The sequence below is a fragment of the Paenibacillus auburnensis genome (assembly GCF_927798115.1).
GTDB classification, from domain to species: domain Bacteria; phylum Bacillota; class Bacilli; order Paenibacillales; family Paenibacillaceae; genus Paenibacillus_AQ; species Paenibacillus_AQ auburnensis.
In genome coordinates this window covers 1-57,671 of sequence record NZ_CAKMMG010000002.1, presented here as the reverse complement: position 1 = coordinate 57,671, position 57,671 = coordinate 1, and the positions used below count along the sequence as shown (strand labels likewise).

The 57,671-nt window shown below is 51.0% G+C and carries 41 protein-coding genes (1 of these 41 running past the window's edge); 35 read left to right on the top strand and 6 right to left on the bottom strand.

Going from position 1 to position 57,671, the window contains the following annotated elements; all coding sequences use genetic code 11:
• Positions 1-1,635: the 3' portion of an excinuclease ABC subunit UvrA gene (gene uvrA, locus L6H70_RS12145; protein ID WP_236333377.1), read on the top strand. Its footprint begins 1,236 nt before the window's first position; the window shows 1,635 of its 2,871 coding nt (coding positions 1,237-2,871); its start codon lies off the left edge, out of view; its stop codon occupies positions 1,633-1,635.
• An 87-nt stretch (positions 1,636-1,722) separates the two neighbouring features.
• Positions 1,723-3,084 carry an amidase gene (locus L6H70_RS12140; RefSeq protein WP_236333375.1) on the top strand — a complete coding sequence of 454 codons (1,362 nt, stop codon included), beginning with the start codon at positions 1,723-1,725 and terminating at the stop codon, positions 3,082-3,084.
• A 168-nt stretch (positions 3,085-3,252) separates the two neighbouring features.
• On the opposite strand, the gene L6H70_RS12135 is transcribed toward L6H70_RS12140, so the two are convergent.
• Positions 3,253-4,518 carry a S8 family peptidase gene (locus tag L6H70_RS12135; RefSeq protein ID WP_236333373.1) on the bottom strand — a complete coding sequence of 422 codons (1,266 nt, stop codon included), beginning with the start codon at positions 4,516-4,518 and terminating at the stop codon, positions 3,253-3,255.
• A 171-nt stretch (positions 4,519-4,689) separates the two neighbouring features.
• On the opposite strand from L6H70_RS12135, the gene L6H70_RS12130 reads away from it, so the two are divergent.
• From L6H70_RS12130 to L6H70_RS12120, 3 genes are all read left to right on the top strand, one after another.
• On the top strand, positions 4,690-5,154 hold the full coding sequence (locus L6H70_RS12130; RefSeq protein WP_236333370.1) for a hypothetical protein: 465 nt from the start codon (positions 4,690-4,692) through the stop codon (positions 5,152-5,154).
• 366 nt (positions 5,155-5,520) lie between these two features.
• A complete protein-coding gene (locus tag L6H70_RS12125) occupies positions 5,521-6,951 on the top strand; it encodes an NAD(P)-binding domain-containing protein (protein WP_236333368.1) in 1,431 nt (476 codons plus the stop codon).
• Between the two features lie 92 nt (positions 6,952-7,043).
• Positions 7,044-8,879 (top strand): UbiD family decarboxylase, encoded by a 1,836-nt coding sequence (locus L6H70_RS12120; protein ID WP_236333367.1) that lies wholly within the window; start codon positions 7,044-7,046, stop codon positions 8,877-8,879.
• Between the two features lie 6 nt (positions 8,880-8,885).
• Here the strand turns inward: L6H70_RS12120 and L6H70_RS12115 are convergent, their stop codons facing one another.
• The gene (locus tag L6H70_RS12115; RefSeq protein ID WP_236333365.1) at positions 8,886-9,263 is read right to left on the bottom strand and encodes a hypothetical protein; all 378 of its coding nucleotides are present in this window, start codon (positions 9,261-9,263) and stop codon (positions 8,886-8,888) included.
• Between the two features lie 396 nt (positions 9,264-9,659).
• On the opposite strand from L6H70_RS12115, the gene L6H70_RS12110 reads away from it, so the two are divergent.
• The 6 genes from L6H70_RS12110 to L6H70_RS12085 all read left to right on the top strand — a co-directional run bounded on the left by L6H70_RS12110 (position 9,660) and on the right by L6H70_RS12085 (position 16,996).
• On the top strand, positions 9,660-10,727 hold the full coding sequence (locus tag L6H70_RS12110; RefSeq protein WP_236333361.1) for a glycosyltransferase: 1,068 nt from the start codon (positions 9,660-9,662) through the stop codon (positions 10,725-10,727).
• Between the two features lie 25 nt (positions 10,728-10,752).
• Positions 10,753-11,319, top strand: a complete 567-nt coding sequence (locus L6H70_RS12105; RefSeq protein ID WP_236333359.1) for a GNAT family N-acetyltransferase — start codon at positions 10,753-10,755, stop codon at positions 11,317-11,319.
• Positions 11,309-12,295: a helix-turn-helix transcriptional regulator gene (locus L6H70_RS12100; protein WP_236333356.1), complete on the top strand. Its 987-nt coding sequence runs from the start codon at positions 11,309-11,311 to the stop codon at positions 12,293-12,295. Before L6H70_RS12105 ends, L6H70_RS12100 begins: the two co-directional genes overlap by 11 nt.
• A 1-nt stretch (position 12,296) precedes the next feature.
• Positions 12,297-12,875, top strand: a complete 579-nt coding sequence (locus L6H70_RS12095) for a GNAT family N-acetyltransferase (RefSeq protein ID WP_236333355.1) — start codon at positions 12,297-12,299, stop codon at positions 12,873-12,875.
• 204 nt (positions 12,876-13,079) lie between these two features.
• Positions 13,080-15,896 carry an ATP-binding protein gene (locus tag L6H70_RS12090; RefSeq protein ID WP_236333353.1) on the top strand — a complete coding sequence of 939 codons (2,817 nt, stop codon included), beginning with the start codon at positions 13,080-13,082 and terminating at the stop codon, positions 15,894-15,896.
• 2 nt (positions 15,897-15,898) lie between these two features.
• On the top strand, positions 15,899-16,996 hold the full coding sequence (locus L6H70_RS12085; protein ID WP_236333351.1) for a response regulator: 1,098 nt from the start codon (positions 15,899-15,901) through the stop codon (positions 16,994-16,996).
• Positions 16,997-17,083: 87 nt separating this feature from the next.
• Here L6H70_RS12085 and L6H70_RS12080 read toward each other — a convergent pair whose 3' ends face one another.
• Entirely contained in the window at positions 17,084-18,241 is a 1,158-nt protein-coding gene (locus tag L6H70_RS12080) for a glycosyltransferase family 4 protein (RefSeq protein ID WP_236333349.1), read from the bottom strand.
• A gap of 196 nt (positions 18,242-18,437) precedes the next feature.
• Here L6H70_RS12080 and L6H70_RS12075 point away from each other — a divergent pair, with 196 nt between their 5' ends.
• From L6H70_RS12075 to L6H70_RS12065, 3 genes are all read left to right on the top strand, one after another.
• On the top strand, positions 18,438-22,529 hold the full coding sequence (locus L6H70_RS12075; RefSeq protein WP_236333347.1) for a choice-of-anchor I family protein: 4,092 nt from the start codon (positions 18,438-18,440) through the stop codon (positions 22,527-22,529).
• A 140-nt stretch (positions 22,530-22,669) separates the two neighbouring features.
• Entirely contained in the window at positions 22,670-23,080 is a 411-nt protein-coding gene (locus L6H70_RS12070) for a VOC family protein (RefSeq protein ID WP_236333346.1), read from the top strand.
• A gap of 240 nt (positions 23,081-23,320) precedes the next feature.
• A complete protein-coding gene (locus L6H70_RS12065; protein WP_236333344.1) occupies positions 23,321-25,111 on the top strand; it encodes a methyl-accepting chemotaxis protein in 1,791 nt (596 codons plus the stop codon).
• Here L6H70_RS12065 and L6H70_RS12060 read toward each other — a convergent pair.
• Together L6H70_RS12060 and L6H70_RS12055 are read right to left on the bottom strand one after the other, a co-directional pair.
• Positions 25,091-25,984 carry an NAD-dependent epimerase/dehydratase family protein gene (locus L6H70_RS12060; protein WP_236333342.1) on the bottom strand — a complete coding sequence of 298 codons (894 nt, stop codon included), beginning with the start codon at positions 25,982-25,984 and terminating at the stop codon, positions 25,091-25,093. The two genes, L6H70_RS12065 and L6H70_RS12060, sit on opposite strands and share 21 nt — an antisense overlap.
• 27 nt (positions 25,985-26,011) lie before the next feature.
• Positions 26,012-26,749 carry a sigma-70 family RNA polymerase sigma factor gene (locus tag L6H70_RS12055; RefSeq protein WP_236333341.1) on the bottom strand — a complete coding sequence of 246 codons (738 nt, stop codon included), beginning with the start codon at positions 26,747-26,749 and terminating at the stop codon, positions 26,012-26,014.
• Between the two features lie 182 nt (positions 26,750-26,931).
• On the opposite strand from L6H70_RS12055, the gene L6H70_RS12050 reads away from it, so the two are divergent.
• The 15 genes from L6H70_RS12050 (at position 26,932) to L6H70_RS11980 (ending at position 43,650) form a co-directional block, all read left to right on the top strand.
• The gene (locus L6H70_RS12050; protein ID WP_236333339.1) at positions 26,932-27,513 is read left to right on the top strand and encodes an ATP-dependent Clp protease proteolytic subunit; all 582 of its coding nucleotides are present in this window, start codon (positions 26,932-26,934) and stop codon (positions 27,511-27,513) included.
• Between the two features lie 19 nt (positions 27,514-27,532).
• Positions 27,533-27,739, top strand: a complete 207-nt coding sequence (locus L6H70_RS12045; protein WP_236333337.1) for a hypothetical protein — start codon at positions 27,533-27,535, stop codon at positions 27,737-27,739.
• 159 nt (positions 27,740-27,898) lie between these two features.
• Positions 27,899-29,554, top strand: a complete 1,656-nt coding sequence (locus L6H70_RS12040; protein ID WP_236333335.1) for a helix-turn-helix domain-containing protein — start codon at positions 27,899-27,901, stop codon at positions 29,552-29,554.
• 108 nt (positions 29,555-29,662) lie between these two features.
• A complete protein-coding gene (locus L6H70_RS12035) occupies positions 29,663-30,670 on the top strand; it encodes a FecCD family ABC transporter permease (RefSeq protein ID WP_236333333.1) in 1,008 nt (335 codons plus the stop codon).
• A complete protein-coding gene (locus L6H70_RS12030; RefSeq protein ID WP_236333330.1) occupies positions 30,667-31,710 on the top strand; it encodes a FecCD family ABC transporter permease in 1,044 nt (347 codons plus the stop codon). The genes L6H70_RS12035 and L6H70_RS12030 overlap by 4 nt, the downstream gene beginning before the upstream one ends.
• Positions 31,711-31,752: 42 nt before the next feature.
• On the top strand, positions 31,753-32,487 hold the full coding sequence (locus L6H70_RS12025; RefSeq protein WP_236333329.1) for an alpha/beta hydrolase: 735 nt from the start codon (positions 31,753-31,755) through the stop codon (positions 32,485-32,487).
• Positions 32,488-32,596: 109 nt separating this feature from the next.
• Positions 32,597-33,241, top strand: a complete 645-nt coding sequence (locus L6H70_RS12020; RefSeq protein ID WP_236333327.1) for a response regulator transcription factor — start codon at positions 32,597-32,599, stop codon at positions 33,239-33,241.
• A gap of 21 nt (positions 33,242-33,262) precedes the next feature.
• On the top strand, positions 33,263-34,408 hold the full coding sequence (locus tag L6H70_RS12015) for a sensor histidine kinase (protein WP_236333324.1): 1,146 nt from the start codon (positions 33,263-33,265) through the stop codon (positions 34,406-34,408).
• A gap of 108 nt (positions 34,409-34,516) precedes the next feature.
• Positions 34,517-35,455, top strand: a complete 939-nt coding sequence (locus tag L6H70_RS12010) for an ABC transporter ATP-binding protein (RefSeq protein WP_236333322.1) — start codon at positions 34,517-34,519, stop codon at positions 35,453-35,455.
• 30 nt (positions 35,456-35,485) lie between these two features.
• Positions 35,486-36,607 carry an ABC transporter permease gene (locus tag L6H70_RS12005; protein WP_236333320.1) on the top strand — a complete coding sequence of 374 codons (1,122 nt, stop codon included), beginning with the start codon at positions 35,486-35,488 and terminating at the stop codon, positions 36,605-36,607.
• The gene (locus tag L6H70_RS12000; RefSeq protein WP_236333318.1) at positions 36,607-37,758 is read left to right on the top strand and encodes an ABC transporter permease; all 1,152 of its coding nucleotides are present in this window, start codon (positions 36,607-36,609) and stop codon (positions 37,756-37,758) included. The genes L6H70_RS12005 and L6H70_RS12000 overlap by 1 nt, the downstream gene beginning before the upstream one ends.
• Positions 37,759-38,355: 597 nt before the next feature.
• Positions 38,356-39,555, top strand: coding sequence for a saccharopine dehydrogenase family protein (locus tag L6H70_RS11995; RefSeq protein WP_236333316.1), 1,200 nt, complete (start codon positions 38,356-38,358; stop codon positions 39,553-39,555).
• Between the two features lie 20 nt (positions 39,556-39,575).
• Positions 39,576-40,712 (top strand): carboxynorspermidine decarboxylase, encoded by a 1,137-nt coding sequence (nspC, locus tag L6H70_RS11990; protein ID WP_423802823.1) that lies wholly within the window; start codon positions 39,576-39,578, stop codon positions 40,710-40,712.
• 267 nt (positions 40,713-40,979) lie between these two features.
• Entirely contained in the window at positions 40,980-41,966 is a 987-nt protein-coding gene (locus L6H70_RS11985; protein WP_236333314.1) for a phosphotransferase enzyme family protein, read from the top strand.
• 214 nt (positions 41,967-42,180) lie between these two features.
• On the top strand, positions 42,181-43,650 hold the full coding sequence (locus L6H70_RS11980; RefSeq protein WP_236333312.1) for a sensor histidine kinase: 1,470 nt from the start codon (positions 42,181-42,183) through the stop codon (positions 43,648-43,650).
• On the opposite strand, the gene L6H70_RS11975 is transcribed toward L6H70_RS11980, so the two are convergent.
• On the bottom strand, positions 43,637-44,224 hold the full coding sequence (locus L6H70_RS11975) for a response regulator transcription factor (RefSeq protein WP_236333310.1): 588 nt from the start codon (positions 44,222-44,224) through the stop codon (positions 43,637-43,639). The two genes, L6H70_RS11980 and L6H70_RS11975, sit on opposite strands and share 14 nt — an antisense overlap.
• Positions 44,225-44,433: 209 nt before the next feature.
• Between L6H70_RS11975 and L6H70_RS11970 the strand changes: the two genes are divergently transcribed.
• From L6H70_RS11970 to L6H70_RS11945, 6 genes are all read left to right on the top strand, one after another.
• The gene (locus L6H70_RS11970; protein ID WP_236333308.1) at positions 44,434-45,786 is read left to right on the top strand and encodes a cytochrome P450; all 1,353 of its coding nucleotides are present in this window, start codon (positions 44,434-44,436) and stop codon (positions 45,784-45,786) included.
• A 281-nt stretch (positions 45,787-46,067) separates the two neighbouring features.
• Positions 46,068-47,444, top strand: a complete 1,377-nt coding sequence (locus tag L6H70_RS11965) for a copper amine oxidase N-terminal domain-containing protein (RefSeq protein WP_236333306.1) — start codon at positions 46,068-46,070, stop codon at positions 47,442-47,444.
• Between the two features lie 30 nt (positions 47,445-47,474).
• Complete coding sequence (locus L6H70_RS11960) at positions 47,475-55,394, top strand: S-layer homology domain-containing protein (RefSeq protein ID WP_236333303.1); 7,920 nt, start codon at positions 47,475-47,477, stop codon at positions 55,392-55,394.
• A gap of 197 nt (positions 55,395-55,591) precedes the next feature.
• Positions 55,592-56,215, top strand: a complete 624-nt coding sequence (locus L6H70_RS11955; RefSeq protein ID WP_236333301.1) for a deoxynucleoside kinase — start codon at positions 55,592-55,594, stop codon at positions 56,213-56,215.
• Complete coding sequence (locus L6H70_RS11950; RefSeq protein ID WP_236333299.1) at positions 56,212-56,865, top strand: deoxynucleoside kinase; 654 nt, start codon at positions 56,212-56,214, stop codon at positions 56,863-56,865. Before L6H70_RS11955 ends, L6H70_RS11950 begins: the two co-directional genes overlap by 4 nt.
• Before the next feature lie 183 nt (positions 56,866-57,048).
• Entirely contained in the window at positions 57,049-57,432 is a 384-nt protein-coding gene (locus tag L6H70_RS11945; protein WP_236333297.1) for a hypothetical protein, read from the top strand.
• Positions 57,433-57,671: the final 239 nt, after the last annotated feature.

The window sequence follows — 57,671 nt, the reverse complement described above, 5'->3', positions numbered from 1 at the left end:
AAGGACTGCATGATTGAGAAGGTCTGTCCGGAATGCGGCGGGGCCCGGCTTAAGAAGCAGCGGCTGCAGGTTACGGTCGGTGAGAAGAATATTGATCAGCTCAGCCGGATGCAGCTGCATGAGCTGCTGGTGTTTCTGGAATCGCTCACCTTCGAACCCGAGGTCCGGGATGTGGCCGAGACGATTGTCCGCGAGCTGCATACGCGAATCAGCCTGCTAATCGAAATCGGGCTGCATTACATCAACCTGGGCAGACGAAGCGACAGTATTTCTGGCGGGGAGATGCAGCGGATCAAAATGTCCACCCAGATCAGCAGTGAGCTGATGGGCATGCTCTACATTATGGATGAACCGAGCATCGGGCTGCACCCCCGTGATTCCAGCAGGGTCATTGAGACAATGAAAAAGCTCCGTGATCTCGGCAATACGATCATTGTGGTTGAGCATGACATGGACACTATCGGCAGTGCCGATCATATCATTGAAATCGGGCCGGGACCGGGAATCCATGGCGGCAACATCGTCGCCAGCGGGACGCTGGAGGATATCATGAGTGAGGCGGAATCGGTTACAGGCCAATACCTGTCAGGGCGGGTGAGTATTCCTGTGCCCAAGCAGCGGCGAAACCTCGGGGATCACTTCTTATCCATCCAAGGGGCGCGGGAGAATAATCTCAAGAATGTGGATCTGGATATTCCGCTGAATGTGTTCATCTGCATTACCGGGGTGTCCGGCTCCGGGAAAAGCTCAATGATCAATGAGATCCTCTCGAAGCAACTCAAAATCGACAAGACAGGCGCGCGGATAGTGGCCGGCGAACATGATTATGTATTCGGAGCCGATCTGCTGAACCATGTGATCAACATCGATCAGACGCCGATCGGCCGCAACAGCAAATCTAATCCGGCCACCTACATCGGAATTTATGATAAAATCCGCGACCTGTTTGCCTTACAGCCGGAGGCGGTGGAGCGCGGTTATCAGCCGATTGATTTCAGTCTTACCCATGCGAATGGTACCCGGTGCGAGCATTGCGCGGGCGATGGAATCATTGTCACGAGCCTGCAATTCATGGCCGATATCGAAACCATCTGTCCGGTATGCAAAGGTAACCGTTTCTCGGAGGAAGGTCTTGAAATCAAGCTGCATGGCAAAAACATTGCGGAAGTGCTGGAAATGACGGTAGAGGAGGCTGCCGGCTTTTTCGCAGACCACAGGTACCTCAAGCACAAGCTGGGGATTATGAATGAGCTTGGACTGGGCTATTTGACACTCGGCCAGAGCTCAACCACCCTCTCAGGCGGGGAAGCCCAGCGGGTGAAGCTCTCAAATGAGCTGGCCAAGATCAAAAAAGGCGCCCATAATCTATATATCCTGGACGAACCGACAACAGGCCTCCATCTCGCTGATATCCAAAAGCTGCTGGTTGCGCTGAACAAGCTGGTGGACGGTGGACATTCCGTCATTGTGATCGAGCATCATCTGGATGTGATGAAGTCTGCCGACTATATTATCGACATGGGACCGGAAGGCGGCAACGGCGGCGGCTATGTCGTCGCAGAAGGGACGCCCGAGCAGGTCGCGAAGGTGGAGGCGTCACATACCGGAAGGTATCTGCGCAGTGTGCTTGGCTAGAACGCGATTGTATATGAAAGGAATCAGATGAATGGTCGGACTCATGTTGTGCTGAAGCGATAAGCTGCCCAATGTTATGTAACTTTTATGAATGGGCGGCGTATGTCAGAGGATAGTTCAAAAATCGACCCTGGAGATGATGACATGCAGCTTGCCCGTGCTTCTCTGGCAGAAATGCTCTGTACTGAAATAGAAACCGAGGTTTCTATTGCTGAGGCGATTACGCATTATTTAGAAAGATTTGCAGAGCTGGAACCGCAGATCCATGCTTTTGTCCCCGAAGAACAGCTGGAGCTGCGCCTGAACCGGGAAAAGGAGCAGCTACTGGCTTCATTCGCAGCACTACCAGCCAAACCGGAATTATGGGGAATTCCGGTCGGCATCAAGGATTTGATTCATGTAGAGGGCTTGCCCACACGTGCCGGGTCACAGCTGCCTGCTGAAGCTCTGATCGGTAAGGAGGGCACGCTTATCAAGCGGCTCCGTGGCCTGGGGGCGATTATTGCCGGGAAGACGGTAACCGAAGAGTTCGCCTATCAAGGGCCGATTGCCACGCGCAATCCCCGTAACCTCGCTCATACGCCCGGCGGGTCCAGCGCAGGCTCTGCGGCAGCGGTTGCTGCGGGAATGTGCCCGCTGGCGGTAGGTACCCAAACTTTGAGGTCTGTCCTGGCCCCTGCTTCTTTTTGCGGAGTGGTCGGATTTAAAGCGAGTTATGGAAGAATTCCGATGGATGGCCTAATTCAGCTGTCGCCTTCTTTTGACGCAATAGGGTTCTTTACACAGGACTTTCACAGTATGGAAGTTGCTGCTGAACTGCTCATCCCGGACTTTGTTCCCCGCCAAATCAGCCGCAAGCCTGTACTCGGTATCCCGCAGGGTGTATACATGCAGCTGATGAGCGATGAGGTCAAAGCTGTCTTTGATACACAAATCGAATCTCTTGAGAAACTTGGCTATCAAGTGAAGCATGTGAAGATGCCTTGGCAAGATGAGCTTATATACGGCGATGCCATGCTGCGATTTATTGAAGGGGAAATGGCGCGCGGGCATGAAGACTTATTTGAACAATATGCCGGATATTACGGTGAGCCAGTCAAGGAAGGGATTGCCAGAGGCAAGCAAGTTACCGATGCCGAACTGAAAACCTATCGCGGGATGCAGCTTGAGCTGCGGCAGAATCTGGAGGTGCTTATGAAGGAGGAAGGAATCGATCTTTGGGTATCTCCGGCTCAAGGGGGAACGGCTCCGAAGCTGGAAGAGAACCGCACGGGCTGGGCGGGGATGACCGCGGTTTGGGGCTTTGCCGGTTGTCCGGCGCTCAGTATTCCGGCAGCCAGCATAGATAATATGCCGCTTGGTTTTCAGTGTGTCGGGAGCTATGGCGGGGACGAATGGCTGTTAGCGTGGTCCCGGGAAGTGGCGCGGGATTTGTCTATGAATAAATAGATAGTATTAGCATGAGCAAAAACCACAGGTCTGCTCCATTCCGTTTTCAATCAGAAGCTTAGCCGTTTACAGCGTGGAAGCAGCAGTTCATAGTCGTCGGGTTTGAAGCAGCACAAGGCACGAGCAGTTGCTCGTGCCTTTTATTTGCGGAAATGCAGCCGCAGCTGGTTATTTTCTTCGTGTCCGACAGTTCAGGAACCGCATATTCACCTCGCCGCTGCCGGCGGTGTTCGGCTTCAGGCCGAGGCGGAAGGTGTTTTTCTTCAGAGTGGCTTTGACCTGCCGGGGAGTCAGGCATGGGCGAAGCTGCAGCAGCTGCGCAGCGGCTCCCGCGACGATCGGGGTGGAGACGGAGGTGCCGGACAGCACAAAGTACAATTTGCCGTTTCGTTGACCCGGCATCTGGCGGGCCAGCCTGGAGCCCGGAGCCAGCAGTGAGGTGATAGATTCACCCGGCGCCACAATATCGGGCTTCACTTTCCCGCCTGGTGCAGGTCCGCGGCTGGAGTAGAAGGTAATGCGGTCATCACTCTGGGTGATCGTCCGCTGGTCATTCACTGCGCCTACTGTAATTGCAGAGGGGCTAACTCCGGGAGATTCAATCGTCCGGGAGCTTGGTCCGCTGTTGCCGGCGGAGATGACTACGGTCAATCCGGCTTTGACTGCTTTTTCCACCGCTTGGACCAGCAGATCTTCCTCAGCTGTATTAACTACCGGTCCTCCGAAAGACATAGACAGGATGCGCAGCTTTAAGCGATGCTTGTTGGCGATGCACCATTCGATCCCCTTAATAATGGTGGAGTCATAGCCTTCCCCGTTTTTATCGAGTACCTTGACACCCACAATCCCTGCTTCCGGGGCAGGCCCTTTATACTTTCCTTTGCTTACCCATCCGTTGCCGGCGGCGTCTCCGGAGATATGTGTGCCGTGTCCGTTATCGTCATATGGCCGCTGCCGGTGATTAATAAAATCCTTGAACGCGATAATCCGGTTAACGGGCCGGGTCAGATCGGGATGAGGGAACACGCCGGTGTCGAGAATAGCAATATTGATCCCTTTTCCGGTGAGTCCCCGTGTTTGCTGAAGCGCTGCTGCGCCGATTGAAGGGGTGGCGATATTCAAAGTGGCTTTCTTCACATCGTCCAGATAGACTTTGCCTATCTCGCCGCAACTGCAGATCCGTTCCAGACATTGTAACGAAACGCGTGATGACACTGCGTTCATTAGATGAAGACGGTGTTTCACCGGGAAGGCATGTTTACCTAAATGCTTTTGTAATGCCTGCATCCGGGCCGGTGTTAATTTGTGTTTGAACTGTACGATTACGGGAACAGCCGCAGGTTTCTTAGCCAGACTCTTCGATTGCTGAATATTACGCTTTAACGGTCTATTGATTTTGGCGGCATAATGCCGCACCCACATCGGTTCACTCATTGCCGTTGCTTCACCTCTCCATAGCACATACTATGCAGGGATCAGCCTAGCGGATACTTTTCTATGAAACTGAGACACTACCACATTTATGAAATGATAGGCAATGAATCAGTTCAGACCTCACGTAAAATGCATTTACTACACTATCTTAAAAGAAAGTGGTGAAGCAAAGTGAGAGAAGCTGAGAAGAAAGCATTAATCGCAAAGCGTGCAGCAATGATCAAAAAAGCAAGTGTGTCTAAACTGGCGGCAAAGAAGGTAAACGCTGCAAAGGTACAAGCCCAGAAAGCGCAAATGGCTAAAAAAGCCCTTCTGGCCAAAAAGACCCTGCTGGCTAAAAAGGCCAAGCTGGTTGCCCGTAAAAAACGCAGAGTAAAACAGTCGTTCTTCAACTTCGTCGTGCTTGCGGTCAACTTTAATAATCGGCCTAAAGACACTACAGATTTTACAGCTACGCTGACCAGAGGCAGCCAGACGTATACAGCATTTTTCGATGAAACGGGCGTAGCTATATTCTACGACATCAGAGTTTTGACAAAATTCCAGTATACTTTGCGAATCAACAATGAAGATAATCAAGAAGTGTTCCAAGGCACCGTACCTGCAAACCGTGAATTCTATATCGCCCAATTCTAAGCCGGGCTTTATGGGATAAGGGGAATACCAGACAGCGCACTCTTGTAAAAGGGTTGCGCTGTTTGGTTTGCGCTGATTTTGCCTATTCTACAAGAATGCGACCGTGGCATATTTTATTCCATGTGATTTCGTCCGGGACTGAAAATAATGAGTTTGTCAATATATCAGGGGGATAGAAGTAGTAATGTTAGTAAAAATGTACAATCATCTGAGCTGAATTTAGCTATAATGACAATAAACCTGACATAAATATTTAAAAGGTGAACCATACCGGATATAATATGGCCAATGAAGTAAGTGTGGAGCATGGGAACCCTATTGTATAGTGGAGGTTCTTAAAGATGCCAGCGAAAGGTCTGAGGAATGATGAGCCTGGAAACTTTAAATGAACGTGTGAAAACCGACCTTTCCTATCTTGCCTACGGCGGTGCGGATTGGGTACGTCCCATGGAACATCCTGAAGGACATGTCTATGATGTCGTTATTGTGGGGGGCGGGCAGAGCGGACTGGGTGCGGCCTTTGGGCTGCTGCGTGAACGGATCTCCAATATTGTGATTATTGATGAGAACCGTGAAGGCCTAGAAGGACCTTGGGAAACTTATGCCCGGATGGTTACGCTGCGCACACCCAAGCATTTGACGTCCATTGATCTGGGGATTCCTTCCCTGACCTTCCGAGCATGGTGGGAAGCGCAGGCAGGCCCGCAAGGCTGGGAAGCTATTGACAAAATTCCGCGCGGGGACTGGATGAATTATTTGCGCTGGTACCGCCGGGTGCTCGGACTGCCGGTCATCAATGAAGTGACGCTGAAGCTGATTGAGCCCGGGGAGGACGGGATTTACCGGCTGCATATTGGAGGGGCGGGGGCACCGTCCAGCCAGCTGCTGGCCCGCAAGGTCGTGCTGGCTACCGGCATCCAGGGCGGCGGCGAATGGCATGTGCCCGAGATGATCGCCGGCAATCTGCCGGAGCATATGTATGCGCACACTTCGGAAAACATTGATTTCAATGCACTGGCTGGCAAAAGAATTGGGATTCTCGGCGGAGGCGCTTCGGCCTTTGACAATGCCAACTATGTGCTCTCGGAAGGTGCGGCAGAAGCCCATGTGTTCGTCCGCCGGGAGCAGCTGCCGAATGTGAATCCCATCCGCCAGATGGAACTCTCGGGGATGATCGAACGCTTCCATACCCTTGGAGATGCTGATAAATACGGGGTAATCTCGCATTTCTTCAGGTACAATCAGCCGCCGACGAACGATACCTTTGCCCGCGCAGCAGCCTGGCCGGGATTCAGCCTGCATCTCGGCTCCCCCTGGCTGAAGGTGGAAGAGGTGGAGGATCAGGCGGTGGTGACCACGCCTAAGGGAGAGTTCGCCTTTGACTTTCTGATCGTCAGCACCGGGCTGCTTAGCGATCCGGGATTGCGGCCCGAGCTGAGGCTGGTCGAGAGTCATATCGCGCGCTGGAGCGATTGCTATCAGGCTCCTGCAGAGATAGCCAATCCGCTGCTGGATGCACATCCTTACCTCAGTTCCGGCTTCGCGCTCCAGAGCCGGGATGAGGAAGGAAAGAAGCTGCTGCACGGTCTGTTCGTCTTCAATTATTCGGCACTGGCCAGCAACGGTTTGTCCGCCTCAGCCATATCAGGAATCAGGAACGCCATTCCGAAGCTGGTCTGCGGGGTTGCGGATCAGCTGTTTACGGATGACCGTGAGACGATTCTGCACTCTTTTTACAATTATAATGAGATTGAGTTTACCGGCGAATGGCTGCCGGCTACAGCGAGACCTTCTTGAGAAATCAAGAAGGTCTTTTAACGTTGACCTCGGCTCCGCCCTCATTGATAATAAAGAGGTTCACATTTCTTCTGCAGATTGGAGTAAGACCAATGACATATCGCAATTTGGAAGAGTGCATTACTGACCTGGAGAAGCACGGGCATTTGATCCGTATCCGGGAGGAAGTCGATCCTCACTTAGAGATGGCAGCCATCCATATGAAGGTATATGAGGCAGGCGGGCCTGCGTTATTATTTGAGAAGGTTAAAGGCTCAAGGTTCCGGGCGGTGTCGAATCTTTTCGGGACGATCGAGCGGAGCAAGTTTATTTTCCGTGACACGTGGGAGTCTTCCCAGAACGTCATTGCCCTGCGCGATGATCCGGTGAAGGCGCTTAAAGCACCGTTTAAATATATCGGTACAGGACTAGCAGCCCGGAAGGCGCTGCCGCTTAAGATGCCCGGCGGACTTCCGTCCGGCTTCGAGGAAATTCAAATCTCTGATCTGCCGCAGATTAAGCACTGGCAGGGGGATGGCGGAGCTTTTGTAACACTGCCGCAGGTGTATTCAGAGGACCCGGACAAGCCGGGTATTATGAATTCGAATCTCGGGATGTACCGGATTCAGCTCAGCGGCAATGACTATGAGATGAACAAAGAGGTCGGGGTCCATTACCAGATTCACCGTGGTATAGGTATCCATCAGACCCATGCTACGAAGCGTGGCGAGCCGCTCAAGGTGAGCTGCTTTATCGGTGGTCCTCCGGCTCATACGCTGTCGGCTGTCATGCCGCTGCCGGAAGGCCTCAGTGAGATGACCTTCGCCGGCCTGCTGGGCGGACGCCACTTCCGCTACAGCTACGTCGACGGCTTCTGCATCAGCGCGGATGCTGATTTTGTTATTACGGGTGAGATTTATCCCGGTGAGACGAAGCCGGAAGGCCCGTTTGGAGATCACTTGGGGTACTACAGCCTGGTCCATCCGTTTCCGGTGATGAAGGTACATAAGGTCTATGCCAAAAAAGGGGCAATCTTCCCCTTCACAGTCGTAGGCCGTCCACCGCAGGAGGATACAGCCTTCGGGGAGCTGATTCATGAGCTGACCGGCAATGCCATCAAGAATGAGGTGCCGGGCGTAAAAGAAGTGCATGCCGTCGATGCCGCAGGGGTGCATCCGCTCCTGTTCGCGATCGGCAGTGAGCGCTACACTCCGTATCAGCAGCTAAAGCAGCCTGCAGAGCTTCTGACTATCGCCAACCGGGTACTTGGGACAGGCCAGCTTAGCCTGGCCAAATATCTGTTCATCACTGCGGAAGAAGACCGGCCGATTAGCACGCATAACATTGCTGATTTCCTGACTTATATTCTGGAGCGGATAGATTTGCGGCGGGATATTCATTTCCAGACGAATACTACGATTGATACACTGGATTATTCAGGAACGGGGATCAACACCGGCAGCAAGGTGATTTTTGCAGCAGTGGGTGAGCAGAAAAGAAGCTTATGCACAAAGGTGCCGCAGTCATTGACGATGCTGGAAAGCTTTGGTGAGGCTAAGCTGGTGCTGCCGGGGGTCGTTGCGCTGCAAGGACCTGCGTTCAGTACTTACGGGGAGGCTGAACTGGAAATGCGCCGCTTAAGTGCAACCATTGAAGAGCAGGGGCCGCTTACAGATTGTCCGATGATCATCCTCTGTGATGACAGCGGCTTTATTAGTGAGGATCTGAGCAATTTCCTGTGGGCAACCTTTACACGCAGCAACCCTTCTCACGATATATATGGCGTGAACAGCACGATACAGTTTAAGCACTGGTCTTGCGATAATGTCATTATCGACGCCCGCGTGAAGCCGCACCAGGCGCCGCCGTTAATCCCTGATCCGGCGGTACAGCGCAATATTGAACGGTTATTCGTACAGGGCGGAAGCCTTAGCGGCATCCGCAAATAGCCCGGATTATTCCCTGGCGGGAACAATGACTTTGATATATTCGTGCTCACTTGCCCTTACGGCGATAGCTTCCTCCACGGGAATGCCTGGGATAGCATAGAGTTTGCTGCCCGGCTTGAATGTGGTGGAGAAATTGTTAGGGGAACCCTGGAGGCATTCACTGGACTGCAGCGTGATCTCTCCGATTTCCTGATCAATTTCTGTAACGGCTGTATCCGTTATGGCATATACCCGGTCATTCCATTTCACCAGCGGAAACGGGTAGGAGGCTAGTGCTTGGACGGTCTGGATACCGGCTGAAGGAACAGGCTGCCCGGCATTTTGTCCGGTGGAAGAGCAGGCGGCAAGAAGGGTAAAACTGACTAGAAGGATCAACTTTTTCATGAATGAGATCACCTCCTTGGTAAGACGCTGTTACAGGCTGTATTGTTGCTATTCACGATAAATTACAAGCTGTCCCTCGCTTTAATAGGAGGGGCACTTTTTAGGTTGATTATAGATTGAACTAGAAAACTTGAGATAAGGAAGGAGGGAGTGCCACCGTAGGTGCGACTGACCTGTACTCTATAAAACTTTAAGTTCACCTATATATATTATATTGAATACCACTGGAAGCAGGCTTCATTTACTGCAAATAAATATAAAAATGAAAATATATAGAAGATAATGTATAATTCTTGTATATTTTAGAGGAAAAAAATGGCTCTCGCCGCTTACGCTTTCCGCTTTATATGTTTCTGTTAAATAAGTGTCCTATCAGAACTTTTAGGAGGTTGGAAAATGAGAATCGCGATTGTCAGCAATAAACGCTCCGGGTTAGGCGGTATGGAAGCTGTCTTCAGAACGGTAATGCAGGAGCTGGGCAGGAATCAGGACGAGGTCAAGATGTTTCTCATGGGCGGCTCGCTGGACAAGGATTGGCTGCAGGATATTGATCATGTGGAGATTGGTGATCAGCGGACGGACAATGCCCTTAAGAGAAGGTACAGCTTCACGCTTCCGCTATTCAGACAAATCAGACAGTATAAGCCGGATGTTATCATTGGCTGCGATCCCAATGTAGTGTGTTACTGCAAATGGATGATGCGGATTATGAACCGCAAAACTCCTGTGGGAAGCTGGGTTCATAATGAACTGTCCACGATCTGGAAGGTCCAATTGCTGAAATACGCCGATTTTCATCTCTCGATCAGCAAGGGGATCGCTGAGCAGATTCGTAATGTGGTAGGCAGCGGGTCGAACAATAAAATCTTCGTAACCCATAATCCTGTTGATGTTGAGGTACGGGAAGTGGCGAGGCCTGAAGTCCCTACATTTCTCTACATTGGAAGGCTGGAGAACCGGCAGAAAAGAGTGCGCGATTTAATTGAAGCCCTGGCTAAGCTTGAGGGAGAATGGAAAGCAGTTATTGTCGGTGACGGGCCGGACCGGGAGGAGGTCTATAATCTGGCCGAATCCTATGGGATGAATGAGCGGATGGAGTGGATGGGCTGGCGAAAGAATCCCTGGTCAGAAATTCCGCGTGCGTCGGCACTGGTGCTGACCTCTAACTTCGAAGGGTTCCCGCTGGTTCTGCTGGAAGCAATGGCCAGAGGTATTCCTTGTTTAAGTACAGACTGCCAGCACGGACCTGCAGAAATCGTCATTCCGGAGAGCAATGGCTGGCTGGTCTCTGTGGGAGATGTTGAAGGCCTCGCAGCGACCATGCAGCAGATCATCAATCATCCGGAACAATTGCCGGATCCGCAATTCGTCAAAGAGTCAGTGCGTAAATTCAGCATCGCCAATGTAGTCAACAATATCAGAGGTATAATCGACAGGGAATTACAGTTGAAGATCTCCTCATAAAAAACAGATTAGGGATGATCAAAGCATGGAAAGATTAGAAACAGAGCGTTTGATCTTAAGACGCTTCCAACCCGGGGATGGAGAGGATCTGCATGAGTACCTTTCCCGCAAGGAAGTTGTCAAATTCGAGCCCTATGGGGTTCATAGCGAAACAGAGAGCAGGGCAGAAGCGCTGCGGCGTTCGGAGGATCCTGCGTTTTGGGCAGTCTGTCTGAACGATTCAGGGAAGCTGATCGGCAATTTATATTTTCAGCAGCAGATGCCGGATCATTTCCGGACCTGGGAGCTGGGCTATGTGTTCAATAACGAATTTCAGGGCTGCGGTTATGCTGCGGAAGCCTGCCGTAAATTGCTCGAATACGGCTTTACCTCTTTGCAGATCCGGCGTGTAACTGCACATTGTGATCCTGATAACGCGCCATCCTGGCGGCTGCTGGAGAGACTGAACCTGCGCCGGGAAGGCCACTTCCTTCAGACCGGATATTTCAAAAACGATGAACAGGGCCGCCCAAAATGGCATGATACATATGCGTATGGACTGCTTGAAAAGGAGTGGCAATCATCAAGAACGGTGAAAAGAGATGAAAATTAACCGGCTGCTCGGGATAGTGGTGTATCTGCTTAACCGGGAGGTAGTGAGCGCCCGTACGCTTGCGGAGAAATTTGAAGTCTCCCGGCGCACCATTCAGCGTGATATGGAATCGATCGGTCTTGCCGGAATCCCCATAGGTTCGATCCAGGGTGTTAATGGAGGGTATTACATTCTGGACAGCTTCAAAATGAACAGGCAGCTGCTCCAGCCGGAGGATTATAAGTATATTGTAGCCGCGCTGAGAGGCCTGGTCTCCGGATATAACAGCAGACGCGCAGAGGAAACGGTAGAAAAGATGTTGTCCTTATCCCCTGAAGGTAATGAGGCAGTACAGCCGTTACAGCTGGATTTGGAAGTACTGCGCGAGGGAAGCGGAACCGTACAGTACATTGAGGTCATTGAAGAAGCTATTCGCCAAAAATGTACAGTTCAGTTTCAATATACGAATGCACGGCAGACGGTTTCCATTCGCAGTGTAGAGCCCTTGCTTTTGTCGTATAAATGGTACGCGTGGTATTTGTTCGCATATTGCCGTGACCGGAGGGATTACCGGTTGTTCAGGCTCTCGCGGATCAGAGAGATTCAGAACACCGGCGTAGTTTTTTCACAGGATCACGGGAATATAGCGCATTTGCTTGCAGCTCATCAGGATAGTCGGCCCAATATCACAGTTAAGCTTGCTTGTCCGGCAGATCGGAGAGTACAGCTGGAGGAGGCTTTTCCAAAAGCGAGGTTGCTGGAAGAACAGTGCGGTGAACTGGTGATGGAATTTACGGTTCCTGAGGATGAGAGCGGCTGGTTTGCCACACTGCTCCTGCTCGGAGGCCAATGTACAGTACTTGAACCGGAATCGCTGCGCCTGAGGCTGCAAAGTCATGCCCGGATGATTGTACAGAAGTATGAAGGTAATGACGACAGACAGTTGTCCGGATTGCCCGTTTATAATGGAGATATTCACACTATAAGGAGGACTTGAGATGGAGATGAAGTTACTGGACCCTTACACCGTTTGTCCTGTATATGATACAGGTAGCTTTTTGCTAAGATTGATACAGCAGGAGGATGCTGAAGATTTACTCGGGTGCTATTCGGACCCGGAGTCCATCCCCCTGTTCAACAGCGACAACTGTCTTTACGGCTTCAGCATGCACCTGCTGGATGATATGAAGGCCACTATTGAAGCCTGGCTCGCAGAATACCGGGCGCGGGGATTTGTACGGTTCAGCATAATAGATCAAACAACAGGCCGTGTGATCGGGACGGTTGAGTTTTTCACCAGGGCAGTACTTTCCGCAGACGGACAGCAGGAAGCCGGAATCCTTAGGCTGGATTTGATCTCCGGTTATGAACGGGAAGCAGTACTTTGCGAGATTCTGGAGCTGGTAGAGTCGCGGTTTGGCGAGTATTTTGCATTCAACAGTATATTGACTAAGGCAGTGCCGCAGGCTGCGGCAAGAATCAGCGTTCTGCTTCGTCTGGGTTATCAGAGGATAGAGCCAAGCTCCGATTTACCGTATGATGACTACTACATAAAAGAAATAAACAGCGGATCCTAGCCGATTCATTAACATTTTCATGATGTTCCCCTATCAGCCCGTCTGATCTCCCTATTTGGAGACTTGGACGGGCTAATCGTTTTGCTGAATAATGTCGAAAAAAAGAGTAGTAGTACCTCAGCATAGGAGGTTAGAATGGAACACTACAGACAATTCCGTTTCGGCAGGAGATAAACTATTGAATTCAAGGGTGGTTGGCGGCGGATGGATAAAGGCAAAGCAAGCATCTTAGGGATGGCTATAGCAATCTACATACTGGTTGTGCTGCTTAAAGGAATCTCGGTAGAGGTGTTCCTCAATTTCGTCATACTTATTTTGTTCTTATGTTTCGCTGCATTCAAAAATAAAAAGAAAGATGTCTCCGAGTACAAACGGATCAAAAAGGAGCTGTCGGATCAGCTCTATTTCACCTCCCAATTGATGGATTCCCTGCCGCATCCGCTTTTTTATATCGATGACCAGCAGTGTTTTCTGGGCTGTAATACCGCCTATGAGCAAGCTTTTCAAGTGTCTGGCTGCGAACTGGCCGGCATTCCGATACGCGATCTTCCCCATTTGCCTAAGGACGCGTACCGCAATCTTCGTGAGATGATGGCTGAGGTAACGGAGAGCGGTCAGTCTTCGATCCGCCAGATTCAGAGAACCTTTGCGAGCGGTGAAACGCACCATATTCTTTATACGCTGTCTGCCTACCGTTTGTCGGATAATTCCGTGGGCGGATACCTTGGGATTATGACCGATATTAGCGATCTGAAGCACAAAGAGAAGGAGATCCTTGATAACCGGAATTTTCTCAATGCCATTATCAGCCATATTCCGGTAATGATTTCGGTCAAGGATGTCCGGACGTTGAAGGTATTCATGGGGAATCAGGCCAGTGCGGACTTTCTGGGCCTTACTCCTGAGGAGCTGGGCGACCTGGAACTTAAATCGGTATTCCCTGAGGAAATTGCCCGGAGGATGATTGAATCGGACAAAAAGGTAATTGCAACAGGACAGGTGCTCAGCGAGATCGATATCATCCCCGATGACAGCGAACACTGCAATCTGCGATATGTTCGGACCACGAAGCTGCCTATTTTGGATGTGGAGGGACAGCCGCTGTATCTGCTCATTGTGTCCGAAGATATCACCGAAGCGAGACGGAAGGAAGCGGAGCTGAAACATGCTCTGAATCTGGCGGAAGAGGCGACTGCAGCCAAATCGCAATTTCTGGCGAATATGAGCCACGAGATCCGGACGCCGATGAATGCGATTATTGGCATGGCTTATCTGGCGCTAAAGACAGAACTCAATCCGAAACAGCAGGACTATCTCTCCAAAATTCATAATGCCGGTACTTCGCTGCTTGGCATTATTAATGAGATCCTTGATTTCTCAAAGGTGGAGTCAGGGAAGCTGGAACTTGAAAAAACGGAGTTTGACTTAACAGATGTGATTTCAGGGGCACTAGATTTAGCGGGTCAGACAGCTCACGAGAAGGGGCTGCAGCTGTTGTGTGAAATCCCGCCAGATATACCCTCACGTCTTAGCGGTGATCCGCTTCGGCTGGGCCAAATCATCACCAATCTGCTAAGCAATGCGATTAAGTTCACCGAGGCGGGTGAAGTTTTGATGGTGGTGGAGCAACACAGCAGAATTGACAGTAAGGTGAAGCTTCAATTCAGTGTGCGTGATACAGGGATTGGCATGAGCAAAGAGACAGAAGCCAAGCTATTCCAGGCCTTTACGCAGGCGGACAGTTCCACTACACGGAAGTTCGGGGGAACGGGACTGGGCCTGGCGATCAGCCGCAAGCTGGTGGGCATCATGGGAGGCCATCTTTGGGTGGATAGTGAGGAAGGCAGAGGCAGTATCTTTACGTTCACCGCTTGGTTCGATATTGTCCAGGCTACAGGCTTACCAGCAAGACCCGTTCCGGTAACGACGCTCGATGTGCAGGAAAAAGACTACCGGCTGTCCGGCACCCGTGTCCTGCTGGTGGAAGACAACGAGATTAACCGGCAGATTGCAGCTGAGTTGCTGAGAAGTCAGGGATTGCTGCCGGATATTGCTGCCAACGGGGCTGAAGCGGTGCGGATGGTGGAATCCATGTCTGCGGAAAGACCTTACAGTATTGTGCTGATGGATCTGCAGATGCCGGAAATGGACGGTTTTCAGGCGGGGGTGAGAATCCGGGAACTGTACCCGGAGCTACCAATGATTGCTATGACCGCACGTACCATGCAAGAAGAGCGGGAGCGCTGCTTCGCAGCCGGGATGAACGGCCATGTAGCCAAACCGATTGATCCGGATATTCTGTTCACTACGATCGGCAGATGGGTTTCGCATGGAATCATCCAGGAATCAGCTGAAGGCGCTGGAACGGCAGCTGAGTTCAGGCCTTCTTCAGAAACTTTGCCATTTCTGCGGCTGAAGGGGATTGAAACCGGGAAGGGGCTCAGCCGCGCCGGAAACAACCGGGAACTGTATATTAGCCTGCTGCTGAAATATGCCGGGAATCAGCGTGATACAGTAACAAACTTACGTAAGGCGATATGGGCAGAGGATACTGAAGCAGCGTTAAGGCTTGCTCATAATCTAAAGGGGGTTTCCGGCAATATTGGTGTTACGGATGTCCAGACGCTGGCCGGCACCCTGGGTAAAATGCTAGACGGCCCTGCAGAGCCGCAAGAGCTGGAGCAGCTTCTGAACAGGCTCGAAGCGGCGGTTCATGCCAGCACGGAGGAAATCCTCGGGCAGCTGGGCGGTACTGATCCTTATAATGCAGCAGAGTTCTTGCCTGAGCAGCGGAATGAACCGCCAGTAAAGCTGCTCGGCCGGTTAGAGGATATGCTGAATGACAGTGATAGTGAAGCAGTCGATTATTTTGCATCTGTAAGGAGCGTATTAGCGCAGGCGATGACACAAGATGAGCTGAGACAGCTGGAGTACAGTCTGGGCATGTTTGAATATGAAGAAGCCCTCTCCATTACCCGGCAGGCCATAAGAGATCGAAATTATGAACAGAGGTTGATGTAAATATGCTGGATTCCAGACCTGTTATACTTGTCGTTGACGATACGCCGGACAATATTACGCTGCTTAGCGGCTTGTTAAAAGAACAATACAAGGTTAAGGTTGCCACAAACGGCGAGAAAGGGCTGCTGATTGCCAAGGCCGCTCCGCCAGACTTGATTCTGCTGGATATAATGCTGCCGGGAATGGACGGTTACGAGACTTGCCGGAGATTGAAAGAGGACGAGACGCTGCGGGAGATTCCGGTGATCTTTTTGACGGCGAAGGAAGAGGTAGAGGATGAGAATAAAGGCTTTGATTCTGGAGCGGTAGATTATATTACCAAGCCTATCAGCTCACCGGTGCTTTTGTCACGTGTGAAGACCCACTTAACGTTGAAGCGCTCAAAGGATTTCCTTGCGGACAAAAATCAATATCTTGAGGCGGAAATTTCCCGTCGGATGAAGGAAATTTCATTAATTCAGGAGGTTTCGGTGATGGCGATGGCCGCCTTGGCCGAAATGCGGGATACAGAGACCGGCAACCATATTCAAAGAACCAAATTGTATATTGAGGAATTGGCCACGCAGCTGAGCCGGACGGACAAATATGCAGGCAGGCTGTGCCCCGAGCATATCGGCCTAATCGTTACGTCTGCCCCGCTGCATGATATCGGGAAGGTCGGCATCCCTGATCACATCCTCCTCAAGCCGGGCAAGCTGACTTATGAGGAATTTGAAGTGATGAAGACTCATACCACTTTGGGCAGAGATGCGGTTTTGCGTGCCGAGCAGCTGATGGATAGCCCCGAGACATTTCTCCGATTCGCTAAGGAAATTGTCTATTCCCATCATGAGAAATGGGACGGCACGGGGTATCCGGAAGGTTTGGCCGGCGAGCAGATTCCGCTATCGGCCAGGCTGATGGCTGTTGCGGATGTGTACGATGCGCTGACCAGCGAGCGGGTGTACAAGGCAGCAATGCCTCATGAGCAGGCCGTAGAAATTATCGTTGCTGATGCCGGCCGGCATTTTGATCCCGATATCGTAGACATTTTCGTAAAGTGCAGCTATAAGTTTCTGGAGATTTCCGAAAGATATAAGAATGATCATCTGAACGCATAACACTAATAGTAATCTGGAATAGCGCTCTTCAAGCATCCTGCGTAAGGATGGCTGGAGAGCGCTGTTTTTTTGAATGCAATTACTGCTCTAGGCTGTAAAAATCCCCGCCTGGCTCTTTATCCGTCGGCCTTCAATAACCTCCTCGTAATCACTGATCAGCCGGTCAAAAATATGCTCCCAGGAACGGCCAAGCGCCAGCCGCCGACCCTCCTGGCCCATAGCCATACGCAGCATAGGCTGCTCCGCCAGCCTGCATATCGCCTCAGCCATAGCCGCCGGCTGATGCGGCTCAAACAGGGTGCCGCTTCGGCCCGGCACGACAAGATCCCGCGAGCCGCCGGCATCCGCCGCGATGACAGGCAGACCTGAAGCCATGGCTTCCAGCACGACATTGCCGAAGGTTTCCGTACAGGAGGGGAAGACGAACAGGTCGCCTGCGGCATACAGCTCAGCCAGTTCTTGCCCATATTTGCTGCCGGAAAAGGTGACATTCTGAGGTGCTGCGGCGCGCAGCTCCGGCAGCTGCGGACCATCGCCTACAATGAGCAGGTGTACTGCGGAGGCAATGGAATCCGGCAGCAGCCGCATGGCGGCAAGGAGGGTGGCAATATCTTTTTCCGGGGCGATTCGTCCTACATATATAAGCAGCAGCTGGCTTCCGATCCCGTAACGCTCCCGAACATCCGCGGAACGTATTTCTGGAGTGTAAAGACCGCAGTCAACGCCTCTGGACCACAGGCGCAGCCCGGAAAATCCGTGTGCACGCAGTGAGCCGATGGTCTCCTGGGAGGGTGCCAGAATCGCATCACAGGACCTGTGAAACCATTTCATGTATTTCCAGTACAGCGGGACAATTCTGCGCATCCGGTAATATTGAAGGTAACGGTCAAAGTGGGTGTGATAGGAAGCCACATGCGGGAGGTTCTGCTTCTGGGCATAGCGGAGGCCGCACAGGCCGAGGTTGAACGGGGTTGCCATGTGCACCAGATCCGGGCTGAAGGCCCGCAGCTCATTGTGAATGGAGGACATATGGGGCAGCGCTAATCTGCATTCGGGATAAAGGAAAAATGGAATACTGGCAATTTTGCGGACAGGATCATTCTCGTCTTGTCCTGAGGCCGGTTTCGGGGTAAACAGCAGGTGCTCGATTCCGCGGCGGTTCAGATGGCCGGTCAGGCGGTGGAGTGTGCGGGCAACCCCATTGGTCTGCGGAAGATAGGTGTCCGTAAACAAAGCTAGACGCATCAATATCCCCTCCAGGACTCTTGTTGCCCTGATCATAGCAGGCGAATATTTGCCTCGGGTCAGCGGAATGTTAGCCGTTTTTCAAATGGAAGCTAAGACTGGTTCTGCAGTTTACGTTCATTTGATGTAACTCTGCATATCAGCAAATACTCGTCCACTATAGTTGTTAAAAATAATCTATAGGAGTGACAACGACTTGAAAAGATCAGGCACAACCCTACTCTCCCTGCTGCTTGCAGCTGAACTGACGCTCGTTCCCGCATGGAGCGCAGGCCCCGCGGCAGCTGCTGCAGCGCTTCTGCCGGGTACTCCTTATACTACTGACGGCAGTTATAATGTGAGCGTTCCCCATATTATCGTAAACCAGGTATATGGCGGCGGGGATGCGGCAACGACGGGCGGTTATTTCTCTAATGGATATATTGAACTTTATAATCCTACTGATTCCGCTGTTGATTTAAGCGGCTGGTCCCTGCAATACTCTGATCCGACCATGAACGGAGCCTGGAGTAAGCTGAATTTGAACGGCACGATTAAAGCGCACTCCTCCTATCTGATCACTGACAGCAAAGACAATCCGTCCTTTAAAAGTGATATCAGCAGTAAAGCTGATCAGACCTGGAAGGATATTCTTTTCTATAATAAAGGGATGAAGGTTGTGCTGCTTAGCAGTACCGATCTGCTGGATACCGCCAACCCGTTCCAGAATAAGCCGGCAGCCTATGTTGATATGATCGGTACTGCCGGAAATGACAGCGGTTCCGTGATTGACGGCTATGAACTAGATTATCCGACCGGTAAAACCGGGGGAACCTCGAAGCAAAAGTCGGTCCGCCGTGCGGAATTCACCGATACGGACAATAACAAGAATGATCTGAGACAGATCAGCTTCGATACGCTAGATGCCGGAGCATTGAATCTGATGAAGCCGCACAGCAGCAGCGATGGAAGCTGGGGGATTGCAGTGCCCGCTCTTGGTGTAGCCACGGCTTCACTCCCGGCTGCAACAGCCGGATCACCATACTCGGTGTCACTCTCTGTGTATGGAGGCGTGCAGCCCTATTCCTTTGCGGCAACCGGTCTGCCGGAAGGTCTCAGCCTTGACGCGGCATCGGGGATCATCAGCGGAACTCCGCTTGCGGCAGGCACGGCAACGGTGAGCTACGCGGTGTATGACAGCGCGGTTCCTCCGGTGAAGGCGGAAGGAAACCTTCCGCTGGTTGTCGGCAAGGCGGCTGGGGAACCGGTAAATGATGTCATCAGTGTTACGAAGATCGGCGGATATGCTGTGGGAACCACGAGCGAAGACGGCGGCGTGGCGGAGATCGTCAAGTACAACGCGGACAACGGGAAGTTCTATCTGGTCAATGGCTCAACTCATCCGGCGACTGTAGATATCGTTAATTTGAAGGATGGAGTTCACCCGGAGAAGGAAGCAAGCATTAACGTGGAGGCACTGTCCGAAACTGGAGGCTTCAGCTACGGGGATTTGACCAGCGTAGATATTAATACAGCGACCGGCAGGGTTGCTGTGGCTGTCCAGGAAGCGGATGCGATGAAGAAGGGGAAGATTCTTGTCCTCGACTATGACGGCAAGCTGCTGAAAACTTACGAAGCCGGTATCCAGCCGGATATGATTAAATATACGGCGGATGGCCGGTATATTCTTACGGCAGATGAAGCCGAGCCGCGTACACTGGCAGGTGATCCGGAGGGCAGCGTGACGGTTATCGATACAGTCACTGGAACGGCCAGAACCGTTAAGTTCGATAATCCCGGTCTTATTGATGATCTTGTGCATATCCGCGGTGCGGTGGACCCTGTAAGCAAATTAATCACCGGTGAAGGTGCTAAGGAAGACGCCGTACGTGATCTGGAGCCGGAATTCATCGAGCTGTCAGATGACCAGAAGACTGCTTATATTTCCCTTCAGGAGAACAATGCAGTGGCGGCGGTTGATGTAATCTCAGGCAAGCTGCTGTGGGTGAAAGGTCTGGGATTCAAGGATCTGAGCAATCCGCGCAATGCGCTTGATCTGGTGAAGGACAATCAGATTCACCTTGAGAACGTTCCATTTTATGGTGTATATATGCCTGACGGCATCAGCCAGTACACGGTGAACGGAAAAACCTATCTGTTCACGGCTAATGAAGGGGATGCAACCGAGTGGGACAGCAAGGAAAATGCCGCCACGATCGGCTCCATGAAGAGTTCACTCAACCCGGATTCGGCTGCTGCAAAATTCCTGAACGGACAGAAGAAATATGACAGCGTAGAGGTGATGTCGGATATGGGTCATGACGGCATTTATCTGTATGGCGGCCGTTCCTTCTCCGTATGGGATGCCGGAACCCTGAAGCAGGTGTATGACAGCGGCAGTGAATTTGAGCAGATCACTTCGGAGCGTCTGCCGGCGTACTTCAATGCCAGCAATAGCAACACTACCCTGGACAGCCGCAGCACCAAAAAAGGCCCGGAGCCCGAATATGTCAAAATCGGCAAGGTGGGGCAGAAGGCACTGGCCTTTGTCGGGTTGGAACGTGTCGGCGGTCTAATGACCTACGATGTGACAAACCCGGAGCAGCCGCAGTTTGTAAACTACATCAATTCGCGTGAGTTTACGCCGAAAAATAACCTGGAAACCGACACAGGTCCGGAAGGCATCGAATTCATCCCGGCAACGGACAGCCCGACTGGGCTTCCGCTGGTGCTGGTAGCGAATGAAGTCGGCGGTACAGTGGCGGTCTATCAATTAAATGTGACAAAGGTGACTTTGAATCAGACCTCCTTGTCGCTCCAGGCGGGCGGGAGCGTAGCAGAACTAAAAGCAGCTGTCCAACCCGCAGGCGAAACAGGGCAAGGCTTGAGCTGGAGCACCTCTAACTCGGCTGTAGCCTCGGTTGACCAGAACGGAAAGGTTAGTCCGCATGCAGCGGGAACAGCAGTCGTCTCCGTATACAGTGCGGATGGCTATGGTGTCGCCGAAGCACATGTGACGGTAACGGCAGCCCCTCCGGTCATTAGTTATCCGGGTTCAACCCCTACTGGCGGACCGGCGGTCGTTGTCACCAAGCCGGAGACAGCGGTGGCCGTCACGGGCGGCAAGGCCGTAGTGGAAGTGAAGGCGGCAGCTGATGCTGCCGGCAGCCAATTCTTCTCTGTCGGCGCTGAAGTGGTGACTGCCGCGCTTGAGGCGCTCAAGAGCTCAGGCGGGGCAGAGCTGGAGTTCCGCACGGTTTCAGGAGAAGCTGGCCGGAATATTACCATTAAGCTTCCTGCAGCAGTCTGGGCTGAACTTGCCGGCAGTTCCTTAAAGACGGTAACATTCACAGGAGGGCCGGGAACAGTGTCCTTCGACCGGACTGCAGTTTCGGCGATTCACACGGCTGCAGGCGGGGAAACGGTCAGCCTGACGATTGCCGGTACGGATCTAACTACCGTCGCGGCTGGAGTAAATGCTGCGGCAGGCAATATCGTCGGCAGCCGCCCAGTGCTGAGCCTTACAGTTCAGGCGGGAACCCGGGATATTTCCAGCTTTGGCGGCGGGGGTGTGTCGGTCAGCATTCCGTACACACTGGCTGCCGGCGAAGATGTTCATGCGGTAGCGGCCTATCAAGTAACGGCAGCAGGCGGGTTGTCAGTGCTTCCTGCCAGCAGCTACAATGCGGTGACGGGCCAGCTGACCTTCCGTACCACCCATTTCTCTGTTTATGCTGTGGGCTATAACAAGCTTGTGTTTACGGATACGGCAAGCAGCTATGCTAAGGATTCTATAACCTATCTGGCCGCCCGCGGAGTCATCTCCGGAATTTCGGCCGATCAGTTTGGCCTCAAGAGTAAGTTGAGCCGCGGGGATGCAGCCCTGCTGCTGGCCCGTTTAGCCGGAGCGGAGCTGGGCAGTCCGGCCGGCAGCTTTAGTGACGTGAAGCCGGAGGATTATTATGCAGCGGCGGTGTCCTGGGCGAATGCTAATGGCATCGTCAAAGGTACAGGAGACGGCAAGTTTGAGCCCAAGGCTGAGGTCTCGCGTGAGCAGCTGGCGGTCATGATCCTCCGTCTCGCGGATGCTATGAACTGGAATCTGCCTGTAAGCAGCGGCCCTGCAGTATTCGCTGATCAGGCGGTTATCAGCGAATATGCGCGGCATGCCGTAAGTTCTGTCCAGCAGGCGGGTATTATATCTGGTCAAGCAGTGGCCGGAGGCAGGATCAACTTTGCCCCGCAAGCTTCGGCTACCCGTGAAGAGACTGCACATATGCTGGCGAAGCTGCTGAAGACAGTGCAATAGAAGCTTGTTACTGATGCTGCGGCTTAAAGAGCATCCGCTTTTCTGAGCCGCAGCTCACAGTTCAAATTTTAGATATCTTTGCTGGTTCCATGCTATAATCGGACAGTAATACTCCATTACATGCGAGAGGTGATCAGGGAATGGGATTTCAGGCAGGCCAGCTTTTTGTGAATTTGCCAGTGACCAATCTGCAGAAGACGATCGAATTCTTTACCGCTTTAGGCTTTGAATTTAACCCGCAGTTTACCAATGAGAAAGCAACCTGCATGATCATTAATGAGAATACCTTTGCCATGCTGCTGACCCGGGAGTTTTTTAACACCTTTACCTCCAAAACGATTGTAGACACATCAGCGCATACAGAGGTAATTCTTGCACTCTCGGCCTCAAGTAGAGAGCAGGTGGACGAGCTGGTGCAGAAGGCACTTGATGCCGGCGGGAAACCTTTTAATGATAAGGCCGATCATGGTTTTATGTACACCTGGAGCTTCCAGGACCTTGACGGACATCTGTGGGAAGTCATGTATATGGATGAAAATGCAAATCAGTAAATCAACTCTCATAAACGTTCCGAAGACAAGTGCCGCCTGCGGTGCTTGTCTTTTTTGTTGGCTTGTCTTTAGCCCGCGTTAACAGCATTGCAACAATTACTTTACGATGCGCATACACAACACTGGAGAATAATTAATATCCAGCTTCTACAATGAAAACATGACATGAAAATACATACATAAGTCCGAGGTCTAGCAGAAGGGATGATAAGCTTGAAAAGAAATAGGCTGCACTTATCTATGAAATGGAAGCTGATTCTTAGCTTTACGGCAATTTCACTTATCTTTTTGGGGGTTGCATTGCTTCAGGGGCAGAAGATTACTCAGGTGGAGCAGTCGATGGAACGGCAGAAGTCCGAGATGGAAAAAAGAATCACCGTCTCTACAATCACTCAGCTGCTGCAGGAGCTGAACCGTCTGGAGACTTCCCTGGCCGAATCCAGTGACGCAGAGCTGGCCGGGCCGTTTAAGGATAAGCAGCAGCAGCTTGCGGCAGCTATAGCCAAAGTGGATTTTGACAAAGGAACCTCCGCGTGGACAGATCTGCAGCAGCTGCGCACGGAAGCGGACAAATATACAGGTTATGTAAATGAGTTGGTAAAAACGCTGGAGGATACCGATCTGGATCCGCTGACTGTCCTGGAGCAGATTGACGGCCTCCATACGCAGGCGCTTGCACTGAATCAAACGCTGCTGGAGCGGAATGAGAAGCTGTATAAGGCAGCAGCGGATAATGCGGAACAGGCGCAGGCGAATTCTTTTACATTGCTGGACCATACCGTATCCATCGTTATGTATGCTGCAATCGCCGTGTTCGCTTTCACGCTGGTACTGGCCCTGCTGCTGATCCGTTCGTTCCTGTCTCCGGTGGACAAGCTGCAGGCTGCGCTGCGTAAAATCGCCGAAGGCGATCTGCGCCAGCAGATCAATTCACCGTATAATGATGAGCTGGGACGGTTGAGCTTCCATTTTGACCATATGGTTACGCGGGTCCGCGAGATGCTGCGCCAGACGGTGCAGGTAGCCTCAACGCTGGCCGATTACTCCCAGTCCTTTCAGCAGTCTTCATCAGTTACTGCCCATACCAATCAGGATATCGTCAAGACCATTCAGGAAATTTCGGTAGGGGCGGATCAGCAGGCCATTCAGTCTGAACAGAGCGCACTATTGCTGCAGGAGCTGGAGCGGGAAGTGGCGGAGATTACGGATTATACCGATGTTATGCTTGCGACAAGCCAGAGCGCTGACCAGAATGCACGCAAAGGCTCGGAAACCATCAGCGAGCTGCAGCGCAAATCACAGAAGTCCCGCACTTCCATCGGCAAGGTGTATCAGGCACTTGAGAAGCTGGTGGAGCAGTCTGGAGATATTTCGCGGATTACGAATTCCATCACAGAGATTTCCAAGCAGACCAATATCCTCTCTCTGAATGCGGCAATTGAAGCGGCCCGGGCAGGGGCGGCTGGGAAAGGCTTTGGGGTGATCGCGGATGAAGTCCGGCATTTATCGGTACAGACAAGCGATTCCTCGATTCTGATCAGCCGGATTATCGGGGAGCTGCAGGAGAGCATGGCCGACTTTGAAGCATACATGCTGGAATCGAAAAAAAGCCTGGAGGAGCAGGATACCCAGGTTGCGGAAACCCTTGCTTCCTTCACGGCGATTGACGATTCGATAGCCGGCATCAGCCGGCAGATCGGACAGATTCACAGCAAGGTGGAGCAGACCCGGAAGATCAATTCACGGCTGGGTGAATCGATCCACTCGGTAGCATCCGTAGCTGAGCAGACAGCGGCGGGCGTTCAGGAAGTGAATGCCTCCAGTACCCAGCAGGATCAGGCCATTCACGATATCGCCCGCCAGGCGCTGGAGATTAGTGAAATCTCGCGGCGGCTGTTCAAGGAAATCAATGTGTTCAAGATTGAGGAGGGTCAGGCTGCGAACCCCGGCGGCGGCCAGCTGCTGGCAATGAACGACGCCCGGAAGCAGCCGGAGGAGACAAGCGTACCGTTACTCGCGATGGCTGAGTGAGGCATGAAGCCGGGCGACAAGCTCCGGCAGCCATTCGGTAAGAGACAGAAAGGTAAAGCCCGCTGAGCGGGCTTTTGTTGTATCCATAACCCAAGATTCATCAATACCGAAAGGAGACATATCCTCTTGGGCTGTTTCGCTTAGCGTGACGGCCTGCTTCCCTGTTACAGCTTCGATCATCGAGAGAATATCCCGGATGGCTATTGCACCGTCTGAGCATGCATTCACGGGTCCGGTCAACGAGGAGAGGCCCAGCCAGTAAAGGAAGTCCGCAGCCTCATCGGAACGGATGAACGAGATCAGGGCATCCGGATTCGGAAGTCCAACCGGCTTGCCGCCGGCGATATGCTCGATGTGAAAATGCAGCCGCCGCGTATAATCATCCGTCCCTAGGACGATCGGAAAGCGGACGGCTGCCACGGGAAAAGCATTCTGTTTCAGCAGCACCGTCTCAGCCAGTCTTTTGCCTTCCTGATAACTGAAGTCCTCTCTGGAACCCAGCCGCAGGGGATAAGTCTCAGGGTCAAAGTCCGCTTCGCTCAGGATTTCCGGTCTTGGATCGTATACGGATAAGCTGGAGGTCAGGATGTAACGCCCCGCACTGTCAGCAAAAATCCGGGCCGCAGCAGCTGCATCATCGGGTGAGTAGCAGATATTATCATAGACAACATCAAAGTGCCGGCCATGCACCGCCGCGGCCAGCGCCTCCGAATCCGAACGGTCAACGGTTAACCGGGTCACCTGATCGCCGAAATCATCCTCTGCCATGCCCCTGGTCAGTATAGTCACCTGTGTATTTTCATCCTGAAGCAGCCGTTTCACCAGCCGCTTACCAAAAAAACGGGTTCCCCCGAGCACCAGTATATTCCTCATCCTTCTACCTCCTTTGATTTTTTCTTGTTAGGCCGCCATCCGCATTCCGGAATAGATGACGGTGCTGTTTGCGGTGGAGCGGCTTCCCGCATCCAGAGCCTGCACAGCAGCTGTGCTGACCGCCATGGTGATCTCTGCTGCTTGGTCCTGGCGCAGCAGTTCCAGCATGACGGGAATCTGCCCTTCTTCATAAGCATCCGCCAGCGCGGTGAGCAGCAGCCTGAAATCGGCGTCAGGGGGGAGGGCCGGGCCATCTGCGGCCAGCTCCTTCCGCACAGCTTCGAGCGCTTGCCGAGCCCGGTACAGCGCAGCTTTAACAGCCCCCTCTGTAGTATCCAGCTGAACCGCCGTTTCGTTAGCAGAGTAGCCGAGCACATCACGCAGCAGGAAGGTCATCCGCTGCAGAGGCGACAGATGTTTGATCAAGGCCTGAAAAGCTGTTTCGATCTCTGAAAGGCTGCTCTGCATGGCGGCAGCTTCTGCCGGATTCAGTTCGCGTTCCATTGCACGCGCTAAGGAAGCCTTGCGCCGGATGGCATCGATCCAGGTATTCTTAGCAATCCGCAGCATCAGGGCTTCCGGATTGGGGCTTGCGGAGAATTTTCTGTAGCTGAGCACCTTCGTCCAGGTGTCCTGGGCCAGATCTTCAGCCTCATGCCCGGAGCGGGTAAGCGCCAGACAGTAGCGGTTCAGCGCAGCTCTAAGCGACTGCAGTCTGTGGTCATCCTCAAGCTTCTGAGTGCTGTATTCTTCAAGGATCATCATGCTCACACAACTCCTTTTCAGCTGTCCTCTTTGTATATTCCCTTATTATATAAACGAACAGCCCTTATTAAAAGATACGCGGCTTCTGCAGCTCTTTATGTTGGCTTGGTTCCGTATCTTTTGCCAGCCCTGATCCGTTTACAGGGTAACAAATCAAGCTTACATCCCAGGAGGTAAAGATCATGAGTATAATCCCCTATGTAATTGAACAGACGAGCAGAGGCGAACGGTCCTATGACATTTATTCGAGGCTGCTGAAGGACCGGATTGTATTTGTCGGTGCGGCGATCGATGATCAGCTGGCGAACAGTATTATTGCCCAGCTTCTATACCTTGCGGCGGAGGAACCGGATAAGGACATCCAAATGTTTATTAACAGTCCGGGAGGTTCAACTACCGCAGGGTTCGGAATTTATGATACGATGCAGGTAATCAAACCGCAGGTCAGCACGATATGCACCGGTTTTGCGGCTTCCTTCGCCTCACTGCTGCTGCTGGCCGGAGCCCCCGGCAAAAGATTCGCGCTGCCGAGCAGTGAAATTATGATCCACCAGCCGCATGGCGGCGCCCAGGGGCAAGCCAGTGATATTGCCATTAGCGCCAGACGGATATTGCAGATTAGGGAAAAGGTCGTGCAGATTACTGCGGACCGGACCGGCCAGCCGGCAGATAAGATCGCGAAGGATATGGACCGGGATTATTTCATGTCCGCGGATGAGGCAATGACATACGGCATTATCGACAAAGTAATCACGAACCTATAATTGAAGGAGCGGATGAACCATGCTGGCAGATTTAAAAGGGCAGAAAGTCGCGGTACATTTTCTGGATGGTACGAGTGTAAGAGACGGTGTTCTGGAAGAGCTTGACGAGCGCTTCGTGAAATACCGGACAGAATATCAGGTGCTCTACATTCCGATCACCTCAATTCGTGCAGTAGCGCTAGAGACCAAAGAGCGCGAGCGGCCGCGGGTCGGCTTCGGACAGTAACGGTCTGGCGGCCGGTAACAAACTCAGATTTAAGGACTATTTCCAGGCCAAAGGGCGGGAATAGTCCTTTTTGGCGTACACCAGTGCATTGCCATTGATAATGATTATCAATTATACTGAAATCACTTATAAGAGTATGTAAATGGTGGTGGTAAGGTTATGAAACAAGAGTTAATCCCTGCGGACAGCGAAGAACAGTTCCGGGATTGGGACGAGCTGTCCTTCCGCTTGTTATCGGTTCAGGTAGTGAAGGGGAGCGAGGAGGGGCATCTGCCTCAACAGCTTGCACTTTCATATGCGCTTATAGTGGTGGCAAGCGGCTCTGTCCGGGTGCTCATGAATCACGGCCAGTTTGAGCTTGCAGCAGGTTCGGTCTGCCTATGCCTTCCGGAACAGACCTTCGGTACAGTGCAGCAGGCGGGGAGCATTGAAATGTACATATTTTATTTCGACATCCACCGGTACCATCCGGCAGGTGAAGGGAGCTTTCTGCTCAAGAATGCTGAGCTGTTTCCCCGTGAGGGCTTGCTGCCGCAAACTTCAATGAAGACAATTACTTCGATCTGCAGCGGGTTGACCCATATGGAAGAGAACCAGCGGCAGAATATAAGCTTCCGGGCACAGATTGATTTTCAGGAGCTGCTGTACAGCATCCGTATGTGCGGCAGGCAGCGGCCCCGGGATACGAATTCCGCGCTGGAGCAGGCAAGACAATACATAGAAGAGCATTATACACAGGATCTGACCTCTCAGCTGCTGGCGCAGGCTGCTGAGCTAAGCCCCAAATATTTTAACGACTTATTTAAGAAAAAATATGGCAAGAGCGCTTTGGACTATACCACTGAGCTGAGGCTGCAGCAGGCTAAACGTCTAATGGCGGAGAGCGGAACGAAGCTGCGTGAGATCGCCCACCGGGTAGGGTACACGGATGAATTCTATTTCAGCCGCAAATTCAAGAAGATTATCGGGGTGCCCCCTGCGGTCTATATGAAGAGCCGCCGCCGCAAGCTGGTGGCATACTCTCCGTCGCTGCTCGGACAATTACTGCCGCTCAATCTTATCCCTTACGCGGCGGCGCTTCACCCCAAATGGACGGAGTATTATTACCGGAATTACCGGAGCGATATCCCTGTACATATCAGTGCCTTCCGCAGCAATCAGGACTGGCAGGCCAATCTGGAGTTGCTCAGACAAGTTCCTGCTGATCTGATTCTGGCTGGCGATGACCTGCAGGAAGAAGAGAAGACCGCGCTTGAGCGAATCGCTCCCGTTTATTATCTGCAGACCGGACCTGCCGACTGGCGCAGCCAGTTTCTGCAGCTGGCACAATTTCTGGGCGAATCCTGGCAGGCGGAGCAGTGGCTGGCGGCCTTTGACTGGGAGGCCGGGGCGGTTAAGGAACAGCTGCACACCCAGATCGGAGGGGAGTCGGTGGTCGTCATCCGCATGCTGCACAACAGATTGTATCTGCACTGCAGCCGCACCATGGCCAGCATGCTCTACGGTGAGCTTGAACTGCAGCCTGCGTATGACAGCGGGGATGAAGTTTACAATGTACCGGTGACCCCGCAGGATATAGCTGCCCTGCATGCAGATCATCTGCTCATGCTGATCCGCCGGGATAGCGATACTCTGGGAGAGTGGAATAAGCTGCAGAATGATCCGGAATGGCTGAAAATAGCGGCGGTGCAGCGGCACAGGGTGCATTTTCTCTCGTCCGATCCTTGGCGTGAGCACTCTGCTTATGCCCAGCTGCGGATGGTCCGGCAGACGAAGCAGCTGTTAGTCGGCCAATCGTCCATCCATGTTCCGTAATTTGTCCATGGAGCCCCTTTGTCCGCTTCGCTATAATCTTAAATGAGAATCATTATCAAATGATGACGATCCAAAATAGAAGCCAGCAAAAGAACGGGATGACATGAAATGAAATTATCGGCCGCATTGAAAACAACCTCATTACTGGTGCTGGGGCTTGTCCTAATCATAATCATCAGCGTGTTATCTGTGCTCTACGGTTCTAAATCCATCGGTTACGGAACGATTTGGAATGCGCTCGTACATTTTGACCCGGATAATATTGATCACCAGATTATTCTTACCTCCCGGATTCCAAGAGTAGCGGGAGCCTTGCTGATTGGCGCTTTCCTTGCAGTATCCGGTGCACTCATGCAGGGAATGACCCGGAATTACCTGGCCTCTCCCTCCATTATGGGGATCAGTGACGGTTCGGTATTCGCGATTACACTGTGTATGGTGTTTCTGCCCGAAGCCTCGTCCATGACGATGATTATCTATTCTCTGGCCGGCTCCCTGTTAGGGGCTGTGCTCGTTTTCGGGACTGCCAAGCTGCTGCCCGGAGGTGCAACGCCGCTGACTATGGCCGTTCTAGGAACGATTATCGGTACCTTTCTCGGAGGTGTCTCGCAGGCGCTCGCCAGTTATTTTCAAATCTCGCAAAATATCAGCTTCTGGTATAACGCCAGGCTGCATATGATGGACCCTGCATTAATCAAGCTTGCTATTCCTTTCGCAGTTGTAGGTCTGGCACTTGGCCTGCTGATGTCCCGTCCGGTAACCATGTTGTCACTGGGGGATGAAACAGCAGCCGGTCTGGGGCTAAAAGTTACGGCCGTAAAAGGGCTTACGATGCTGAGCGTGGTGATTCTGACAGGAATTTCGGTCGCCATTGCCGGAAAAATTGCTTTTGTCGGGCTGATCATTCCGCATATCACCCGGCTGCTGATCGGTCAGGATTACCGTAAGATCATACCGTTCGCTGCTTTTATGGGCGCGTTGTTCCTGGCGGCTTGTGACCTGATCAGCCGGTTTATCAATTATCCGTTTGAAACGCCGGTCGGTGTGGTCACCGCTCTGTTCGGGGTTCCCTTCTTCTTGTATCTGGTGAAGACGAGAGGAGGCGGGCAATCATGAGCAAGCTTTCTTTATCACCCAAACCGAAGCAGAGAACCTTCTGGACGTTGTTTCTGCTTTTCTGTCTGTTATCACTGGCCGGAATATATGTCAGCCTGACCAACGGAACGTTCGATCTGTCCCCGAAGGATGTGCTCCGCACGCTGCTGCGGATTCATCCGGTGGAGGATTATGATCTGGTCATCTTTGATTTCCGGCTGCCGCGTATCGTACTTGGGGCACTCGTCGGCTTTGGACTCGGCATCGCCGGGGCGGTGCTGCAGGGCATCTCCCGCAATTCACTGGCCGACCCCGGGATTCTGGGGATTCATGCCGCAGCAGGAGCATTCGTCGTACTGTTCATGTTCCTGACGGCGGGCACAATGAAGGCTCCGGCTTGGCTGTCGGTGATGTCAATGCCGATGTTCGGATTCATCGGCGGCCTGGTGGCGGTTGTCATGCTGTTTACCTTTGCGAGACAGCATGGCGAATTTCATCCCCAGCAGCTGATTCTGGTGGGCATCGCGCTTGCCTCCGGTTTCGGGGCGGTCACACTGTACGTCTCACTGAAAATGGACGCGCAAAACTTCGAAGCGGCTACCGTCTGGCTGGCCGGCAGTGTGTACAATGCGAACTGGCGGCAGGTATTGTCCACTCTTCCCTGGCTGGTAATCCTGACCCCGGTCATCTGGAGGCGTGCAGCTGTACTCGATCTGATGCAGCTCCATGAAGTAAGTGTGAAGGGAATTGGCGTCGCTGTTGGCAGAGAAAGACAGATTCTGCTGCTGTGCTGCGTCGGGCTGGTCAGTGCCTGCGTATCTGTGTCAGGCAGCATCGGGTTTGTCGGGCTGATTGCCCCACATATCGCCAGACGCCTGATTGGCAATACTTACAGATATATCGTTCCCTTATGCGGCGTTATCGGCATGCTGATGGTCATCATTGCTGACTTTATCGGGAAAACCGTGTTTGCACCTGCGGAGCTGCCGGTGGGGATTGTGGTTTCGATTATTGGTGTGCCTTATTTCATATTTCTGCTGTTTAAGACACGGGTACGATGATGACTCCAGCATGACCGGTGGAGGCGGAGGGGAGAGAGATAAATGGAAGGAACCTATAGACGCAAAGAATTTAACGGACGAAGACTGGGAATCTATACGCCTATGTCTTACGGTCAAATCGGCAGGCGGTACCCGGTAGTCTATCTTCAGGATGATGGAGAAATGCTGGAGGATAACTTCAATTACTTGGAGCATTTAATCATTGCCAAGGAGCTTCCGGAGCTGATCTTAGTCGGCATCAGTCCGCATGACAGGAACCATGATTATACGCCTTGGTCTTCCCCGGCGCTGATGACCGGCTGGCGGGACTTTGGAGGCGGCGGCGGAGAATATCTCAGTGAGCTGGTCCACAGCATCAAGCCCTGCATCGACAGCGGCTACCTTACGCTGCCGGGCCCTGAGCACACAGGCATTTGCGGCAGCTCTTTCGGCGGGATGATCTCCCTATACGCCTCATATCTCTATCCCGATATTTTCGGGAGAATCGGTCTGATCTCTGCTTCCTTCTGGTATCCGGGCCTTGTAGAATACATGCGGCAGCAGGCCGCGGACCGGCCGGACCAGCGGATCTATATGTATGTGGGAGAGCTGGAGGGTCTGTATAAGACGAATATCCAAAGGCAAATGGTCCCGTTAACCCGGCAGGCGCATACCATCCTTCAGGATCAGGGTTTTGATGAACGGCTGTTAAGGTTTGAGACGAGTCCGGAGGGGACCCATGACAGGGCATTCTTCAGCCGGCAGTTTCCGGCAGCGCTGAAATGGATGTTCGGGTGAATCCGGCGGCCATAATAAAAAACTTTGCAGAAACGGCAGCAATGCCGTTTTTTCTGTGTCTGCCTATGAGTATAATGAAGCTGAAGCTGGATTAAAGGGGCGTGCCGATTTGAAAATCAGAGTACTCGTGGCAGATGATAATTCGTTTATACGTGAAGGAATGCGAATCATTTTACATTCATTTGAGGATTTTGAAGTGGTGGCTACCGCGGATGACGGGCTTGAAGCGGTTGATTATTGCTTAACGCATGAGGTTGATGTAGCCTTGCTGGATGTCCGCATGCCGAAAATGAACGGGGTTGAAGCGACAAGGCGGCTTGTGGAGGAAACGAAGACAAGGCCGCTGATTCTGACCACCTTTGATGATGATGAATACATATTGGATGCGATCCGTTACGGTGCTGGTGGCTACCTGCTGAAGAACAATGATCCGGAGCGTATCCGCGATGCAATCAAAAGTGTCCATAGCGGCCATTACGTGCTTCAGGATGTTGCGCTGGATAAGCTGAAATCGACGATGGACGGGGCATCGGCAGTTCCGGCCTCCAGTCCGATTGACCGCTCACCATTCACGGAGCGCGAGCTCGAAGTAATGGCACTTGTCGCCAAAGGGTATTCCAATAAGGAGATTTCCGGGGAATTATTCATTTCCGAGGGTACAACGGCCAATTATATCACCTCGATCTTAAGCAAAACCGCACTTGAGCACCGGACCCAGATCGCAATCTACTATTTAACGGGCAAAGTCCGCTAAGGGAAGGATGAACTGCCCGACATGGAACGCTGGATGATTGGCTCCAAAATAATTCTGCTGCTGTACATCATTGCCCTGGCCTATTTCAGTCCGGCCGAGCCGGCCCGTGTACTGGTATTGCTGATTCTGATATATGTGGCCTTAAATCTGATTCTATATATCGTTAATAAGCGCCGGATCAAGCAGGGCTTACTGGTGATTGTGGTGGTGTATGCAGCGGTTTGTGCCGTGTATGCCCATCCGGAATTTGCGCTGCTGCTCCCGATTGGCATCTATGAATGGGCTTCCTTTTATCGTCAGAAACGGGCAGCCCTGCTGCTGGCTCTGCTGCCGCTGGCCTTCATGCAGCTGCACCCCCTGCTGGTCCAGTATGCCTTTGTGACAGTGTTCATCTTCTTCAATTATTCGATGATCAGCATGGGAATCAGCAGAATTATCATTCAGGAGGAACGGATGGAGCAGCTGCGGGCGGATGCGCAAAGGCTGGCGAAGCAGCTGGACGAGAACCAGGATTACCTGCGCACCTCAGAATACATGGCGCAGCTAACGGAGCGCAACCGGCTGTCGCAGGAGATTCATGATGGAATTGGACATGCAATGACCGGGGCGCTGATTCAGATGGAGGCAGCGAAGCGGCTGCTTCCTCCCGGTGCTGAGCAGGCCGGAGCGCTGCTGCAGAATGCGATCGGCATTTCCAAAGAAGGCATCGAGCAGATCCGGCTGACGCTCAAGAATACGAAGCCGCTGATTGAACAGCTCGGTTACAGCCGGTTGAAGGCAATGGTAGAATCCTTTTCTGCCAAGTCCGGCATTCGGACCAGTGTAGTGCACGAAGGGAATATGGAGATTATCTCACCGCTACACTGGAAGATTATCCATGACAATGTAACCGAGTCCTTGACCAATGCCGCTAAATATGCGGAGGCCACAGCGATTCACGTGGAGGTCAGAGTGCTGAACAGGTTCATCAAAGCTGTAGTGGCTGATGATGGACAAGGAAGCCGTAAAGTGGTAAAAGGGCTCGGTCTGCTGGGGATGGAGGAGCGCACCGCTGCGGTGAACGGAACGGTAACTGCCGACGGATCAGCGGGTTTCACGGTAACAACACTGATTCCTTATGCGGGAAGTGAGGAATCTCATCCTTCTCAACAGTCAGCCCATGAGTAAAATATGAGATTCTATGCCCCCAAAGGGTGAACTTATGCACTGGCATGGGTTCATCCTTTTTTCATACAATTGATTTATCAAAGCTAGATGAAAGCGAGTGAACGGAAAATGAACGTACTAGAGATAACGGGACTCAGCAAAAAATTCGGGGATTTCACAGCTGTGGATAAGATATCGCTCTCGATCCGGGAAGGTGAGATTTTCGGGTTCCTCGGAGCAAATGGGGCGGGCAAAAGCACAACCATTAACATGGTCTCTTCGCTGCTGCGGCCTACCAGTGGTGAGATCCGCATTCTGGAGCGGGATATTGCCAAGGAACGGCGGTTCGCCAAGCTTAATCTGGGTATCGTACCTCAGGAGCTGGCTATATACGAGGATATGACTGCGTATGAGAATGTAAGTTTTTTTGCCGGATTGTACGGACTGCGCGGTTCCCTGCTTAAAGACCGGACCCTTGAGGCGCTGGAGTTTGTCGGATTAAGCGACAAGCAGAAAAGCTATCCGAAAAACTTCTCGGGCGGCATGAAACGGCGGCTGAATATTGCCTGTGCCATTGCTCATAAGCCGAAGCTGATCATTATGGATGAGCCAACGGTAGGAATCGACCCGCAGTCCCGCAATTATATTCTGGCTTCCGTCCGCAAGCTTAACGAGTCAGGCTGTACCATAATTTATACGAGTCATTATATGGAAGAAGTCGAGGAGATCTGCTCTCGGGTGGCCATTGTTGACCATGGCAAAATCATCGCTGAAGGAACTAAGGAACAGTTGAAGGCATCGATTACCGATGTGAAGGAAGTCCGCATTGAACTGAAATCCGGCGGCGGGGAAACGGATGGTCATCTAAAGGCAATTCCAGGGGTAAGGGCAGTAGTGCAGGAGGAGAATATGCTGCGCATTCAGAGTGATGTTGCTGTAGATAACCTGAATCTTATCCTGAAGCAGTTGCTCTCGCTGGGGCTAGAAATCCGCGCTGTCGAGGAACTGGAGCCCACCCTGGAAACCGTATTCCTGACCCTTACCGGCCGTAAATTACGGGATCAATAAGATCTGTGAGAAAAGAAAGGAGGCCGAAATGTGAATATCCTATCTATAGCTTTAAAAGAGATCAAGCATGATTTCCGGGACAGACGCTCACTCATGTTCATTCTCGTCTTTCCAATCGTTCTGATGCTCATATTGGGTTTAACCCTAAGTAATGCATTTAGCAGCGATACAAGTATTGAAGGAATTACAGTGCTCGTCAAGGATTCCAGCGAAGGGATGTTGGCACAGGCCTTTCAGGAGTTTGAAAAAGGCGTGGAACAGTCCGGCATCCGTTTCGAAAATATAACATCCACCCAAAACGGGCCGGATGAAGTGCAGCAGAACCGCTATACCGCCTACGTGGAGGTTACCAATCAAGGCCTTAAGCTCTACGGGAATGATCATTCTGCCGTGGAGAGCAATATTGTGCAGGGTATGCTGAGCGGATTTACAGATAAGTATAATGCGGCCAGTACAGTCTTAGGGACAGACGCGGATCAGGTGGGTCTGATCTTCTCAGGCAGCACCGGTACGGATTACATCAAAGAAACTTCAGTTATCGCGGACCGGAGGCCAGGCTCTACAGACTATTACGCACTGGCAATGACTGTAATGCTCGGTATGTGGGGCGCGATGGCCGCAGGGAGACTGATCCGCAGTGAGATTGTGCAGGGGACGGATACCCGGCTGGTGGCTTCTCCGGCAAGGAAAAGTGAGATTTTTGCCGGTAAGGTGCTTGGCAGCATTGTGATTAATATGCTCTGTATTCTAATCCTGGTCCTCTTCAGCAAGCTTGTATTTAAAGCATACTGGGGCGAATATCCGGTAATGGTGGGGGGCGTGCTGCTTTCAGAGGTGATAATGGCAGTCAGCTTCGGTCTCGCGGTCAGCTACCTGCTCCAAGGGGCTGCATCGCGCAGCGTTCTGCTGATCTTTGTGCAGCTGGCCTCCTTTTTCGGTGGCGCTTATTTTCCTGTAACGGATTCCGGCGGAGGGGCGATGGACCTGGCTGTGAAGCTGTCCCCGATCCGCTGGGCCAATCATGCGCTGACAGAGCTGATCTATAGCGGAAGCACCTCGGCGGCCTGGCAGGCAATGGGGCTGAATCTGGTGCTGGGTGCAGTGCTGCTGATAACAGCGGCAGTTATGATGAGCAGAAGGGAGGGAATATAATGTGGAAGGATTTATGGTTTTTGGTTATTGCACAGCTGAGGACCACATTGCGTAAACGATCTGCTTTACTTCTGTATTTTGGTCTTCCTGTTGCCGGGATCCTATTTTCCACGCTGCTCTACAGCTCCACAGGAACAGCCCCGCTACGTGTCGGTATAGTTAATTTAGACGGGAAACAGACCATTGCTTCTGGAACAGTAGAGTTCATAAAAGGGCTGGATCATTTGACGCTTGTGGAGGTTACGGAGAGTGAGCTGCGGGAGCAGCTGGCTGCCAGTGAGCTGGACAGCGGGATTGTATTGGAAACCGGATTTTCACAGAGCGTGCAGGCAGGCAAGCCCGGTCATATCGTCATCCAGTCCGTAAAAGGGATGCAGGTGACTGCCTATATCAAGTCCATGCTGAAAGGTTACATTGACAATGTGGCGGCTATAGGTACCATCAGTGCGGGGGATAGCGTCAAGTTTAACAAGCTGTACAACGGCTACAAGGGCGCAGAGTTCAAGCTTACATGGCAATCGGTTCAAGATAAAGGCAATACTAAAAATATGTCCTATCAGTCCATCGGCTTTCTCATTATGTTCATGATGACTTCAGCGATCAACCTTTCAGAGCTGATTCTCAAAAACCGGGAGAACCGCACTTATTTCCGGGTGTTATCCTCACCTGTAAGCGCCAGAACCTATGTACTGTCCAATATTATAGTGAATTTGTGCATTATGCTGGCGCAAATCGTAGTGACACTGTTCTGCATGCGGGTTGTTTTCGGCCTTGACCCGGGTATCCCGATCGCTGAAATGTTAGGCTTGATGGTTTTATTCGCTTTGGTTTCGGTCAGCCTTTCGCTTACAGTGGTTTCCTTTTCCAAAAACACTGCTTCCGCAGGAGCGCTGCAGAATCTGATCGTAACTCCGACCTGCCTGCTGTCCGGCTGCTTTTTCCCCATCGGCATCATGCCTGAACCGATCCGCCGGATCGCCGATTTCCTGCCGCAGAGCTGGGTGCTCCAGTCGATCACCAAGCTGCAGTCTGGAGATAGTCTGACCAGCATCGGCTTCAATCTGGCCGTCCTGCTGGCCTTCGCGGCTGTATTTTTCCTGATTGCCAGCTACATGTTCGGACGGAACAATGATACACGTAATTTTGTATAGAATGAATAGGGAACAGAAGCTTAAGGTGCCGGATGATCAGCCGCCTTAAGCTCTTTTCTTTCTTTTATAGTGTGCATTATTGAGGTATTGGATTCCGGCTGCTACACATACTACAACTAATTGTATCCGCAGCGGCGGCCCCTTAAGCAGTTAGCCGGCAGGCGAAAACGGGTAAGAATACATAGTGCGCCAATTTTCCGGAGGTGAGCCTGTTCATTGATTTCAAATAATACGTATGAAGAAAGGCGCTGCTGTGATACAATAGTCTAGTTGTCCTTCTTATGGGAATTTACGTTTCAAGTAGCCGGTCTATTTGGTAATGTTTCTTCGGGAAAGACAAGAAAAACGCAGCAATACAGTGTATTTACATGCGTTCAAGAGTATTAACAGGAAAAACCGAAGATTTTACAGACTAAGTATCAATTTTTGTCGCTTTTTATTGATTTATTGTTGTGCTTTATGTATAATCAGCCTTGTTGATTTTTCATAGGATGTAGCCTGCCCAAGCTTGATGAAACGAAACGACTGACAACGAAACGAATCCAGAGCAGCAAGGCTAATAACTAATAACTTAAGAAATTTAGGGGGTTATTAATTGTGGGAAAAGCGTTAATTATTGGCGCTGGCGGTGTAGCAAGCGTTGTTGTTCATAAATGCTGCCAGAACCCGGATGTATTCGAAGAAATCTGTATTGCCAGCCGTACGGTCGCGAAATGCGATGCTCTTAAGGAGAAACTGGATGGCGGCCAGACGAAGATTTCTACGGCTCAGCTTGATGCGGACAACACGGAAGAGGTTATTGAACTAATCAAGAGCTTCCAGCCGGATGTCGTGATTAATGTGGCTCTCCCATACCAGGATCTGACGATCATGGATGCTTGCCTGGCTACCGGAGTGCATTATGTAGATACAGCTAACTACGAACCGCAGGATACCGCGAAATTTGAGTATTCCTGGCAGTGGGCGTACAAGGAAAGATTCGAGAAGGCCGGAATTACGGCGCTGCTCGGCAGCGGCTTTGACCCGGGCGTAACCGGTGTGTTCACCGCTTATGCGCAAAAACATTACTTTGATGAAATTCACACGATTGATATCGTTGATGCGAACGCCGGCGACCACGGTTACCCGTTTGCTACCAACTTCAATCCGGAAATCAATATCCGCGAAATTACCGCGAACGGACGCTACTTTGAGAACGGCGAGTGGATTGAAACGGCTCCGCTGTCCGAGAAGAAAGTCTATGATCTCCCGGAGATCGGCCCTAAGGATATTTACCTGCTGTATCATGAAGAGCTGGAGTCCCTGGCCAAGAATATTAAAGGCATAAAGAAAATCCGCTTCTGGATGACCTTCTCGCAGAACTACCTGACTCACCTGAAGGTGCTGGAGAATGTCGGCATGACTTCAATCGAGCCGATTATGTATGAAGGCAAAGAGATTATTCCTTTGCAGTTCCTGAAGGCAATTCTGCCTGACCCTGCTTCCCTCGGACCAAGAACCAAGGGTAAAACGAACATTGGCTGTATCATTCAAGGTACTAAAGACGGCCAGCCGAAAACCTATTATGTATACAATGTCTGCGATCACGAAGAATGCTACAGAGAAGTGGGCTCCCAGGCCATTTCCTACACAACCGGCGTTCCTGCCATGATCGGGGCTATGATGATTATCAAGGGTATCTGGAACAAACCGGGCGTACACAACATCGAAGAGTTCGATCCGGATCCGTTCATGGATGCACTTAACAAACACGGGCTGCCTTGGCAAGAAGACTTCTCGCCAACGCTGCTGGACTAGGGCGTAAGGCAATGAAAGAAATCGATATCGACATCAGCTCGCTGCCGTCACCTGCCTATCTTGTCGATGAGCGGCTGCTTAAGAAGAACCTGGAGACCCTGAATTACGTGCAGGAGCGCACCGGTGCCAAGATTCTTCTGGCCCAAAAAGGATTCTCTATGCACGCTCTGTATCCGCTTGTCGGCAAGTACCTGCATGGCGTCACCTCCAGCTCCCTGTTCGAAGCCCGTCTGGGCTTCGAGGAGATGGGCAAGGAAGTGCATGTCTATGCGCCGGCCTACATGGAACGTGAATTCGATGAGCTGCTTGGCTATACCGACCACATTGTGTTCAACTCGTTTGACCAGTGGAACCGGTTCAAGGACCGCGTGCAGAATGCCGGCAAGCCAATCAGCTGCGGAATCCGTGTAAATCCGGAATATTCCGAGATTGAAGTGCCGCTGTATGATCCTTGCTACAACTACTCCCGTATGGGCGTAACCCTGCCGAACTTCCGTCCGGAAGAGCTTGACGGCATTGAAGGGCTGCACTTCCATACGATGTGTGAGCAGAACTCCGATACATTGGAGCGTACGCTTAAGGTTGTGGAAGAGAAGTTCGGGCAGTATCTGCACGGGATGAAATGGCTCAACTTCGGCGGCGGCCATCATATTACCCGTGACGATTATGACCTGGAGACACTGATCAAGTGCATTCTCCATATGAAAGAAACCTATAATGTCCAGATCTACCTGGAACCGGGTGAAGCCGTTGCGCTAAATACCGGATACCTTGTAGCAACTGTGCTTGATACGATGCACAACGGCATGGATATTGCCATTCTCGACACTTCGGCTGAATGCCATATGCCGGACGTGCTCGCAATGCCTTACCGGCCGAACATCATCGGCTCGGGCCAGCCTGGAGAATATCCGTACACGTACAGACTTGGCGGCATGACCTGCCTGGCAGGTGATATTATCGGGGATTATTCCTTCCCGGAACCGCTCAAATACGGCGACAAGCTGGTGTTCCTCGACATGGCGATTTATTCCATGGTCAAGAACCATATGTTTAACGGCGTGAACCTGCCGGCCATTGCTTCCTATAACGATGAAGAAGGCCTGAAGATTATCCGCGAGTTTGAATACAGCGACTTCAGCGGCCGTTTGTCTTAATCCATTTTATAACCAGGTGTTCTGTAAGCCATTGTGATGGCTTACAGAACACCTTTTTTGCTTTTTCCTATTTCCATTATTCAGAAGTACCGGCATGGAGAAAATGGTTTTAACGATTCTGTACATGGCCCTGCAGGATTCAGGGTGATAACCTGAAAACAGTGTATAACCGGAAGGGAGTGATCGGCATGAAACGCCGGGCTAATCAAACAACTGCTGCAGTGAAGGTGAAAGAAATTTGAAGATCAAAAGGAGCTGCTTCAGAGCGTGCTGAAATTGAAATATTTGTTCAATAATGAAGAGTTGGCGGAAATGGTGCTGCGGAATTGGGCGTATGACCGGGAATCGCTGCATTTGTTTCAGTATTACCGGATTTCCTCCAATGCGATATATCCGTTCGAGAACGGCGGGAACAATCTGCTGCTCCGGTTCGCACCGCAGACAGAAAAGCTTAGAAGTAATCTGCTGGCGGAGCTGGAGTTTATCTCGTACCTGCGTGAGCGTGGATATGGGGTGCTTGAGACCGTGCCTTCCCGGGAAGGTTCGGAGCTTGTAGAGGCCCAGACGCCTTGGGGGTCTTATTATGCCTCGGTCTTTAAACGTGTCGCCGGGGTGAGCATGGACACAACCTCTCTGGATGACCAGACGGTATTCCGCTACGGTCAGGCCTTAGGAGAGCTTCACCGGCTATCCAGTGAGTACAGCCCTGTGCAGGGCAAAAGATGGACACACAATGAAGTACTAGAGTGGATTCGCCGGGTTCTGGAGCCATTCCCGGAACAAACGGCGGCAAGGGCTGAGACAGAGCTGCTTGCAGACTATTTCGGTACAATTCCGGTGACACTGGCTAATTACGGACTGATTCATTATGATTTTGAGCTGGACAATGTCTTCTATGATCAGACCCAGGATACGATTAACGTCATTGATTTCGACGATTCCATGTATCACTGGTATGCCGTGGACATTGAGCAAGCTCTGGACAGCCTGCTGGAAGCTGTTGCAACAGAGGAGCAGGGTCCTAGAAAGGAGCGCTTTCTGGAGGGTTACACCAGCCGATATGATCTGCCGGAAGAAGGGCCTTCGCAGGAGGCTTGCCGGCGATTTGCGGATTTGTACAGGTATGCCCGGATCCTGAGGTCTACAGCGGAACAATGGGAGCACGAGCCGGAATGGCTGACCGGACTTAGAAGCCGCCTGCAGTTGAAGATGAAGGCAGCAGCTTCCCGGTTCGGTCTGGACATTTCCGTCTGAAACGACAGCTTATAAGCAAAGCCCGTTCTTCTAATGAGAAGGAGAACGGGGTTTTTTGTGCTTATTTCATTGTTATGGAAATCTGTCTGGTAAAAAGTTCCTGCCTCTGGCAAAATAGAAGGGAACATAAAATATACCAATTTTAAGAGATGTGGTAATATGGAGTCACTTTAATGCTAAGGATTATGAAAGCTGATAGGGCGGAGGGTAGGCCTTGAATTTATTTTACATTCTTATGTTTCTGTCGATGTGGACAATGGGTGTGGTGCTACTTGTATTTAATCGGAAAGCCAACCTCTGGATTAGCCTGACGCTGTTGACTGGAGGGATGGCCAGTTTTGCGTTCTCCATTCATCTTACGATCATTCCATTCATTTTACCACGCGGGTGGCTATCGCCTGCATTCAGTTCTTTTCTCTATGAGCTTAGTGTGGCGGCTATGACGGTATACTTCTATCTGTTTCCTTTTACAGCTTGCATGGGGGCGTTATGGCTGGGTGCGGTTCGTTCAATTAAGACAAGGGCGCTGATCTCTATCCTGTTATTCATACCGGCTGTTCTTATATGGGGCCATCATTATCGGAATGAGCCATGGGCCAGCTTCGAAATCAGTCATTTTCGTATGTGGGCAGGGTTATATTTCCTGTTAAGCTTTGTACTCTACGGGATTGCCTTCAAACGGGAGAAAGAATTCTATACGAGGAAGAATAAGAAAAGAGTTGGGGTTATATTTACGCTCGGCACTCTATTTGCGTTCGTAACCGATTTCGTAGGCTTTCGTTCCTTGACCATGAGGGAGTGGAGCTTTGAACTGGAGAGCAACGGGGCGTGGAAATACAATGTTATCGTGGTATTAGGCCTTGTAGCGGTTATTATTTTTTATCTGGTGAAGAACGGCTTCATGGGCATCAAGCTCAGAATTGAACGGGAAAAGATGGATGTATCGATGCGTGCGCTTACGATGGGAGTCTCGATCCTGAATCATTCCATAAAGAACGAAATTCAAAAAATTAATTACTTAACCGAGAAGACCACGGGCTATATTCATTCGGGCCAGTCCGACAAATCCCTTCAGTCCATGGAGCAAATTCATTCAGTTACGGCTCATCTGCTGGATATGGTCGGGAGAATTAAGGACAAAGCCGACGATATTGTACTCAGTGAAACTCAAGTGGGCATCAAAGAGATCATTAGTGCGGTTCTGCAGCCTATGCAGCCGCTTCTGGAGAGCCGTTCAATCCGGGTAGCAGTCACACTGGAAGAAGACGGGGAATTAATCTGTGATACGATGCATCTCAAGGAGACGTTGTCGAACCTGGTTCAGAATGCAGTGGATGCCATGGATACTGAGGGCGGCACGCTTACACTGCGGACAGTGAGAGCCAAGCGGTATTTCATCATAGAAGTGGCGGATACCGGATGCGGCATTCCCAAGGATCAGCTGGCCAAGATCTTTGAACCCTTCTATACCACGAAGAAAAACCCCTATAATCACGGTCTCGGATTATCCTATTGCATGTCGGTCATGAGGAAACATGGAGGGAAGCTTACCATTGCAAGTGCAGAATCGGAGAGAGGAACAACGGTCATGCTGCATTTTCCAATACAGCGTTTTGTTGTACCTTCTGAGTTGAGTATTTACACCCCTTCCACGCCTGTGATCCGATCCATCAATCGCTTTTAAAATAAGTAAGCTTGTTCTTGATACTCTTCAGCTGGGATTTGATCGTGTTTGTTGATTTATGCAGCTTATCGGAGATTTGCTGTTTGCTCAGCCCTTCCTTTCTCAGCTCGAAGACCTCCCGCTCCATAGGCGACAGCTCCATCAGCTGAATTTCACTGCGCATGACGCGGGCGGCGTCTGCATGAATGGTGGACCGGTCATCATACGCTTCCCGAATTGCACGGACAATGTCTTTATAACTAAGCTTAGTAATGTAATTAAGCGCTCCGAACTGAAAGGATTTCATGATGATCTCTTTTTCGGTCAGTGAGGTCAGCATGATGACTTTGATGCCTTGCTCATGCAGATTTGACAGGATCTCCTTCATCGCCTCCAGGCCATCCAGATTGTTGCCCGTTAGGTTAATGTCCATCAAAATGATATCCAGCGGATGCCGAAACGCCGCCTGAACTGCTTCCTCTTTGGTGCTGGCGACAGCCACAACCTCTATATCCGGCTCCTCTGCCAAATCCGTGCTGATGTTCTGCTTCCAGAACGGATCATCCTCTACTAACATGACGCGTATACGCTCCATTGAATTCCCTCCATCACTCTGCCTACAGGTTAGCAATAGTATACAAAACAATCACCCTGGCTGATAGGGTGATTTTTTTTCACCCTTGGACATAAGCAGGGGGGTGAAAAAAGTTCATCCTCCTCAATCCTCAGGCAACGCTATAAGCTATGGATTGTAAACGGCGTCCTTTACGCCGGAATAGAGAGATGAAACGGAGAGATCACAACATGAAAGCTGCGGCAGAAAAAATGTATGCGCCACAGGGACCCAAGGGCTCCTGGCTGAGCGGGAATTTGATGGAATACCGGCAGGATCCTACGGGATTTCTAACGGAGCTGCAAAAGGACTACGGTGGTGTGGCACAAATACGGTTTGGTCCCCAGAAAATGTATGTTATCTATGATCCGAGCCTTCTTAAGGAGGTTCTGCTGACGAAGCATGAGTATTTTATTAAACTTAAAGCGTTTAAAGAAGCACGGCTATTTGTCGGGGACGGTGTTGCTACCAGTACAGGAGCCAAGCACAAACGGGTCCGAAAGCTGATTCAGCCACATTTTACGAGAGGCCATATTCAGACCTATGCAGAGCAAATGGTGCAGACGGTCCGAAAAGAGCTGGATAGCTGGATGCCGGGAGAACGGCGGATTCTGACAGAGGATGTCTCGAACATTACATTTGCGGTTATTGCCCAAACATTGTTCAGCCTCGAAGGGGGCGGATATACGGATTCCATCCGGGTGCCGTATGAGCTGATTAACCGGATGTGTTCGGAACGTATGCGTTCCTTATTTCCGGTACCCCTATTCATCTCAACGGCCAATAACCGGGCTTACAAAAAAGCACTGCATGAATTGGACCAGGCCGTGTTCACCATTCTTCAGCAGCGAAGGGAAAATCCAGAGCAAGGCGCAGGAGATCTGCTCTCCGTATTAATGTCTGCGAAGGATGAAAACGGAGCCGGCATGACGGACCAGGAGCTGCGCGACGAGCTGATGATCATGTTCATTGCAGGCCATGAGACTTCGGCTAATGTACTGTCCTGGACATTCTCCTATATCCTGCAGCACAAGGAAGTAGAAGACAAGTTGTACGAGGAGTGGGACCGGGTGCTAGGCGGAAATGATCCTACAGACGCTACTTATATGCAGCTGACGTATACCCAGAATGTGCTTAGAGAGGCCATGCGGCTGCGTTCACCATCCTTTTTTACCGGACGTTCGGCCACAGCGGATGTGGAGATTGGCCACATTACGGTGAAGAAAGGACAATCCATCCTGTTCAGCCCCTATGCCATGCACCAGAATCCCGAGTATTTTCCAGACCCGTTATCCTTTATTCCAGAACGGTTCGAGAATGATTTCCTGAAAAAGATTCCGCAGTTTGCCTATATTCCATTCGGGGGAGGGCCGCGCGGATGTATCGGAAATCATTTTGCGATGATGGAAATGGTGATTGCCCTATGTATGATCGGCCAGCGTTACCGGCTGAGGCTGGCTCCTGCGCATCCTCCGATTGAAATGGAGGCCCTGATGACACTGCGTCCCAAGCATGGCATTCAGGTCATTGTTAACAACCGGTAAGCAGAACTAATAAGGGGAAGGAAAGGGGGGGCCTGGCCCAATGAGACCAAGGTGGTTCAAAAAGAGAGCCGAAGGATTCCGGTTAACACTTAACATCCGGAAATTAAAATGGCGGTCACAGCATTGCGACAACGGCAGTAAAGAACAACTATCCCGGGGGTTCACACAGGCAGACGCGCTGGAGGCCTTTGGTGCTTCTCGCCTGCAATCCGAAAATTGGTGGTAGCCATATCGTGCCATTAAGAAGCTAATTAAAAATTTGATATTAAGGAGCAACTATTATGTTACGTAAGAAAATCTTATCCATTTGTTTATGTTCTGCAATGATGATGTCGTTTGCCGCCGGAGGGGGTGCATTTGCGGCAGAAACAGCCGCTTCAGCGGACGCCCTGGTGAAGAAATTTGAATTTCTTGACAAAGAATTTGACCGGATTTCACTGGATTCGGCAGGAACGCCGGACGGTATCCGTGACGGTCACCTGAGCCTGCTGATTGATGCCGGTGCTGGAACAGAAATCAAATCGATTACGATGAAAGGCGCGGACGCGCAAGGGAATGAGGTCAACCGAGGCATCTGGAAGACATGGAAGGATTCAGCCGCGGATACAAGTTATTTGCTTGTAGTGGTCCAGGATGGGAAGACGGTTAATTCCACGTTCGCTGCCACACTGGGCACCTTCAAAGGTGTGGCCCAGCTGGAACTCTATGCTTCAGATAACAACGGCATGAAGGCGGGAGAATATTACTATCTGGAAATCGTTACGGACAAAGGCACAGTGAAATCCGCCATCACTCCGTATGCAGAGAATAAAACCTCCTATGCGCCTGTGGCTATCCGGGAATTCAGCTGGAAGGACCTGACTTCGGATCAGACGGGTATCGCTGAGTTTGGTCCTGACGGCAATCCCGACGCTCATTTTAAGTTGAAGCTTAATTTCGCGCAGAAAACCGATGTGCTGTCAGTCATCCTCCGCGGTTCGGACAAAGACGGTAATCCTACAGCAGGGATTTGGCGGACCAACAGAGCCGGAACGGGCTGGCTGCTCGGAATCGCCCAAGGGAAAAAAGTAGTGACTCCAGGCTTCAAGGACGATGTCAAAGCACCGGTAGGAGCCTTTAGAGGGAGCGTGGATTTCGACCTGTATGCCGGTAATAACGGTTCTATCAAAAACGGCGAGTACTATGTGGTAGAAGTAGAGACCAGCTTCGGTACCGTGATGACTAAACCGGTGAAGTTCGGTGATCCGTCCTCCAATTATGTGAACAATGCTCCGCTCGGCTTCAAAACGATTGGACTCAAATTGGATTCGGTGAAAGCCAGCGTGGACGAAAAGGATTACATCCTGGAAGTCGCTCCGTTCAAACAGGAAGGACGTACAATGGTTCCTATCCGCTTCATTGCAGAAGCACTAGGAGCAAAGGTGGACTGGAATCCTAAGGAAAGACGGGTCACACTGACGAAGGAATCGACCAAGATTGAGCTGATTATTGATCAGAAAGAAGCATATGTAAACGGAGTTGCTACTCAGCTGGATTCTCCGGCTATCATCCGGAAGAATGTTACACTGCTTCCTGTTCGCTTTGTCAGTGAGAATATGAAAATGAAAGTGTTCTTTGATGAAGGGGAAATCGTCATTACTGACGCCATTCAACAATAAGAGAAGTATGAGATTGGAGGGTAGAGTGCAATGCAAATCAGATTTACCAGAGCTATAAAGGAGAAGCTCGCTGCTCTGTTGGCATTCAGTATGCTGATCACAGCAGCAATGCCTGGCGCAGCGGCTGCATCTAGTACGGCTGACAGCCTGGCGGCTTCACCACCTTCTGTTACTGAAACCGTATATGATGCTGACGGGATCAAGGAATTGCTGCCATCGGTTAGGGCGGGTACTCCTGCGTCATGGAATCTGCTCAGCAGACTGAACCGCGGGTTTATGTCCTTCATGTATCCTACATTTGATATGCCGCTCACCAAGCTGAGCTCGGATGAGAGGTATATGGCTTTTACAACGTACGCACTGGATGATGACAAAGGTTCTGGACGAAAGGTCGTTTATATCCAGGACCGGAGTACGGCTGAATTCCAGCTTGTCCCGACACCGGACAGCACGGGAAGCGTGATTTATTTCGATATGACGCCTGATGCCCGGTATATCGTGTACAGCTATGGTGAAGACGTGGTCAGCGGAATCACCAAGGTGTATCTGTATGACAGACAGACGGGTCAGCTGGAGACCGTGAACGAGGTTAGCGGTCCCAACGATATCAGATACGACGACGGGGAATATGTCTCCATCAGTTCGGATGGACGGTACGTGGCTTTTGATTCCGATGCCAAGCTGATCCCTCAGGATACGGATGAGGAGAGGGACGTGTACCTCTTTGACCGGATGGGAAACGACGGGAACAAGCTGAAGCGGGTGAGTATACCGCTGGAGGAAGGCCTGAACACTGACAGCTGGGCCCCATCTATAAGCGGAGATGGAAATGCTATTGCATTTGTCTCCAAGGCTAAATTAACCTCCCAGGAGGATTATGTCGGTACAGAATGTATCTATCTGTACAGCCTGGCAGATGGAACGGTCGAGCGGGTGACTCAGGGAAGATCGCCGTCCCTCAGCGGTGACGGCCGTTATGTGGCGTTCACAACATACCGGTCGGATCTTGCACCCGGTGATGAGAACGGTAAAGACGATATCTATGTCTTTGACCATACTGATGACAGCTTCCGGAGAGTCTCCTATCAGGAAGACGGGAGCGAGCATACCGGAAACAGCAGGTATCCTTCCATCAGCCGGGATGGTGCTTATGTGGCCTATGAAGTGAATCAGGGTAATGCTTCGGGTTCTGCAGAGGGCTATGTAGCGGGTATCCAGGATCTAAGCTCGGCGAAGATTGCCTTTCCGGCATCCGCTATAAAGCTTGGCACGTCATTGCTGCGCCCAACGGTTGGAGATGGCGGATCAACGGTTACCTTCTTATCCTCTTACATGGAGCATGTAGGGGATGTGGAGTTTGAATCCTTTGATTATTTTGTGGCTACCAACGGTACGGCACCACTATGGCCGGAAGGAAGCAGTCTTGAGGCAACAGATATCGGGAAGGATCATATTACCGTTAGCTGGCCTGAGGCTTCTGATCCTGAAGGTGTTACAGGTTATGCCCTATATGTAAACGGAGCGCGCACTGCTTATATACCGGCTGCCGACGAGACAACATATACGCTGACCGATGTACCCCAAGGGACAAATGACGAAGATCTGATCCAGGTGGAAGCCATTAACACCCGATACCATATGAGTATGGGAGGCCCCTCCTATACATGGATTAGGGAAGGTGGAGAAAATCCTCCCGAGGAGTCTCTATACTTCGACTGGGTAGGCGACCGCGGCAGCGATTGGGGTCCGCTGGAGCAGGGAAGCACGATTCAGCTGTATGCCCAGGGGGCAGCGGGCCGTGAAGCGAAAGTGGAATGGACTTACAAGGAATGGAAGGGAGATGATCAAGTCGAGAAATCGGCATCTCTTCTATTGACTGAAGTACCGGGGGGACCGGGATTATACACCGGATCTTTTCAATTGTCGCCGCAAGTGACAGAGCTTACCGGTATGAAGCTGATTCTGACCGGCGAAGGACAGGTAGAGGAGATGGAAGCGGAAGACCTGCCTCTGGCTGTTGGAGGAAGTCTGGATGTAGCGTTTACCGGTGTTCCGCCGGAGGAACTGCAGGGCTCTATTCTTACGATCCTGCAATCAGATACCGAAGTAAGAGCCTTCACACTGAGCGGGGATAAGCCGGAGCTGATTGAGGGTCTGCGGCCTGATGAGGAAACGAAGATCATCCTCTATACTCCGGATTACCAGTATGAAATGGCCCAGCTGGAAGGGATAATCATTGAACCCGGAAGAACTTCCTCCCTCCAGGTACCGGTTACGCTGCCTGCACAGCTTCGTGTAAAGGTGCTTGATTCCTACGGTAAGCCTGTTCCTGATATCCCGGTTAGCCTGTGGGATTCTGAGCATCAGCTGGTAGACACTCTTGCAACCGGAGTTGATGGGGCAACCGGGTGGCACGGGGGGCTTTTACAGAATCAGATGGTGACTGCTGAGCTGGATCTGAGTGATTTTGAATATGAGCTTGCACCGGGTACACCCTTAAGTATCACGCTGGATAAAGGGGATAATGAATTACTGGTGAATCTCATATCCCCTGACCGCGGGAAGCTGGAGGTGACGGTAAGGGATCCGGAGAACAAGCCGGTATATGATTCTATCGTTATTGCCACCCAGAATTACAAAGGTAAGCCGATTGTCACCAGCGGGCGTACCAGTTTTGACGGCAAAGTGAGGCTGGATTTGTATGCAGGTGAAGCGACTCTGGAAGCTATTCAGTCTCAATACCAGCTCAGCTCCGGGCTGCTGAAGGCCAATGTGAAGGCTGAGGCTACGACTACTATGGAGATTCCTATGAAACAGCCAGAGAAGTATGTGGTCAACCTAAATATTTATAAAAAAGCACTGGATACAGAATGGATCGGGCCGCTCAATATGAATGATGAATTCTTCCTGTCTACGGTATCCGTTAAGCCGAGTGGCGCATGGATTAAAACCTACTTTTCGAATTCTGTTACACTTGGCGGGCAGCCGGGCAACACAGTAGAGGCTTGCGTGGAAGGAAGCATTTATGCGTACGTGAGTGCTTGCGGCACTGCGGTTATGGATGAGAATTCGAATGCCAATGTAGAGGTTCGCCTGGAGGAAAAAGGAGCCCGGATCCAAGGTGAGGTAGAGACGGGGCGTAATATCATGTACAGCGCTTCTATTTATGAAATCACCCCTAATGGAGGCAAGCGATGGGCTGCTTCCGCCGGGGATGCCAATTTCCAAAGTCATCCTTTCAACGTGAATGTCCCCAAAGGCGGAACCTTCCGGATGGATATTCTCAAAATCATCCGTGACGTAAACTACAAGAATAAATACGAATATGCAACCGTCGAGTTTACCGTCGAGGAGAATCAGATCAAGAAGCTGGGCACGATTACCTTTAGCCCGTCCAGTTATTTTATGAATCAATCCGGAAATTACTTGACTGCACAGCCTGCCCGGGCAATCCCCGGCAGTACAATTGTGATGAAGGCGTCATACCGGAACGATGCGGCAACGACTGCAGAGGAGGCTTATCTCCTGCTTGGGATTCCGGATGGCATGGCACTTGTTACCGATTCCCTCGGGAACATGGCTGTAACAGGCGGGGCAGGAGCAGCCACTCTAGAAGAAGGTGAATTACGTGTACCGCTTGGTAATCTCCCCAAAGGAAGCAGTGGTACGGTCACCTATAAGCTGCAGGTCTCCCCGGATTTTCATGCAGCGAGTGTATCTGCGGCTGCAAGAATTAAGGCACGGCTGAATGCAGAGAGCATCGATGAGACGATTGGTACAGTACATCTGGATACGCCAAAAGTTACACTGGATGCACCGTCAAGTGTCTCGGATGCCCGCATGCAGACCGTACTGAGCGGTTATGCGCCGGCAGGAAGCACGGTCCATATCTACGACACCGATGTACGGATTGGCGGTGCGGTTGCTAACGCCTCGGGGATCTGGAAGGTTAACGCAACTCTTGTGGATATGGGTAATCAGAGTATGCACGCCTTGTGGGCTGAAACCGAAATGAATCAAGTGAAATTACAATCGGCAAAAGCCTATACAGAGTATGATGTGAATCTGCCGCAGCTGGTACGAATGGCTTATTCCCAGGCCCCTGCCGGCAGATGGATTTCGGTGGAAGTCGGCAAGAATATTCCGGATCTTCCTTATACCGTCGTCCCCGGGCATCCGTTCCTGTTCGATCTGGAGTTTACACAGCCGGATCAAGTAGAGAATGTAAGAGTGTACATGGAGGGCCAGGATGGAGAGTCCATTCCAGCAGTAAGGGAGGGCAGCTTGTTCCGTGCCACTGTACCGACATCTCAGAATGCTTTGGGTGGTATTTATGTGGATTATGATGTTAAAAATCACCCTCACACCTATGATGGAAGTCTTCCGGACATCGAGCAGATTCGTGCATCAATGCCTCTGAAGATGAGAGACTTTGAAGTGGTATCGATGAAGAAGTTTGCACTTGCGGATGGCAAATATTCCGGAGAAGTGGTTCTGAAGTTTCCGCAGCTGAATGATGCCAGAATGAGCTATACCATTACTGTCGATCCTGACTCCGGATATATCCCAACCACGGAGGAGCAGGAACTGGCCCGCCGCTCAGGTGTCCCTGTCGTACAGAAGACGTATGAGACTTCTGAGACAGAAACGTCCATGAGTCTTAAGCTTGGAGGTTATATTCCTGGAAATCTCTTATCTCAGGCACAAGGAAACCTAAGCGGCAAGAGTAGTCTCCGTGCTCTTCCTAATCTGGAGAACTGGGAGCATACAGCTGAATATTTCATGGAAATTAAGGGAGAGGTTGACGAGGTAAAGGGCAATATCGATGAGATTAAGGGACAATACGAGGATTATATGGAGTATGCCGGTAAGATCAACAAGATCATGCATAACGTGGAATCGAGCGGTATGGATTGCCTGGACGAAATGCCGACAACGGCAAAAGAAGCCGGTAAAGCGCTGGCCGCGGTTATTCTCGGCGAAGTGGCCAAAACCGCAATGAGTGCGGGGACTGGTGTGATGGCCTTAACCGGAATCGGCGGATTCGTAGCAGGTCAGGTTACAAGTATTGTAAGTGACAGGATCGACAACTATGTCGACGAACAAATCGATAATGTAGGTTCAGGCTACAACGAGTGTAAAGAGGATCCGGACGATGTCAAAAACAAGAAAAAAGGCAGGAAGGTTGCCAGTCCCAAGTGGATTTACGACCCAAGCGGCTTCGTGTATGAAGCGGTTGAGAGCAATCCGCTTGAAGGAGTAACCGCAACGGTGCTCTACCAGGATACAACTTCCGGAGCGTGGAAAGTCTGGGATGCCGCAGAGTATGAACAGGTAAATCCGCAATTAACGGATGAGGCCGGGAAATATGGCTGGGACGTACCGCCTGGGAAGTGGAAAGTGGTATGGAGCAAAGCAGGCTATGAATCGCTGTCCAGCACAGAATTAGATGTTCCACCGCCGCATACAGAAGTAAACGCGGGGCTGATCTCAAGGGCGGCACCACAAGTTTCTTCCGTACAAGGGGTTACTTATGAGGGTGGAAGCTATGTAGATATTACCTTCACCAAATATCTTAAGGTGACTGAATTACCGAAGGGTGCAGTAATCTTTACTGGGGAGGATCAAAATCAGCTGGAGGGTACTTCTGAGTTTATTCAGCTGGAGAAAAGTGCGGCCGACCCTGGTATATCCTTGTCCCGGACCGTACGCTTCATCCCTAAGACTGACTTGACTGTTGCAGGGAAATACAGCGTCAAGCTTGGAAAGAGCTCTTTCAGCAGTTATGCAAATGCAATGATGCTGGATAAAGATACCGGTCCGCATCCGGTTACGATGAGAGTGCTTGATGTCGAAGGTCCGACAGCAGTAAAAGCAAGTATGGAAAGCGGCGGGCGGATGATCCGGATCACCTATAATGAGCCTATCCAAGCGATCGCGGATGCTGAGAAATTTATGCTGAATGGAACCACCGGCATCATCACTTCGGCGGTTACGGCTACCAAACAAGGCAGTGTAGAATCCCATGAGCTGCTGCTGTCACTCAGCGGTACTGTGATGGAAGCCTCTCAGCTAACATTACTTGCGGGTGCCGTGAAGGATCAGGATGGAAATCCGTCAGGAGAAGGTTCCTTAGCCTTAACCCCAGATGTGAATCCGAATCTGAGTGACTTGGCTGTAGGAAGCGGGACGCTCACTCCGGCGTTCGATCCGGCACAAACCGAGTATAGTTTGACGCTTCCTGCGGGTACCAAGGAACTGGAGATTACAGCAGTAGCTGTATACGAGGCTGCGAAGCTAAAAATAGGTTCGGAACCGGCGATTAGCGGGTTAGCCAAGAAGGTAACAATCCCAGAGGATGGAATCCTTCTAGTCTCTGTTGATCTGGGAAGCGGAACGGCCGTGAAAGCATACCGAATTCAGGTGAATTTGGCCGGTGGAGGCGAACCTACGCCGACGCCGACAGCATCACCAACAGCGACACCTACGCCAACGCCGACAGCATCACCAACAGCGACACCTACGCCGACGCCGACAGCAACGCCAACAGCGACACCTACGCCAACGCCGACAGCGAGTGCGAGCGCATCGCCGACAGCGAGTGCAAGTGCGTCGCCAACAGCGAGTGCCAGTGCATCGCCAACAGCCAGTGCTAGTGCATCACCGACAGCGAGTGCAACTGCAACGCCGACGGCAAATCCAACGGTAAGCCCTACGTCTACTCCAAGCGGGGAGCCGAAAGATCCACTCGATGTAGGTGCAGGTGCAGAAATTTCTAAAAAAACCTCACCTGATGGTAAAACGACTCTATACGTCGATATCCGCACAGAAGCAATAACAGAAGCTTTAAAGGATGGCCAGAAGGCCAAGGAGCTCTATATTGAATTGAAAGAGCAGGCTGATGGGGTTATCCTGCAAGTCCCTGCCCAAGGTATGCTGAAATTGAAAGATGCAAAGGCCACATTGCTGGTAAAAACCGTGCTCATGAATGTGAGAGTCAATGCGGCGGCAGCACTTCAGGGGACATCTTTGGCAGACGGTGCAAAGTACAGGTTAGTTGTTGTAAAAACAGGGGAACCGTCAGCTGCAGCCGAAGCAGCCCGCAAACCGGGAAAAGGAATGAAGATGCTTACTTCCCCGGTGATGGTGCATGCTGAAACGATCAGTAGCGATCTGGCAGCAAATGCTCCACTTGCTCCCGTCAAACAGGCTTTGCAGGGTGAATTCGCAGATCTGACGGAGACAACGGAGCGGGTTGATATCTACCGGTTCGATACGGCAACTGCACGATGGATTTACGTTAAGAGTAAACCGAATGCTAAGAATTCAGGTTTGGTGTTCGATATTAAGACCATAGGGCCTTATGCGGCAATGACGATTCCACATCGCCGGTTTGATGATACGGACGGACACTGGGCAGAGGAGGATATTGATTGGATGGTCCGCCGATTGCTGGTAAACGGTACATCCGAATCAACGTTCAAACCGGGTGATCCGGTAACACGGGCGGAGTTCACAGCTATGCTCGTGAGAGCCTTGAATCTTCCGGAAGATGCAAATAATGCCGGTACTGTATTCGATGATGTGAATCAATCTGCCTGGTACAGTGAAGCTGTACAGAGTGCAGTATCCAAAGGTCTCGTTAAGGGATGGGACAATGACCACTTTGGCCCGAACAAGACGATTACCCGTGAAGAAATGGCTGTCATGATTGGCCGGGCATATCCGCTGCTTGGCGCCGGAGATTCATCCGCGGCAGACTTGGGCTTGCTCGGACAATATTCAGACAGCAGCAAGATTTCTAGCTGGGCGAAGAAAGATGTAGCTATGGTTCTGAACGATGAAATTATGAAAGGCATCACAGACAGCGGGTTTGAGCCGGCAGGCATCACCACCCGCGCCCAGGCTGCAGTAGTACTCAAGCGTTTACTCAGTAAATTCGAAGAGTAGGCTGCTGTAAGAATCAATAGACCGTATCTGCTTATTCTTAAGCGGGTACGGTTTTTTATATCACCAGCACAAAATTCTCAAATTCAACCGTTCACGCAAAGGCCTCCTGTGATACAATGATTGAGTCTGTTTTTTGAGGATACACATTTCGCAGCTTCACCCGGCATGGTCCGTATTTGAGGAGGAAATCAGCGTTAATGAAACATGCACCCTTTATAGCAGTTGAAGGCCCGATCGGGGCCGGCAAAACAACCCTCGCCACGATGCTGGCTGAAGAATTCCAGCTACCGGTGATTAAAGAAATTGTGGAGGAGAATCCGTATCTGGACAAGTTCTATCAGAATATGGACGACTGGAGCTTCCAGCTGGAAATGTTCTTTCTCTGCAACCGGTACAAGCAGCTTGAAGATACCGTGAACGAGTACATAAATAAGGATAAACCGGTTATTTCCGATTATCATATTTATAAGAATCTGATTTTTGGCGAGCGTACTCTGAAAGGAACGAAGCGGGACAAATACCGCGAGATTTACCATGTATTGACCGATGATCTGCCAAAGCCTGATATTATTCTTTATATCCGTGCGGATCTGGATACCCTTATGGCGAGAATCGCCAAGCGCGGCCGCCCGTTCGAAGAGGAAATTTCACCTGCATACATGCAGCAATTAATAGAAGATTATGATGACGCTATGGCCTCACTCGCTGTCCGCGAGCCGTCGACAGTCATTGTGACCATTGATGGGAACCAGATTGATTTTGTGGAGAATAAAGAAGACTTCGCCGCAATCTCAGCACAACTAAAGGAGCTTATGAAATGAACACATACAATATCCCGGACAATGCCATTATTACTGTAGCCGGAACAGTGGGAGTCGGCAAATCGACGCTGACTGCAGCCCTCGCGAAGCGTCTGAATTTCCAGACATCACTGGAGCAGGTTGACCACAATCCATACCTGGAGAAGTTCTACCATGATTTTGAGAGATGGAGCTTCCATCTGCAGATTTATTTCCTTGCGGAACGCTTCAAGGAGCAGAAGAAGATGTTCGAGCTGGGCGGCGGCTTCGTGCAGGACCGTTCGATCTATGAGGACACCGGGATTTTTGCCAAAATGCATGCTGATCAAGGCACCATGTCGAAGACCGACTATGAAACCTACACCAGTCTGTACGAGGCAATGGTCATGACGCCGTATTTCCCGCATCCTGACGTGCTGATCTATATCGAAGGCAGCCTGCCGTCGATCCTTACCCGAATCAATGAACGCGGACGCGAAATGGAAATCCAGACCGATGTCTCCTACTGGGAGCATATGCACGGCCGTTATTCCCAGTGGATAGGCGAATTCAGCGCCTGCCCGGTGCTGCGGCTGAATATTGATGACTACGATGTGAATGATGAGGATTCAATGTCGGCGATTTTGGGACAGGTAGGCAAGGCGATTAACCGGAGCGCGGTGACGAAGTAAAGAGTTTCTATATGACTACTCGCTTCGATTATTCATGATATTATTGCGGATTATCCTGGTTCCACCAATGAACATTCCTGGGATGGAAGTAAAGCGAAGTATTTTACTTGAGCTCCAGTTGAGGTTGTGGTGTTTGCAGAGCGGGAAGTCTTACAGTTTCTGCTGGAGGAGTGTATTATTTAGATGGGTTTTTATACTAATACTCCGTGGGCAATTTATGTATCAATAGTAGCAATTATTTTCATAATTTTAATCGTTTTTGTAGTTAGGAATGCATCAACCGAACCGAAAGAGTATATTTTGGGATTAATCTTGCTTTCACTTTCATGTATCGCTGCAGCAGCTTACAAAATGATTGAAGAATTCGGGATTTTAACCGACTTATCCAGAGTAATAGCGGCAATACCCTTTATTGGTATATTTATTGGAATACCGCTCTTTCTAATAGGTGGTTATAAAAAATCAGGTCGTAATAAAGCAGTATTATACAAACTTCTTATTGCATTTTTCTTTATTTTTTTGTATGGAGCAATAATAATTTATGCATATATAAGTGAGCAAAATTAAAAATAACACATATTGATTCAACTATTCTTAGGATATGTTAATTAATGTGTTCAGTCTGAAACTATAATGTTTTTAATCGCGGCGCCAAAAGGCGCTGCTTTTTTTATTTCCGGAACAAAATGTTTGGGGCGTATCTAGCCAAAAAGACTAAGCTCACAAAGTTTCGAGAAAGCTTATATTGAATTTATGGATATTTTACCCTGTATATAATGTTATTTTCACATAAAAGTATTAATGGT

Bases quoted from the DNA above. Each gene is read 5' to 3' on its own strand.
- L6H70_RS12010 (WP_236333322.1), top strand. From the start codon at position 34,517: ATGAACGTACTAGAGATAACGGGACTCAGCAAAAAATTCGGGGATTTC.
- L6H70_RS12045 (WP_236333337.1), top strand. From the start codon at position 27,533: ATGCTGGCAGATTTAAAAGGGCAGAAAGTCGCGGTACATTTTCTGGAT.
- L6H70_RS12095 (WP_236333355.1), top strand. From the start codon at position 12,297: ATGGAGATGAAGTTACTGGACCCTTACACCGTTTGTCCTGTATATGAT.
- L6H70_RS12120 (WP_236333367.1), top strand. From the start codon at position 7,044: ATGACATATCGCAATTTGGAAGAGTGCATTACTGACCTGGAGAAGCAC.
- L6H70_RS12065 (WP_236333344.1), top strand. From the start codon at position 23,321: ATGAAATGGAAGCTGATTCTTAGCTTTACGGCAATTTCACTTATCTTT.
- L6H70_RS12030 (WP_236333330.1), top strand. From the start codon at position 30,667: ATGAGCAAGCTTTCTTTATCACCCAAACCGAAGCAGAGAACCTTCTGG.
- L6H70_RS11960 (WP_236333303.1), top strand. From the start codon at position 47,475: ATGCAAATCAGATTTACCAGAGCTATAAAGGAGAAGCTCGCTGCTCTG.
- L6H70_RS12025 (WP_236333329.1), top strand. From the start codon at position 31,753: ATGGAAGGAACCTATAGACGCAAAGAATTTAACGGACGAAGACTGGGA.
- L6H70_RS11950 (WP_236333299.1), top strand. From the start codon at position 56,212: ATGAACACATACAATATCCCGGACAATGCCATTATTACTGTAGCCGGA.
- L6H70_RS12070 (WP_236333346.1), top strand. From the start codon at position 22,670: ATGGGATTTCAGGCAGGCCAGCTTTTTGTGAATTTGCCAGTGACCAAT.
- L6H70_RS12040 (WP_236333335.1), top strand. From the start codon at position 27,899: ATGAAACAAGAGTTAATCCCTGCGGACAGCGAAGAACAGTTCCGGGAT.
- L6H70_RS12140 (WP_236333375.1), top strand. From the start codon at position 1,723: ATGAATGGGCGGCGTATGTCAGAGGATAGTTCAAAAATCGACCCTGGA.
- L6H70_RS12080 (WP_236333349.1), bottom strand. From the start codon at position 18,241: ATGCGTCTAGCTTTGTTTACGGACACCTATCTTCCGCAGACCAATGGG.
- L6H70_RS11970 (WP_236333308.1), top strand. From the start codon at position 44,434: ATGAAAGCTGCGGCAGAAAAAATGTATGCGCCACAGGGACCCAAGGGC.
- L6H70_RS12105 (WP_236333359.1), top strand. From the start codon at position 10,753: ATGGAAAGATTAGAAACAGAGCGTTTGATCTTAAGACGCTTCCAACCC.
- L6H70_RS11975 (WP_236333310.1), bottom strand. From the start codon at position 44,224: ATGGAGCGTATACGCGTCATGTTAGTAGAGGATGATCCGTTCTGGAAG.
- L6H70_RS12000 (WP_236333318.1), top strand. From the start codon at position 36,607: ATGTGGAAGGATTTATGGTTTTTGGTTATTGCACAGCTGAGGACCACA.
- L6H70_RS12085 (WP_236333351.1), top strand. From the start codon at position 15,899: ATGCTGGATTCCAGACCTGTTATACTTGTCGTTGACGATACGCCGGAC.
- L6H70_RS11955 (WP_236333301.1), top strand. From the start codon at position 55,592: ATGAAACATGCACCCTTTATAGCAGTTGAAGGCCCGATCGGGGCCGGC.
- L6H70_RS12125 (WP_236333368.1), top strand. From the start codon at position 5,521: ATGAGCCTGGAAACTTTAAATGAACGTGTGAAAACCGACCTTTCCTAT.
- L6H70_RS12100 (WP_236333356.1), top strand. From the start codon at position 11,309: ATGAAAATTAACCGGCTGCTCGGGATAGTGGTGTATCTGCTTAACCGG.
- L6H70_RS12035 (WP_236333333.1), top strand. From the start codon at position 29,663: ATGAAATTATCGGCCGCATTGAAAACAACCTCATTACTGGTGCTGGGG.
- L6H70_RS12015 (WP_236333324.1), top strand. From the start codon at position 33,263: ATGGAACGCTGGATGATTGGCTCCAAAATAATTCTGCTGCTGTACATC.
- L6H70_RS12055 (WP_236333341.1), bottom strand. From the start codon at position 26,749: ATGATGATCCTTGAAGAATACAGCACTCAGAAGCTTGAGGATGACCAC.
- L6H70_RS12060 (WP_236333342.1), bottom strand. From the start codon at position 25,984: ATGAGGAATATACTGGTGCTCGGGGGAACCCGTTTTTTTGGTAAGCGG.
- L6H70_RS12110 (WP_236333361.1), top strand. From the start codon at position 9,660: ATGAGAATCGCGATTGTCAGCAATAAACGCTCCGGGTTAGGCGGTATG.
- L6H70_RS11945 (WP_236333297.1), top strand. From the start codon at position 57,049: ATGGGTTTTTATACTAATACTCCGTGGGCAATTTATGTATCAATAGTA.
- L6H70_RS12115 (WP_236333365.1), bottom strand. From the start codon at position 9,263: ATGAAAAAGTTGATCCTTCTAGTCAGTTTTACCCTTCTTGCCGCCTGC.
- L6H70_RS12050 (WP_236333339.1), top strand. From the start codon at position 26,932: ATGAGTATAATCCCCTATGTAATTGAACAGACGAGCAGAGGCGAACGG.
- L6H70_RS12090 (WP_236333353.1), top strand. From the start codon at position 13,080: ATGGATAAAGGCAAAGCAAGCATCTTAGGGATGGCTATAGCAATCTAC.
- L6H70_RS12135 (WP_236333373.1), bottom strand. From the start codon at position 4,518: ATGAGTGAACCGATGTGGGTGCGGCATTATGCCGCCAAAATCAATAGA.
- L6H70_RS11965 (WP_236333306.1), top strand. From the start codon at position 46,068: ATGTTACGTAAGAAAATCTTATCCATTTGTTTATGTTCTGCAATGATG.